General features: G+C 70.0%; 56 protein-coding genes, 1 pseudogene and 2 riboswitches (1 of these 59 running past the window's edge). Of the genes and pseudogenes, 41 read left to right on the plus strand and 16 right to left on the minus strand.

Annotated elements, in window-relative coordinates:
- Together FE811_RS07340 and FE811_RS07345 are read right to left on the minus strand one after the other, a co-directional pair.
- Positions 1–519, minus strand: a 519-nt coding sequence (locus tag FE811_RS07340; RefSeq protein ID WP_181180835.1) for an FAD:protein FMN transferase, incomplete at its 3' end; no start/stop codon positions are given.
- On the minus strand, positions 516–2,561 hold the full coding sequence (locus tag FE811_RS07345; RefSeq protein ID WP_116223286.1) for a NosR/NirI family protein: 2,046 nt from the start codon (positions 2,559–2,561) through the stop codon (positions 516–518). The genes FE811_RS07345 and FE811_RS07340, both read right to left, overlap by 4 nt.
- Before the next feature lie 126 nt (positions 2,562–2,687).
- Between FE811_RS07345 and FE811_RS07350 the strand changes: the two genes are divergently transcribed.
- From FE811_RS07350 to katG, 11 genes are all read left to right on the plus strand, one after another.
- Positions 2,688–4,478 (plus strand): nitrite reductase, encoded by a 1,791-nt coding sequence (locus FE811_RS07350; protein ID WP_116223073.1) that lies wholly within the window; start codon positions 2,688–2,690, stop codon positions 4,476–4,478.
- Positions 4,479–4,542: 64 nt separating this feature from the next.
- The gene (cobA, locus tag FE811_RS07355) at positions 4,543–5,403 is read left to right on the plus strand and encodes a uroporphyrinogen-III C-methyltransferase (protein WP_072461155.1); all 861 of its coding nucleotides are present in this window, start codon (positions 4,543–4,545) and stop codon (positions 5,401–5,403) included.
- A complete protein-coding gene (locus FE811_RS07360; protein ID WP_036751969.1) occupies positions 5,396–5,707 on the plus strand; it encodes a cytochrome c in 312 nt (103 codons plus the stop codon). Before cobA ends, FE811_RS07360 begins: the two co-directional genes overlap by 8 nt.
- Positions 5,704–6,855, plus strand: a complete 1,152-nt coding sequence (locus FE811_RS07365) for a cytochrome D1 domain-containing protein (protein ID WP_114535023.1) — start codon at positions 5,704–5,706, stop codon at positions 6,853–6,855. The genes FE811_RS07360 and FE811_RS07365 overlap by 4 nt, the downstream gene beginning before the upstream one ends.
- Position 6,856: 1 nt before the next feature.
- Positions 6,857–7,831 (plus strand): AsnC family transcriptional regulator, encoded by a 975-nt coding sequence (locus FE811_RS07370; protein ID WP_116223074.1) that lies wholly within the window; start codon positions 6,857–6,859, stop codon positions 7,829–7,831.
- The gene (locus FE811_RS07375; protein ID WP_116223075.1) at positions 7,828–8,301 is read left to right on the plus strand and encodes an Lrp/AsnC family transcriptional regulator; all 474 of its coding nucleotides are present in this window, start codon (positions 7,828–7,830) and stop codon (positions 8,299–8,301) included. The genes FE811_RS07370 and FE811_RS07375 overlap by 4 nt, the downstream gene beginning before the upstream one ends.
- Positions 8,298–8,780, plus strand: a complete 483-nt coding sequence (locus FE811_RS07380; RefSeq protein ID WP_036751981.1) for an AsnC family transcriptional regulator — start codon at positions 8,298–8,300, stop codon at positions 8,778–8,780. Before FE811_RS07375 ends, FE811_RS07380 begins: the two co-directional genes overlap by 4 nt.
- 12 nt (positions 8,781–8,792) lie before the next feature.
- Positions 8,793–10,016 (plus strand): heme d1 biosynthesis radical SAM protein NirJ, encoded by a 1,224-nt coding sequence (gene nirJ, locus FE811_RS07385; protein ID WP_036751984.1) that lies wholly within the window; start codon positions 8,793–8,795, stop codon positions 10,014–10,016.
- Complete coding sequence (locus FE811_RS07390; RefSeq protein ID WP_116223076.1) at positions 9,991–11,445, plus strand: cytochrome D1 domain-containing protein; 1,455 nt, start codon at positions 9,991–9,993, stop codon at positions 11,443–11,445. The genes nirJ and FE811_RS07390 overlap by 26 nt, the downstream gene beginning before the upstream one ends.
- Positions 11,402–11,668 carry a hypothetical protein gene (locus FE811_RS07395; protein ID WP_036751990.1) on the plus strand — a complete coding sequence of 89 codons (267 nt, stop codon included), beginning with the start codon at positions 11,402–11,404 and terminating at the stop codon, positions 11,666–11,668. Before FE811_RS07390 ends, FE811_RS07395 begins: the two co-directional genes overlap by 44 nt.
- Before the next feature lie 253 nt (positions 11,669–11,921).
- Positions 11,922–14,093 carry a catalase/peroxidase HPI gene (gene katG / locus FE811_RS07400; protein WP_116223077.1) on the plus strand — a complete coding sequence of 724 codons (2,172 nt, stop codon included), beginning with the start codon at positions 11,922–11,924 and terminating at the stop codon, positions 14,091–14,093.
- A 493-nt stretch (positions 14,094–14,586) separates the two neighbouring features.
- Here katG and FE811_RS07405 read toward each other — a convergent pair whose 3' ends face one another.
- Positions 14,587–16,788 (minus strand): primosomal protein N', encoded by a 2,202-nt coding sequence (locus tag FE811_RS07405; protein WP_116223078.1) that lies wholly within the window; start codon positions 16,786–16,788, stop codon positions 14,587–14,589.
- A 251-nt stretch (positions 16,789–17,039) separates the two neighbouring features.
- Between FE811_RS07405 and fsa the strand changes: the two genes are divergently transcribed.
- The 4 genes from fsa to FE811_RS07425 all read left to right on the plus strand — a co-directional run bounded on the left by fsa (position 17,040) and on the right by FE811_RS07425 (position 20,223).
- On the plus strand, positions 17,040–17,693 hold the full coding sequence (gene fsa / locus FE811_RS07410; protein ID WP_036751998.1) for a fructose-6-phosphate aldolase: 654 nt from the start codon (positions 17,040–17,042) through the stop codon (positions 17,691–17,693).
- The gene (locus FE811_RS07415) at positions 17,693–18,403 is read left to right on the plus strand and encodes a DUF484 family protein (protein ID WP_116223079.1); all 711 of its coding nucleotides are present in this window, start codon (positions 17,693–17,695) and stop codon (positions 18,401–18,403) included. The genes fsa and FE811_RS07415 overlap by 1 nt, the downstream gene beginning before the upstream one ends.
- On the plus strand, positions 18,400–19,338 hold the full coding sequence (locus FE811_RS07420) for a tyrosine recombinase XerC (RefSeq protein WP_116223080.1): 939 nt from the start codon (positions 18,400–18,402) through the stop codon (positions 19,336–19,338). Before FE811_RS07415 ends, FE811_RS07420 begins: the two co-directional genes overlap by 4 nt.
- Positions 19,339–19,464: 126 nt before the next feature.
- Entirely contained in the window at positions 19,465–20,223 is a 759-nt protein-coding gene (locus FE811_RS07425; RefSeq protein ID WP_116223081.1) for a TSUP family transporter, read from the plus strand.
- A 219-nt stretch (positions 20,224–20,442) separates the two neighbouring features.
- Here the strand turns inward: FE811_RS07425 and FE811_RS07430 are convergent, their stop codons facing one another.
- Positions 20,443–21,429 carry an asparaginase gene (locus FE811_RS07430; RefSeq protein ID WP_116223082.1) on the minus strand — a complete coding sequence of 329 codons (987 nt, stop codon included), beginning with the start codon at positions 21,427–21,429 and terminating at the stop codon, positions 20,443–20,445.
- Between the two features lie 151 nt (positions 21,430–21,580).
- Here FE811_RS07430 and FE811_RS07435 point away from each other — a divergent pair, with 151 nt between their 5' ends.
- From FE811_RS07435 to FE811_RS07460, 6 genes are all read left to right on the plus strand, one after another.
- Positions 21,581–22,108, plus strand: a complete 528-nt coding sequence (locus FE811_RS07435; RefSeq protein ID WP_036752013.1) for an invasion associated locus B family protein — start codon at positions 21,581–21,583, stop codon at positions 22,106–22,108.
- Between the two features lie 110 nt (positions 22,109–22,218).
- Positions 22,219–23,415, plus strand: coding sequence for a 23S rRNA (adenine(2503)-C(2))-methyltransferase RlmN (rlmN, locus tag FE811_RS07440; RefSeq protein WP_072461099.1), 1,197 nt, complete (start codon positions 22,219–22,221; stop codon positions 23,413–23,415).
- A 210-nt stretch (positions 23,416–23,625) separates the two neighbouring features.
- Positions 23,626–25,149 carry a 2,3-bisphosphoglycerate-independent phosphoglycerate mutase gene (gene gpmI / locus FE811_RS07445; protein ID WP_116223083.1) on the plus strand — a complete coding sequence of 508 codons (1,524 nt, stop codon included), beginning with the start codon at positions 23,626–23,628 and terminating at the stop codon, positions 25,147–25,149.
- Positions 25,146–26,381: a murein hydrolase activator EnvC gene (locus FE811_RS07450; protein WP_036752022.1), complete on the plus strand. Its 1,236-nt coding sequence runs from the start codon at positions 25,146–25,148 to the stop codon at positions 26,379–26,381. Before gpmI ends, FE811_RS07450 begins: the two co-directional genes overlap by 4 nt.
- On the plus strand, positions 26,378–27,793 hold the full coding sequence (locus FE811_RS07455) for a S41 family peptidase (RefSeq protein ID WP_072461102.1): 1,416 nt from the start codon (positions 26,378–26,380) through the stop codon (positions 27,791–27,793). Before FE811_RS07450 ends, FE811_RS07455 begins: the two co-directional genes overlap by 4 nt.
- Positions 27,790–28,281: an RNA pyrophosphohydrolase gene (locus tag FE811_RS07460; protein WP_116223084.1), complete on the plus strand. Its 492-nt coding sequence runs from the start codon at positions 27,790–27,792 to the stop codon at positions 28,279–28,281. The genes FE811_RS07455 and FE811_RS07460 overlap by 4 nt, the downstream gene beginning before the upstream one ends.
- A 92-nt stretch (positions 28,282–28,373) precedes the next feature.
- Here the strand turns inward: FE811_RS07460 and FE811_RS07465 are convergent, their stop codons facing one another.
- Both FE811_RS07465 and FE811_RS07470 read right to left on the minus strand, forming a co-directional pair.
- Positions 28,374–29,624 (minus strand): lytic murein transglycosylase, encoded by a 1,251-nt coding sequence (locus FE811_RS07465; RefSeq protein ID WP_072461104.1) that lies wholly within the window; start codon positions 29,622–29,624, stop codon positions 28,374–28,376.
- An 85-nt stretch (positions 29,625–29,709) separates the two neighbouring features.
- Positions 29,710–30,024, minus strand: coding sequence for a hypothetical protein (locus tag FE811_RS07470; protein ID WP_116223287.1), 315 nt, complete (start codon positions 30,022–30,024; stop codon positions 29,710–29,712).
- 56 nt (positions 30,025–30,080) lie between these two features.
- On the opposite strand from FE811_RS07470, the gene FE811_RS07475 reads away from it, so the two are divergent.
- The gene (locus FE811_RS07475; protein WP_036752035.1) at positions 30,081–30,551 is read left to right on the plus strand and encodes a YbaK/EbsC family protein; all 471 of its coding nucleotides are present in this window, start codon (positions 30,081–30,083) and stop codon (positions 30,549–30,551) included.
- Between the two features lie 33 nt (positions 30,552–30,584).
- On the opposite strand, the gene FE811_RS07480 is transcribed toward FE811_RS07475, so the two are convergent.
- Together FE811_RS07480 and dapD are read right to left on the minus strand one after the other, a co-directional pair.
- The gene (locus FE811_RS07480; RefSeq protein ID WP_024843035.1) at positions 30,585–30,836 is read right to left on the minus strand and encodes a GlsB/YeaQ/YmgE family stress response membrane protein; all 252 of its coding nucleotides are present in this window, start codon (positions 30,834–30,836) and stop codon (positions 30,585–30,587) included.
- A 106-nt stretch (positions 30,837–30,942) separates the two neighbouring features.
- Entirely contained in the window at positions 30,943–31,767 is an 825-nt protein-coding gene (gene dapD, locus FE811_RS07485) for a 2,3,4,5-tetrahydropyridine-2,6-dicarboxylate N-succinyltransferase (protein ID WP_036752038.1), read from the minus strand.
- Between the two features lie 92 nt (positions 31,768–31,859).
- On the opposite strand from dapD, the gene FE811_RS07490 reads away from it, so the two are divergent.
- A complete protein-coding gene (locus tag FE811_RS07490) occupies positions 31,860–32,687 on the plus strand; it encodes an LOG family protein (protein ID WP_036752041.1) in 828 nt (275 codons plus the stop codon).
- 759 nt (positions 32,688–33,446) lie between these two features.
- Positions 33,447–33,641: pseudogene (locus tag FE811_RS07495) on the plus strand (SAM-dependent methyltransferase); the annotation flags it as partial.
- Between the two features lie 34 nt (positions 33,642–33,675).
- Here FE811_RS07495 and FE811_RS07500 read toward each other — a convergent pair.
- From FE811_RS07500 to FE811_RS07515, 4 genes are all read right to left on the minus strand, one after another.
- Positions 33,676–34,206 (minus strand): hypothetical protein, encoded by a 531-nt coding sequence (locus FE811_RS07500; RefSeq protein ID WP_116223086.1) that lies wholly within the window; start codon positions 34,204–34,206, stop codon positions 33,676–33,678.
- A 111-nt stretch (positions 34,207–34,317) separates the two neighbouring features.
- Entirely contained in the window at positions 34,318–34,785 is a 468-nt protein-coding gene (gene rlmH, locus FE811_RS07505) for a 23S rRNA (pseudouridine(1915)-N(3))-methyltransferase RlmH (protein WP_114535009.1), read from the minus strand.
- Positions 34,786–34,788: 3 nt separating this feature from the next.
- Positions 34,789–35,187: a ribosome silencing factor gene (gene rsfS, locus FE811_RS07510; RefSeq protein WP_114535008.1), complete on the minus strand. Its 399-nt coding sequence runs from the start codon at positions 35,185–35,187 to the stop codon at positions 34,789–34,791.
- A 132-nt stretch (positions 35,188–35,319) separates the two neighbouring features.
- On the minus strand, positions 35,320–35,553 hold the full coding sequence (locus FE811_RS07515) for a hypothetical protein (RefSeq protein ID WP_036752050.1): 234 nt from the start codon (positions 35,551–35,553) through the stop codon (positions 35,320–35,322).
- Between the two features lie 298 nt (positions 35,554–35,851).
- On the opposite strand from FE811_RS07515, the gene leuC reads away from it, so the two are divergent.
- Positions 35,852–37,288 (plus strand): 3-isopropylmalate dehydratase large subunit, encoded by a 1,437-nt coding sequence (gene leuC, locus FE811_RS07525; protein WP_036752053.1) that lies wholly within the window; start codon positions 35,852–35,854, stop codon positions 37,286–37,288.
- Between the two features lie 19 nt (positions 37,289–37,307).
- Here leuC and FE811_RS07530 read toward each other — a convergent pair whose 3' ends face one another.
- Positions 37,308–37,889 carry a hypothetical protein gene (locus FE811_RS07530; RefSeq protein WP_052095767.1) on the minus strand — a complete coding sequence of 194 codons (582 nt, stop codon included), beginning with the start codon at positions 37,887–37,889 and terminating at the stop codon, positions 37,308–37,310.
- An 89-nt stretch (positions 37,890–37,978) separates the two neighbouring features.
- Between FE811_RS07530 and leuD the strand changes: the two genes are divergently transcribed.
- From leuD to bluB, 6 genes are all read left to right on the plus strand, one after another.
- A complete protein-coding gene (leuD, locus tag FE811_RS07535) occupies positions 37,979–38,584 on the plus strand; it encodes a 3-isopropylmalate dehydratase small subunit (protein ID WP_114535007.1) in 606 nt (201 codons plus the stop codon).
- A complete protein-coding gene (locus FE811_RS07540; RefSeq protein WP_116223087.1) occupies positions 38,575–39,627 on the plus strand; it encodes an endonuclease/exonuclease/phosphatase family protein in 1,053 nt (350 codons plus the stop codon). Before leuD ends, FE811_RS07540 begins: the two co-directional genes overlap by 10 nt.
- Positions 39,628–39,788: 161 nt before the next feature.
- A riboswitch (cobalamin riboswitch) is annotated at positions 39,789–39,995 on the plus strand.
- Positions 39,996–40,031: 36 nt separating this feature from the next.
- The gene (locus FE811_RS07545) at positions 40,032–40,208 is read left to right on the plus strand and encodes a CbtB domain-containing protein (protein WP_024843046.1); all 177 of its coding nucleotides are present in this window, start codon (positions 40,032–40,034) and stop codon (positions 40,206–40,208) included.
- Between the two features lies 1 nt (position 40,209).
- Positions 40,210–40,908: a CbtA family protein gene (locus FE811_RS07550; protein WP_036752064.1), complete on the plus strand. Its 699-nt coding sequence runs from the start codon at positions 40,210–40,212 to the stop codon at positions 40,906–40,908.
- 70 nt (positions 40,909–40,978) lie between these two features.
- Complete coding sequence (locus FE811_RS07555) at positions 40,979–41,512, plus strand: hypothetical protein (protein ID WP_116223088.1); 534 nt, start codon at positions 40,979–40,981, stop codon at positions 41,510–41,512.
- Positions 41,513–41,514: 2 nt separating this feature from the next.
- Positions 41,515–42,138 carry a 5,6-dimethylbenzimidazole synthase gene (gene bluB / locus FE811_RS07560; protein ID WP_114535161.1) on the plus strand — a complete coding sequence of 208 codons (624 nt, stop codon included), beginning with the start codon at positions 41,515–41,517 and terminating at the stop codon, positions 42,136–42,138.
- 33 nt (positions 42,139–42,171) lie between these two features.
- Here bluB and FE811_RS07565 read toward each other — a convergent pair whose 3' ends face one another.
- Together FE811_RS07565 and cobO are read right to left on the minus strand one after the other, a co-directional pair.
- Positions 42,172–43,674, minus strand: a complete 1,503-nt coding sequence (locus FE811_RS07565; protein WP_116223089.1) for a hypothetical protein — start codon at positions 43,672–43,674, stop codon at positions 42,172–42,174.
- 59 nt (positions 43,675–43,733) lie between these two features.
- Positions 43,734–44,345 carry a cob(I)yrinic acid a,c-diamide adenosyltransferase gene (gene cobO, locus FE811_RS07570; protein ID WP_114535003.1) on the minus strand — a complete coding sequence of 204 codons (612 nt, stop codon included), beginning with the start codon at positions 44,343–44,345 and terminating at the stop codon, positions 43,734–43,736.
- Positions 44,346–44,382: 37 nt separating this feature from the next.
- Positions 44,383–44,585, plus strand: a riboswitch (cobalamin riboswitch).
- A 75-nt stretch (positions 44,586–44,660) separates the two neighbouring features.
- On the opposite strand from cobO, the gene FE811_RS07575 reads away from it, so the two are divergent.
- From FE811_RS07575 to cobJ, 7 genes are read left to right on the plus strand one after another with little or no spacing between them, the layout of a single operon-like run.
- Positions 44,661–45,014 (plus strand): DUF1636 domain-containing protein, encoded by a 354-nt coding sequence (locus FE811_RS07575; protein ID WP_036752083.1) that lies wholly within the window; start codon positions 44,661–44,663, stop codon positions 45,012–45,014.
- 3 nt (positions 45,015–45,017) lie between these two features.
- Positions 45,018–46,052 (plus strand): cobalamin biosynthesis protein CobW, encoded by a 1,035-nt coding sequence (gene cobW / locus FE811_RS07580; RefSeq protein WP_036752088.1) that lies wholly within the window; start codon positions 45,018–45,020, stop codon positions 46,050–46,052.
- A gap of 2 nt (positions 46,053–46,054) precedes the next feature.
- Positions 46,055–49,216, plus strand: coding sequence for a cobaltochelatase subunit CobN (cobN, locus tag FE811_RS07585; RefSeq protein WP_116223090.1), 3,162 nt, complete (start codon positions 46,055–46,057; stop codon positions 49,214–49,216).
- Positions 49,213–50,376, plus strand: a complete 1,164-nt coding sequence (locus FE811_RS07590) for a precorrin-3B synthase (RefSeq protein WP_116223091.1) — start codon at positions 49,213–49,215, stop codon at positions 50,374–50,376. Before cobN ends, FE811_RS07590 begins: the two co-directional genes overlap by 4 nt.
- A gap of 54 nt (positions 50,377–50,430) precedes the next feature.
- Positions 50,431–51,060 (plus strand): precorrin-8X methylmutase, encoded by a 630-nt coding sequence (locus FE811_RS07595; protein WP_116223092.1) that lies wholly within the window; start codon positions 50,431–50,433, stop codon positions 51,058–51,060.
- A 2-nt stretch (positions 51,061–51,062) separates the two neighbouring features.
- Positions 51,063–51,812, plus strand: coding sequence for a precorrin-2 C(20)-methyltransferase (locus tag FE811_RS07600; RefSeq protein WP_116223093.1), 750 nt, complete (start codon positions 51,063–51,065; stop codon positions 51,810–51,812).
- A complete protein-coding gene (gene cobJ, locus FE811_RS07605; protein WP_116223094.1) occupies positions 51,809–52,537 on the plus strand; it encodes a precorrin-3B C(17)-methyltransferase in 729 nt (242 codons plus the stop codon). The genes FE811_RS07600 and cobJ overlap by 4 nt, the downstream gene beginning before the upstream one ends.
- Here the strand turns inward: cobJ and FE811_RS07610 are convergent.
- Positions 52,513–53,250 carry a cobalt-precorrin-6A reductase gene (locus FE811_RS07610; RefSeq protein WP_036752106.1) on the minus strand — a complete coding sequence of 246 codons (738 nt, stop codon included), beginning with the start codon at positions 53,248–53,250 and terminating at the stop codon, positions 52,513–52,515. The genes cobJ and FE811_RS07610 overlap by 25 nt on opposite strands.
- Here FE811_RS07610 and cbiE point away from each other — a divergent pair.
- The 3 genes in view from cbiE to cobM are tightly spaced (each overlapping or abutting the next) and all read left to right on the plus strand, a layout consistent with a single transcriptional unit that may run on beyond the window.
- Positions 53,249–54,421 (plus strand): precorrin-6y C5,15-methyltransferase (decarboxylating) subunit CbiE, encoded by a 1,173-nt coding sequence (gene cbiE, locus FE811_RS07615; RefSeq protein ID WP_116223095.1) that lies wholly within the window; start codon positions 53,249–53,251, stop codon positions 54,419–54,421. The two genes, FE811_RS07610 and cbiE, sit on opposite strands and share 2 nt — an antisense overlap.
- Positions 54,418–54,768, plus strand: coding sequence for a cobalamin biosynthesis protein (locus FE811_RS07620; protein ID WP_036752152.1), 351 nt, complete (start codon positions 54,418–54,420; stop codon positions 54,766–54,768). The genes cbiE and FE811_RS07620 overlap by 4 nt, the downstream gene beginning before the upstream one ends.
- Positions 54,765–55,118 carry the start of a precorrin-4 C(11)-methyltransferase gene (gene cobM / locus FE811_RS07625; RefSeq protein WP_116223096.1) on the plus strand. The gene runs 420 nt beyond the window's last position, so 354 of the gene's 774 nt are visible here — the first part of the coding sequence; the start codon lies at positions 54,765–54,767; its stop codon lies off the right edge, out of view. Before FE811_RS07620 ends, cobM begins: the two co-directional genes overlap by 4 nt.

Here is a 55,118-nt window from a genome sequence, read left to right on the forward strand (position 1 = left end):
CGCCCCGGCCAGCCTGTCGGCGGCCCAGCCCTGCGCCAGGCCGTTGAAGGTCAGCGCCATGCCGGGGCGGGCCAGCCGCACCTCGGCCCGCGACCAGGCGACCGAATCCCAGCCGGCCAGGGCACGGGCCGCGGCCTCGTCCCCGCCCTGCGCCCGCGCCAGCCACAGCGGCTGCACGGTGGGGTCGAAGGCGCCGCCGGTGGCGCGATGCAGCCGGTCGGACAGGGCCAGCAACTCGACCATGCCGGCGGCGGGAAAGCGCAGCCGCCCGTCGCGGTTCAGCCGCGCCAGATCCGAGTCGCGATGCAGCGAGAACAGGTTTTCGACCTGGGCCAAAAGCCACGCCGCCTCGGCAAAGAAGCCGCGCGCCTGCGCCGGGCCCGCGCCATGCAGCCGCAAGGTGACATCGGCACCCATGGCGCGGCCCCGCCATTCCTGGGAAGGCGCGGCGGGTGCGGCGCCTGCCATGCCGGGCAGCGCGGCGCTGGCGGTCAGCAGCAGGAAGCGGCGGCGGTTCATGGCGCATCTCCGGTCGGGGCGGGACTGCGGGCGCGGCGCTTGAGCACCGGGCAGGTGCCGGGGTCGTTCATCACCACTTGGCAGCGCAGGCACAGCACGCATTCGTTGGGGTTGATCCGGCCCAGCGGGTCGATGGCGCCGACGGTGCATTTCGTCTCGCACAGCCGGCATTCGCGGCCGCATTGCGGGCGGCGCTTGAGCCAGTCGAAGATCTTCAGCTTGGCCGGGATCGCCAGCCCCGCGCCCAGGGGACACAGGTAGCGGCAATAGAACCGCTCGATGAACAGCCCGCCCGCCAGCACCGCAAGCGCGAACAGCACGAAGGGCCAGGCGCGCAGGAAGCGCATCGAGATCGCGGTCTTGAACGGCTCGACCTCGGCCAGGATCAGCGCCTGCTCCATGCTGTAGAAGCTCAGCGCGACGATGGCGACGAACAGCGTATACTTGATGACCCATAGCCGCTCGTGCAGGGCCTGGGGCACGGCGATCTGCCGCACCCCCAGCCGCTGGGCGGCGGCGTTCATCAGCTCTTGCAGCGCGCCGAAGGGGCACAGCCAGCCACAGAACACGCCGCGGCCCCAGAACAGCAGCCCCAGGGCGACGGCGGACCAGATCAGGAAGATGATCGGCTCGATCAGGAAGGTCTCCCAGCGAAAGCCGGACAGCAGCGCGTTCAGGAAGGCCACCACCTGCACCACCGAAAGCTGGCCGTTCAGCCCCCAGCCCAGCACGAAAAGCGTGGTGGCCAGAAAGCCCAGCCGCACGCGCCGCCACAGCATCGGCCGGCGCACCAGCGCCTCTTGCCCGAACAGGATCAGCGCCAGCACGAACAGCATGGCGCCGACGATGGCGATGCCGGGGATCTTCTTCAGCCAGAACTCCTGCCACAACGGGACGGCGGGGGCCTCGGCGACGGCATAGGCCGCGGGCAGGCGGATGGTGGCGCGGATGGGCAGCGCGCCTTCGCCCCCCGCGGCCAGCGGCCGGGTCGCCGTCACCACCAGGTCGAAGGGCCGGCGCGGGTCGATGCCGCCGGCGGCAGGGTCGATGTTCAGCCGGAACAGGCTGATTTCCTTGAAGGCCGGTGCGTCGGCCAGCGCCAGCGTCTCGGCCATGACGAAATCGCCGTCGCCCGGCTCGATCCGCAGCGCGCCCTGTTCGAAGGCGATGCGCTCGAACCGGCCCGAGCGGCGCCATTCCGTGCCGCGCGGGCTGTAAAGGCCGCGCGACAGCACCGCCACCAGCGCCTGTCCCGGCTGCAAGGCGCCCACGGCGGCGGTGAAGTCCTGCGCGCCCAAGAGGTTGCGCCCGACGGTCGGCGGGTCGATCAGCCCGGCATAAAGGTCGAGGAACGGCGCCTCCGATGGCTCGACCGGCACCTTGGCGCCGGCAAAGGCCCGCGCCGCCTCGGCCATCGAGACCGAGGCATGGCCGAATGCCCCCTCGGCCAGCAGTTCGGCCCAGGTGGCGGGGCGGTAGCCCACGCGGTCGATGCCGCCGCCGCCCAGCCCCTGCGCCTGCGCCAGCACCCGGCCGCTGCGCAGGATGCCGTCGCGAATCACCCCGGTCGAGACCGTCGCGCGCGAGATCACCGGCGGCAGCCCGCGATCCCGCCCTTGGCCCTGCGACAGGTCGACGCCGCGGAACCCGTCCACATAGGCGGCGATATGCGCCTGCGAGATCCCGAGGCTCAGCACCGGCTCGGTCTGGCGCACCAGCCTGGCGCCGGCGATGACCCCCTTGGGCGTGACCGCGACCAGCACGTCCAGCGGCTTGCCGGAATAGCCGGTTGTCGCCGCGATCTCCCAGGTCGAGCCGATCATGCCCAGCGCCCGGCCGTCGCGGCTGACGCTCCAGCCCGGCACCGGGGTTTCGCGGCGGTCCAGGACCACCGGCCCGTCGGCGCCGAACAGCGCCTGCGCCAGCCGCGCGTCGGGGGCGGCGGGCGGTTCGGCCCAGGCGGGCAGAATCAGCAGGACCAGCGCCAGGAGCGCAGCCAGCAGGCGGCAGGGTGCAACAAGATATTTGACGGGCATCGCCATCCGCATCCCAGGGTTTTCCTGCTGATCGCGCGAATGCCGCAGCCCGGCCTTAACAATGGTCAAAGCCTTGCGCGCAAATTCCGCACAGGAACGACGGGAACGCGCGCCAGCAAATAGGAAAGCCAGATGAGACAAAGGACTCCATTCGCCAGACCCGGCCTTCTGGCCTCGGCAGCCCTGGCCCTTGTCCTTGGGCCGCTTGCGGCCTCCGCACAGGAACAGGCCGCCCCGCCAAAGGATCCAGCCGCCGCGCTGGAGGACCACAAGACCCGCACCGACAACCGCTACGAGCCCTCGCTGGACAACCTTGCGCAGCAGGACGTCGCGGCGCCGGGCGCCCCCGAGGGCGTCCCCGCCCTGTCCGATGCCCAGTATAACGAGGCCAACAAGATCTATTTCGAACGCTGCGCCGGCTGCCACGGCGTCCTGCGCAAGGGCGCGACCGGCAAGGCGCTGACCCCCGACCTGACCCGCGAGCTGGGCTTCGACTACCTGCAAAGCTTCATCACCTACGGCTCGCCCGCGGGGATGCCGAACTGGGGCACCTCGGGCGATCTTTCGGCCGAGCAGGTCGACCTGATGGCGAACTACCTGCTTCTTGACCCGGCCGCGCCGCCGGAATTCGGCATGAAGGAGATGCGCGAATCCTGGAAGGTGCATGTCGCGCCCGAAGACCGCCCCACCCAGCAGGAAAACGACTGGGATCTGGAAAACCTGTTCAGCGTCACCCTGCGCGACGCCGGCCAGATCGCGCTGATCGACGGCGCCACCTACGAGATCAAGTCGGTCCTCGATACGGGCTATGCGGTCCATATCAGCCGGCTGTCCGCCTCGGGCCGCTATCTGTTCGTGATCGGCCGCGACGGCAAGGTCAACATGATCGACCTGTGGATGAAGGAGCCCACCACCGTCGCCGAGATCAAGATCGGCTCGGAGGCGCGTTCCATCGAGACCTCGAAGATGGAGGGCTGGGAGGACAAATACGCCATCGCCGGGGCCTATTGGCCGCCGCAATACGTCATCATGGACGGCGAGACGCTGGAGCCGAGAAAGATCCAGTCCACGCGCGGCATGACCTATGACGAGCAGGAATATCACCCCGAGCCGCGCGTCGCCGCGATCCTGGCCAGCCACTACCGGCCCGAGTTCATCGTGAACGTCAAGGAAACGGGCAAGATCCTGCTGGTGGACTATACCGACCTCGACAACCTCAAGACCACCGAGATCAGCGCCGAGCGCTTCCTGCACGACGGCGGCCTGGACGGCTCGCACCGCTACTTCATCACCGCGGCCAACGCCCGCAACAAGCTGGTGGTGATCGACACCAAGGAAGGCAAGCTGGTCGCGATCGAGGATACCGGCGGCCAGACCCCGCATCCGGGCCGCGGCGCGAACTTCGTCCACCCGACCTTCGGGCCGGTCTGGGCGACCTCGCACATGGGCGACGATTCGGTGGCGCTGATCGGCACCGATCCCGAAGGCCATCCCGACAATGCCTGGAAGATCCTGGACAGCTTCCCGGCGCTGGGGGGCGGCTCGCTGTTCATCAAGACGCACCCGAATTCGCAATACCTCTATGTCGATGCGACCCTGAACCCCGAGGCCGAGATCTCGGGCTCGGTCGCGGTCTTCGACACCAAGGCGATGACGGGCGACGGCTCGGACCCCGAGTTCACCACCCTGCCCATCGCCGAATGGGCCGGCATCACCGAGGGCCAGCCCCGCGTCGTGCAGGGCGAGTTCAACAAGGACGGCACCGAGGTCTGGTTCAGCGTCTGGAACGGCAAGGACCAGGAATCGGCGCTGGTCGTGGTGGACGACAAGACGCTGGAGCTGAAGCACGTCATCAAGGACGAGCGGCTGGTGACGCCCACCGGCAAGTTCAACGTCTACAACACCATGACCGACACCTATTGAGCGGTCACAACCCAGGTGGGGGCGTTCGCGCCCCCGCCCCGGCAGTATTTCAATGGGGTTCGACATGGCCGGCAAGACGGTGACGGGCGGCGCGGCGCCAGGCATGGCCGCGCGCAACTTGAACGATGCGGCAGCGGGCAAGGCACGGATGGGCAGGGTCGATCTGATCGGCGCCGGTCCGGGCGACGCCGAGTTGCTGACGCTGCGGGCGCTGCGGCTTTTGCAGCAGGCGGATGTGGTGGTGCATGACCGGCTGGTCTCGGACGAGGTGATGGCCTGCATCCCCGCCCATGTCCGGCGCATCCCGGTGGGCAAGGCGGCGGGCTTCCATCCCGTGCCGCAGGATGAGATCAACGCGCTTCTGGTCGAACTGGCCCTGTCCGGCCTGGCCGTGGCGCGGCTCAAGGGCGGCGATCCGACCATCTTCGGCCGCGGCGGCGAGGAGTTCGAGGCCGTGACCCGCGCCGGCATCCCCTGCGACTATGTGCCCGGCATCACCGCGGCGCAGGGCGCGGCGGCCTCGGCCCGGTTCCCGCTGACGCATCGCGGGCTGGCGACCGGGCTGCGCCATGTCACCGGCCACCGGGCGCGGGACGCGGCGCTGGACCTCGACTGGGCCTCGCTGGCCGATCCGCAGACCACGCTGGCCGTCTACATGGGCGCGGCGAACATGGCCGAGATCGCGGCCCAGCTGATCCGCCACGGCATGCCGGCCGACCTGCCGGTGCTGGCCGTGTCGCAGGCCAGCACCCCGCAGGAACGGCGGCTGCGCGCCACGCTGTCGGGCATCGCCGCCGCCCTGGCGCGCGAGCCGCTGCCGGCGCCGGTGCTGTTCATCGTCGGCCATGTCGCGGCAATGGCCGAGGATTGCGCCCTGCCGCAGGGGCTTTACCGCCCGGAATGGCGGCTGGTGGCGCATGGCTAGGCTGGCGCTCCTGCTGGTGCTGCTGGCCGGGACCGCTGCGGCGGGCCCGCCCGATGCCGCGCGGCAGGACCAGCTGCGCCATCTGGTGCGGCAGGATTGCGGCTCGTGCCACGGCTTGCGGCTGACCGGCGGGCTCGGCCGGCCGATCACCGCCCAGGCGCTGGCCGGGCGCGATGCCGAGGATCTGAGCGGCGTGATCCTGGACGGCATGCCCGGCACCGCCATGCCCGGCTGGCGCCCGCTGCTGACCGAGGACGAGGCGCGCTGGATCGCCGATTACCTTCTGACGACGGAGACGCAATGATGCTCAAGCCATTCCTGGCCGCCCTGATGATCGCCAGCCCGGCGCTGGCCGACGCGTTGCGCGGCACCGGCGACCTGGGCCTGGTGGTCGAGCGCGAGGCCGGCTCGCTGCTGGTCGTGGACCGCAGCGAACGCGCCGCGCTCGGCCGGATCGAGGGGCTGGGCGACCTGTCCCACGCGAGCCTGGTCTATTCCCCCGACGAACGCTTCGCCTATGTCTTCGGCCGCGACGGCGGGCTGACCAAGGTCGACATCCTGACCCGGCAGGTGGTCCGCCGCGTGGTGCAGGCCGGCAATTCCATCGGCGGCGCCATCTCGGACGACGGCCGTCTGGTCGCGGTCGCGAATTACGAGCCGGGCGGCGTCAAGGTCTTCGACGCCGAGACGCTGGAGCTGGTGGCGGACGTGCCGATGGGCTCCAAGACCGTGGGCATCGCCGATGCGCCCGGCTCGCGCTTCGTGGTGGCGACCTGGGACACGGGCGAGGTCTGGATCCTCGACCATTCCGCCGATCCCACGCAGCCTGCGGTGACGACGCTGGAAGGCATCGGCGCCAACCCCTATGACGCGCTGCTGACCGGCGACGGGCGGCACTATATCGTCGGGCTCTTCGGCGAAAAGGGGCTGACGCAGGTCGACCTGTGGCAAGACCCGCCCAAGGTCACGCGCTTCCTGCCCGACTACGGCAAGGACCAGCCCGACCTGCCGGTCTACAAGATGCCGCATCTGCAAGGCTGGACCCTGGCCGACGGGCTTTTCGCCCTGCCTGCCGTGGGGCTGCACCAGCTGCTTTGGGTCGATGCCGACGGGCTGGCCGAGATCGGCCGCACCGAGCTGGCCGGCCAGCCGGTCTTTGCCCTGGCCCGCCCCGACCAGCGCGAGGTCTGGGTGAACTTCGCCCCGCCCGACAACGACAAGCTGCAGGTGGTGGACGTGCTGACCCACGAGGTTCTGGACACGCTGACCCCCGGCAAGGGTGTGCTGCACATGGAATTCGCCCCCCGCGGGCGCGAGGTCTGGCTGTCGGTCCGCGACGAGAACCGGGTCGAGATCCGCGACACCCGCACCCGCGAGGTTCTGGGCGAGATCGAGGCCCGCGCGCCCTCGGGCATCTTCTTCACCGATCGCGCGCATCGCACGGGGTTATGACATGGATGATCTGGACCTGCGCCTGCTGGACGGTTTCCAGCGCGACCTGCCGCTGGAAACCCGGCCCTTCGCCGCCATCGCCCACCGCCTCGACACCAGCGAGGCCGAGGTGATCGCCCGCCTGACTCGCCTGCGCGACGAGGGGCTGATCGCCCGCATCGGCGCCACCTGCCGGCCGAACACCGCCGGCGCCTCGACGCTCGCCGCGCTGCGCGTGCCGGTGCGGCGCATCGACAAGGTCGCGGCGCTGGTCGGGGCCGAGCCCGGCGTCAACCACGCCTATCTGCGCGAGGGCAGCGACTGGAACCTGTGGTTCGTCGCCACCGCCCCCGATGCCGCCGCGCTGGAGGAAAGCCTGGCCCGGATCGAGACGGCGACGGGGCTGCTGCCCTTGTCGCTGCCGCTGGTGCGGGCCTTCAACATCGACCTGGGCTTTCCGCTGCTCGGCCCGCGCCGCACCATGGCGCTGGACCGGCCCGCCGACCTGGCCGCGCTGCGCCCGCGCGACAAGGCGCTGATGCAGGCGCTGACCACCGGGCTGGCGCTGGTGCCGCGCCCCTTCGTCGCGCTGGGACAGGCGCTGCACCGCAGCGAGGCCGAGGTGATCTCGCGCATCCGCGCGCTGGCCGAGGCCCGCATCCTGACCCGCGTCGGCGTGATCGTGCGCCATCGCGCGCTCGGCTGGACCCAGAACGCCATGGTGGTCTGGCGCCTGCCCGAAGCCGCGGTCGAGGCCGCCGGCACGGCGCTGGCCGGGGTTCCCGGCGTGACGCTGTGCTATCAGCGCCGCTGCGTGCCGGGGCTGTGGAGCTGGCCGCTGTTCTGCATGATCCACGCCCGCTCGCGCGCCGAGGCGATGGAGGTGCTGGTCCAGGCCCGCGCCCTGCCCGAACTGCAAGGCGTGCCGCATCGCATCCTGTTCTCGACCCGCTGCTTTCGCCAGCGGGGCGCCGTCATCGCCGAGGTTGCCGCATGAGCCGCCAGACCCTGCCCCCCGAGGCGCTGGACGATACCGACCGCGCCATCCTGAACAGCCTGCAAGAGGGGTTTCCACTGACCCCCCGCCCCTTCGACGATGCCGGCGCGGCGCTTGGCCTCAGCGGCGCCGAACTGATCGAACGGCTCGAACGCCTGCGCGCGATCGGCGCCATCACCCGCTTCGGCCCGTTCTACGACGCCGCGGCGATGGGCGGGGCCTTCTGCCTTTGCGCGCTTTCCGCACCGCAGGCGGATTTCGACCGCATCGCCGATCTGGTCAACGCCCATCCCGAGGTGGCGCATAACTATGCCCGCGACCATGCCCTGAACATGTGGTTCGTGCTGGCCACCGCCACGCGCGAAGCCATCGCCGAGACCGCCGGGCAGATCGAGGCCGAGACCGGGCTGACCGTCTGGCGCTTTCCCAAGCTGCGGGAGTTCTTCATCGGCTTTCGGGTGGCGGCATGACGGTCCTGGACGATACCGACCGCCGGCTGATCGCCGCGACGCAAGCCGGGCTGCCGCTGGTCGAGGCGCCCTATGCCCGGATCGCCGCCGACCTGGGCCTCACCGAGACGCAGGTCATCACCCGGCTGTCGGTCCTGCACGCGCGCGGCGTGATCCGCCGCATCGCCATCGCGCCCAACCACTACGCGCTGGGAATGACCGCGAACGGCATGAGCGTCTGGGACGTCGAGGACGCGCAGGCGGCCGGCCTTGGCGAAAAGGTGGGCGCGCTGGATTTCGTGACGCATTGCTACCTGCGGCCGCGCGCGCCGGTCTGGCGCTACAACCTGTTCGCCATGCTGCACGGCCAGAGCCGCGCCGAGGTCGAGCAAAAGCGCGCCCAGGTCCGCGCGCTGCTGGGCGCCGCCTGCCGGGCCGACGACATCCTCTATTCCACCCGGATCCTGAAAAAGACCGGCCTGCGCCTGAAGGACGGCTAAGAAAGGCAAACCATGTTCCGCCTGACCCAATACATGCAGCAGCTTCTGGACCCCTCGCCGCCGCGCCGCCGCAGCCGGCCGGATGCGGTCCGCCCGGTGGTGATCTGGAACCTGACGCGCAGCTGCAACCTGAAATGCCGCCATTGCTATACCGTCTCGGCCGACCGGCCGTTTCCGGGCGAGCTTTCGCATGACCAGGCCATGGCGGTGCTGCGGGATCTGTCGGATTTCCGCATCCCGGCGCTGATCCTGTCGGGAGGCGAGCCGATGTCGCGCTTCGACTTCTGGGAACTGGCGGCCGAGGCGCGGCGGCTGGATTTCCGCCACCTGTCGCTGTCCACCAACGGCACCAAGATCAATGCGCAGAACGTGGACCGGCTGGCCGGGCTGGGCTTCGACTATGTCGGCATCTCGCTGGACGGGATCGGCGCGGTGAACGACTGGTTCCGCGGCGTCGAGGGCGCCTTCGACCAGGCGCTGGCCGGCGTGCGCGCCTGCAAGGCGCAGGGCGTCAAGGTCGGCCTGCGCTTCACCATCACCGAGGGCAATGCCCATCACCTGCCCGCCATGCTGGACCTGTGCCGCGACGAGGGCGTGGACAAGTTCTACCTGTCGCACCTGGTCTATGCCGGGCGCGGCGACAAGCACCGGGGCGAGGATACCGAACATGCCCGCACCCGCCGCGCCATGGACCTGCTGATCGCCCGCGCCTGGCAGGCGGTCGAGCAAGGCGAGCCGCTGGAGGTCGTCACCGGCAACAACGACGCCGATGCGGTCTATTTCCTGCGTTGGGCCGAGACGCGCTTTGCACCCGCCGCCGTCGCGCATCTGCGCGCGCATCTGGAGGCCTGGGGCGGCAATTCCTCGGGGCTCGGGGTCGGCAACATCGACCCGCAGGGCCGCGTCCATCCCGATACCTATTGGTCGGACTATACGCTTGGCTCGGTCAAGGAACGGCCGTTTTCCGCGATCTGGACCGGGGACGACCCGATCCTGGCCACGCTGCGCACCCGGCCGCGGCCGCTGAAGGGGCGCTGCGGCGCCTGCGCCTATCAGGCGGTCTGCGGCGGCAATACCCGCATCCGGGCGCTGCAACTGACCGGCGATCCATGGGCCGAAGATCCGGCCTGCTATCTCTCGGGCTCCGAGATCGGCGCAGAAGGTGCCGACCAGGGCCGCCTTGCCGTCACGCCTTTCCGGGGAAAAAGCCATGATCCGGCCCATCGTTTCCTTTAGCCTGCTGCTTGCCCTGCCGCTGGCGGCGCAGGCCGACCCCGCTGCCGACTATGCCGAGCATTGCGCCGCCTGCCATGGCGAGGACCGGCTGGGCGGCACCGGCCCGGCGCTGATCCCCGAGACGCTGGGGCGGGTGAAGGGCATCGACGCGGTGATCGCCCAGGGCCGGGTCTCGACCCAGATGGAGGGCTTTGCCGACCGGCTGTCGCCCGAGGCCATCGCGGCGCTGGTCGGCTATGTCACCGCGCCGCTGGACCACCGCCCGCATTGGGACGCCCAGCAGATCGCCGCCAGCCGCGAGATGAATGCCGACTACCGCCCGGCGGACAAGCCGGTCTTTGCCGCCGATCCGCTGAACATCACCCTGGTGGTGGAAACCGGCGACCATCACGTCAGCGTGCTGGACGGCGACACGTTCGAGGTCCTGGACCGCTTCGCCACCCCCTTCGCCGTGCATGGCGGGCCGAAGTTCAGCCCCGACGGGCGCTTCGTCTACATCATGTCGCGCGACGGCTGGGTGCAGAAATACGACATCTGGTCGCTGGCCGAGGTCGGCCGCATCCGCGCCGCGCTGAACAGCCGCAACATCGCCATCAGCCCGGACGGCCAGCGCATCGCGATCGCGAACTACCTGCCCGAAAGCCTGACCATCCTGGACGCCGACCTGAATCCGCTGCGGCTGATCGAGACCGAGGTCGGCGGCACCCCCAGCCGGGTCAGCGCCGTCTACCAGGCGCCGCAGCGCCGCAGCTTCGTGCTGGCGCTGAAGGACGCACCCGAGATCTGGGAGGTGGCGACCGCCGACCTGGCCATCCGCCGCATCCCGATCGACGAGCCGCTGGACGATTTCTTCTTCTCGCCCGACTACCGCCAGCTGATCGGCGCCAACCGGGCGGGCGACAAGGGCGTGGTGATCGAGCTGGACGACGGGCACAAGGTGGCGGAACTGCCCTTGCCGGGGATGCCGCACCTGGGCTCGGGCATCACCTGGGAACGGGGCGGCCGCCGCGTCATGGCCACCCCGCATCTGGGCGAGGGGGTGATCTCGGTCATCGACATGCAGGACTGGAGCCTGGTCAAGCAGATCAAGACCGACGGTCCCGGCTTCTTCCTGCGCGGCCATGCCGCCAGCCCCTATGTCTGGGCGGACGTCTTCTTCGGCCCGCACAAGGACGAGATGCATGTCATCGACAAGGAGACGCTGGAAATCGTCAAGACGCTGGCGCCCTTTCCCGGCCAGACCTTCGCCCATAGCGAATTCACCCGCGACGGCAGCCATGTCCTGGTCTCGTTGTGGGAGGACGAGGGCGCGGTCGTGGTCTATGATGCCGGGACGCTGGACGAGGTGAAACGGCTGCCGATGCGCAAGCCTTCGGGGAAATACAATGTCTGGAACAAGATCACCTTCGAGGACGGAACCAGCCACTGACGGCTGGCCGGCCTGGAAACTGGCGCTGCTGTTCTATCCCTTCGCGGCGGCGGCGGTCTGGATCAACCTGTTCATGCTGTCGCTTCTGGCCAGCTGGATCGGCCTGCCGGTGCTGCCGCCGATGCAGGCCGCCGGCGCCGCGCTGCTTCTGGGCGTGCCGGCGGGCTGGGCCTCGGGGCGCTGGATCCGCAGCCTGATGGACCGCGCCCGGCCGCGCGACTGACCCTTTTCACCGGAAAGGCGGCCCCCTGCGCCCGGCCGGCGCAAAGGGGCGCGAAACTGCGGCACCCTACATAATAAAAAGTTATTAAAACTATTAAAACTTATAAATTCCAATAATTTCGGAAGCTGCTAGAACCTGTCTCCAGAAGGTGCGTAGATTCGAAAGAGCCATCCGTCGCAGCCACAAGACGGCCGCGATCCGCACCGGTCAACCAGCGCCGCCCCGCGGCGCGGCCCAGCAAAGGAGAGCTAGCATGGACGGCAACGATATTCCCTCGACGGGCAAATGCCCCGTCATGCATGGCGGCAACACCGCCATGGGAACCTCGAACATGGATTGGTGGCCGAATGCGCTGAACCTGGACATCCTGCACCAGCATGACCGCAAGACCAACCCGCTCCAGGACTTCACCTATCGCAACGAGGTGCGCAATCTCGACTTCGACGCGGTCAAGCGCGACCTGCATGCGCTGATGACCGACAGCCAGGACTGGTGGCCGGCCGACTGGGGCCATTACGGCGGGCTCTTCATCCGCATGTCCTGGCACGCCGCCGGCACCTATCGCATCGCCGACGGCCGCGGCGGCGGCGGCACCGGCAACCAGCGCTTCGCCCCGATCAACTCGTGGCCCGACAACGTCAGCCTGGACAAGGCGCGCCGCATCCTGTGGCCGATCAAGAAGAAATACGGCAACCGCCTGAGCTGGGCCGACCTGATCATCCTGGCCGGCACCGTCGCCTATGAGAACATGGGCCTCAAGACCTATGGCTTCGCATTTGGCCGCGACGACATCTGGCACCCCGAGAAGGACACCTACTGGGGCGCGGAAAAGGAATGGCTGGCGCCCCAGGACGAGCGCATGGGCAATGCCGATGACGCGACCTCGATGGAAAACCCGCTGGCCGCGGTGCAGATGGGGCTGATCTATGTCAACCCCGAAGGGCCGAACGGCCAGCCCGACCCGCTGAAGACCGCCGCCCTGGTGCGCGAAACCTTCGCCCGCATGGCGATGAACGACGAGGAAACCGTGGCGCTGACCGCGGGCGGCCACACCGTCGGCAAATGCCACGGCAACGGCAAGGTCGAGCTGCTGGGCGCCGACCCGGAAGCGGCCGATGTCTGCGAACAGGGCCTGGGCTGGGCCAATTCCAACAAGTCGGGCAAGGGCCGCTATACCATGACCTCGGGCATCGAGGGCGCCTGGACCACCCATCCGACCCAATGGGACAACGGCTTCTTCTACCTGCTCTTCACCTATGACTGGGAGCTGCGGAAATCCCCCGCCGGCGCCTGGCAGTGGGAGCCGGTCAACATCAAGGAAGAAGACAAGCCGGTCGATGTCGAGGATCCCTCGATCCGCTACAACCCGATCATGACGGATGCCGACATGGCGATGAAGATGGACCCGATCTATCGCGAGATCTCGCTGCGCTTCTACAACGACCCGGACTATTTCTCGGAAGTCTTCGCGCGGGCCTGGTTCAAGCTGACCCATCGCGACATGGGGCCGAAGGTGCGCTATATCGGCCCCGAGGCGCCGACCGAAGACCTGATCTGGCAGGATCCGGTGCCCGCCGGCAACCGCGAATGGAACATCGCGGGCCTGAAGGCGCGCATCGCCGAAAGCGGGCTGACGGTGGCCGAGATGGTGGCGACCGCCTGGGACTCGGCGCGCACCTTCCGCGGCTCGGACAATCGCGGCGGCGCCAATGGCGCGCGCATCCGCCTGGCCCCGCAAAAGGACTGGGAAGGCAACGAACCCGACCGGCTGGCCCGTGTGCTGGCGGTGCTGGAGCCGCTGGCGGCCGAGTTCGGCGCCAGCCTCGCCGACACCATCGTCCTGGCCGGCAATGTCGGCGTGGAACTGGCGGCCAAGGCGGCGGGCTATGAGGTCGAGGTGCCCTTCTCGCCCGGCCGCGGCGACGCCACGGATGCGATGACCGATGCCGACAGCTTCGCGGTGCTGGAGCCGATCCACGACGGCTATCGCAACTGGCTGAAAAAGGACTATATCGTCGCCCCCGAAGAGCTGATGCTGGACCGCACCCAGCTGATGGGGCTGACCGCACCCGAGATGGTGGTCCTGGTCGGCGGCATGCGGGCCATGGGCACCAATCACGGCGGCACCCGCCACGGCGTCTTCACCGACCGCGAAGGCGCGCTGACCACGGATTTCTTCGTGAACCTGACCGACATGGCCAATACCTGGGCCAAGGCCGGCGACCACTACGAGATCCGCGACCGCAAGACCGGCGTGGTGAAATGGACGGCGACGCGGCTGGATCTGGTGTTCGGCTCGAACTCGATCCTGCGCTCCTATGCCGAGGTCTATGCCCAGGACGACAACGGCGGCAAGTTCGTCGCCGATTTCATCGCCGCCTGGGTGAAGGTGATGGAGGCCGACCGCTTCGATCTGCGGTCGTAACCGGACTAAACCCCTGGGCGGCGCCCGGCGACGCTTGCCCAGGGGTTCGGTAGTGGTAACGATTGCAGCCCCAGGGACCGACGGTCCCTGGGGATTTTTCATGCCGCGATCGGTGCGACCCCCGCGCCCGCCCGGTCCGGCCCATCTGGAGCCGGAGATCATGCAGGCTCGCCGGTCTTTCGCGGCCGGGCCCCGATCCGCGATCTCGGCGCTGCAGGAAAGCTCGCGGGGAGTATTTGCAGAACGAAGAAGATGCGGGCGGGGCGCTGCATCGGCCAGCCGCTTGCGCCGGTCATGCGAGCCGCCGTAGGGCCGGGGCGCGGCTTGCGCTTGCAGAAAGCTTTGCGGGTCGATGTCCACCGCCAGCCGCAGGTTCGTGGACGATTTCCGCGCCAGGCCCAGCCATGCGAAGAAGATGCGGGCGGGGCGCTGCATCGGCCAGCCGCTTGCGCCGGTCATGCGAGCCGCCGCAGGGCCGGGGCGCGGCTTGCGCTTACAGAAAGCTTTGCGGGTCGATGTCCACCGCCAGCCGCAGGTTTGTGGGCGGCTTCGGCGCCAGGCCCAGCCATTGCGAGATCGCACCTTGCAAGGGCGCCTGCCGCGGCGCCCGGATCAGCATCCGCACCCGGTAGCGCGCGCGGATGCGGGCGATGGGCGCGGGCGCGGGACCGAAAAGCTCGGCGCCGATGGCGCGCAGGGGCTCGGCGCGGCGGGCCAGCTCGCGGGCGTAATCCTCGACCACGGGCTGGTCGGGATGCGACAGGATGATCCCCGCCAGCCGGCCGAAGGGCGGCATCCCCGCCGCCTGGCGCGCCGCCGCCTCGGCATCCCAGAACGCCTCGTCCTCGCCCGACAGGATGGCGCGGATCACCGGGTGGTCGGGCTGGTAGGTCTGCAACAGCGCCATCCCCCGCGCATCGCCGCCCTCGCGCCCGGCGCGGCCGGCGACCTGCCGCATCAGCTGGAAGCTGCGCTCGGCCGCGCGCAGGTCGGCGCCTTGCAGGCCCAGGTCGGCGTCGATCACGCCCACCAGCGTCAGGCGCGGGAAGTTGTGGCCCTTGGCGACGATCTGCGTGCCAATGATGATGTCGGTGCCGCCCGCGCCGATCTCGGCGATCGCCTCCTTCAAGGCCCGCGCCGAATGGAACAGGTCCGAGGACAGCACCGTCGACCGCGCCTCGGGGAAGCGCTCGGCCACTTCCTCGGCCAGCCGTTCCACCCCCGGCCCGATGGCGGTCATCTTGCCCTCGACCCCGCAGCTGGGGCAGGCCACCGGGATCGGCTTGGTCGCGCCGCATTGGTGGCAGACCAGGCGGTTCTGGAAGCGATGCTCGACCATGCGGGCGTCGCAATGGTCGCAGCCGATCTGCTGGCCGCAGGCGCGGCAGGCGGTGATCGGCGCATAGCCGCGCCGGTTCAGGAACAAGAGCGACTGCTCGCCCCTGTCGCGGCGCGCCGCGATCTCGGCGGCCAGGCGGGGGCTGATCCAGCGTCCCTTCTCCATCTCTTGCTGGCGCAGGTCGATGGTGCCCATCTCGGGCAGGTCCGCCGTGCCGTAGCGGGCGCGCAGGTCCAGGCGGCGATATTTGCCGGTGGCCGCATTCACCCAGCTTTCGACCGAGGGCGTGGCCGAAGCCAGCACCACCTGCGCCTGCTCGACGCTGGCGCGCAGCACCGCCATGTCGCGGGCGCTGTAATAGACGACATCCTCCTGCTTGTAGCTGGAATCGTGCTCCTCATCGACGACGATCAGGCCCAGGTCGGCAAAGGGCAGGAACAGCGCCGAGCGCGCGCCGACCACCAGCCCGACATGGTTCTGCGCCGCCATGGTCCAGAGCCGCCGCCGCTCGCTGCGGGTGATGCCGGAATGCCATTCGCCGGGCCGGGCGCCGAAACGCGCCTCGACCCGGTCCAGGAACTCGGCCGAAAGCGCGATCTCGGGCAGCAGCACCAGCGCCTGCCGGCCCTGCCGCAGGCATTCCGCCACGGCTTCCAGATAGACCTCGGTCTTGCCCGAGCCGGTGACGCCGCGCAGCAGCGTGGTGCCATAGGCGCGGCTGCGCAAGGCGTCGCGCAGGGCCTCGGCCGCCTCGGCCTGGTCGGCAGCCAGCGGCTTGCCCGGCAAGGCGGGGTCCAGCTGCGGATAGGGGGTGTCGCGCGGCGCCAGCACCTCGGCCAGCGTGCCGGCCTTGACCAGCCCCTGCACCACGCCCGGACTGACCCCGGCCAGCTGCGCCAGTTCGCCGGGCGCAAAGCCGGCGCCGCCGTGATCCTCGATCACCCGCAGCACGGCGGCGCGGGCATCGGTCATGCGCGCGGGCACCGGCCCGGCGCGATGGATGATGCGCCGGGCCGAGGGCGGCTGGTCCAGGTCCGGCGCCCGCGTCGCCATGCGCAACAGCGAGGGCAGCGGCGTCAGCGTGTATTCGCCCATGCGGGTCAGGAACTCGATCATCCCCGGCGCCAGCGGCGGCGCATCGACCAGCCGTGCCACCGGCCGCAGCCGCGCCGCGTCGAAATCGCCGACACCCGGCCCCCAGACCGCACCCATCACCCGGCGCGGACCCAGCGGCACCACCACCAGCTGGCCCAGCCGCACGCCGCCCTCGGGCGCGAGATAGTCCAGGACCCCGACCACCTCTTGCGTCAGCACCGCGATGCGCGCGCCATGGGAATAGAAAAGCGGCGGGGACATCTCAGACCGGCAGCGAGGCCCAGCCGATCAGCAGCAGCAGCGGCCAGTTGCCCACCAGCAACGGTCCGGCGGCCAGGGCCGGCAACAGGGCGACGAGATCGGGCTGAAAGGCTTCCAAGTCATTCTCCGGTTGCATGCGGCGGGGATAGTGGCATGCAAGACCTCTGCCCCGCAAGCCGCGCGGCCCGGACTTCACGCGCGGGCTGTTATGCGCTAAACCCACGGCAAAACCGCAAGAAGGGCTTCCCCGCATGAAATTCTTTGTCGATACCGCCGACGTCGCCGCCATCCGCGAGCTGAACGACCTTGGCATGGTGGACGGCGTCACCACCAACCCGTCGCTGATCCTGAAATCGGGCCGCGACATCCTGGAAGTCACCAAGGAGATCTGCGACATCGTCGAGGGTCCGGTCAGCGCCGAGGTCGTCGCCGCCAAGGCCGAGGACATGATCCGCGAGGGCGAACACCTAGTGAAGATCGCCCCGAACATCACCGTCAAGGTGCCGCTGACCTGGGACGGGCTGAAAGCCTGCAAGGCACTGTCCTCGCAGGGCCACAAGGTCAACGTGACGCTGTGCTTCAGCGCCGCGCAGGCGATCCTGGCCGCCAAGGCCGGCGCCACCTTCATCAGCCCCTTCATCGGCCGGCTCGACGACATCAACTTCGACGGCATGGAGCTGATCGCCCAGATCCGCGAGATCTATGACAATTACGACTTCCAGACCGAAATCCTGGCCGCCTCGATCCGCTCGGTGAACCACATCACCGACGCCGCCCGCATCGGCGCCGACGTGATCACCGCGCCGCCCGCCGTCATCAAGGCGATGGCGAATCACGTGCTGACCGACCGGGGCCTGGAACAGTTCAACGCCGACTGGGCCAAGACCGGGCAGAAGATCGTCTGATGACCGAGCAGACTGCGGCCGAACTGACCGAGGACATCCGCGCCCGGCTGCTGGCGCAGCCCGAGCTGATCCTCTCCGACCGCGACCTGATGCGCGCGCTGATCGGCGCGCGCGAGGCCGAGGTGGGCGAGAACGTCATCGACATCCGCGGCCGCGCCATGCAGGCGCTCGAGGCGCGGCTCGACCGGCTCGAGGCGGCGCATGAATCGGTGATCTCGGCCGCCTATGACAACCAGTCGGGGATGAACACCATCCACCGCGCCGTGCTGTCGCTGCTGGAGCCGACGGATTTCGAGGAGTTCCTGGAAAACCTCGACATCGCCGTCGCGCCGATCCTGCGGGTGGAAACCCTGCGGCTGGTGATGGAATCGGGCGGCGAGGTGCCCGAGCCAGAGGACGGCAGCCCGCTGGTGATCGTCCCCCCTGGCACGGTGGCGCGGCTGATCTCGGGCGGGCGGCGGATGCCGCGCGGCGACGACATCGTGCTGCGCGGCGTCGTGCGCGAGACCCTGCCCTTCCATGGCGACGCCCGCGCGCCGATCCGGTCCGAGGCGCTTCTGCCCATCGACCTCGGCCCCGGCCGCTTCCCGGCGCTGCTGCTGATGGGCTCGGCCGATGTCGGGCGCTTCAACCCGGCCCAGGGCACGGATCTGCTGCGCTTCTTCGGCCAGGCGTTCCGGCTGGCGCTGATCTCCTGGCTCAGGAAATGACCGGCGGGGCCGAGCCTTTGGCGCTGGCCCCGGCCATGGCCGACAACCTCGCGCGCTGGCTCGACAGCGAGCGCGCGACGCGCGACCGTTCGGACCACACGATCCGCGCCTATCAGGCGGACCTGCTGGCCTTCCTCTCGTTCCTCGGCGGCTATCACGGCACGCCCGCCCTGCCGGCAACGCTGGCCGGGCTGACGCAGACCGACATGCGCGCCTTCGCCGCCGCCGAGCGCGGCCGCGGCCTTTCGGCCCGCTCGCTGGCGCGAAGGCTCTCGGCCACGCGCAGCTTCATCCGCTGGATGGCCGACCGGCACGGCTTCGACGCCTCCAGGGCGCTGGCCTCGCGCAGCCCGAAATACACCCGCTCGCTGCCCCGCCCGCTGGCGCCCCAACAGGCGCAGGACGTGCTGAAGATCACCGCCGGCGCCCATCCCGAGGCCTGGATCGCCGCCCGCGACGCGGCGGTGCTGACGCTGCTCTGGGGCTGCGGGCTGCGCATCTCCGAGGCGCTGGGACTGAACGGCGCCGACTGGCCCCTGCGCGAGGCGCTGACCATCCGCGGCAAGGGCGGGCGCGAAAGACAGGTGCCGGTCCTGCCCATCGCGCGCGAGGCCATCGCCGAGTACCTGCGGCTCTGCCCCTATTCGCTGCAAGCCAAGGAACCGCTCTTCCGCGGCGCCCGCGGCGGCCGGCTCAACCCGACGCTGGTCGCGGCCGCGATGCGCCAGACGCGCCAGGTGCTGGGCCTGCCGCCGACGGCGACGCCGCATGCGCTGCGCCATTCCTTCGCCACGCATCTGCTGGCGGCGGGCGGCGACCTGCGCACGATCCAGGAACTGCTGGGCCATGCCAGCCTGTCCACGACCCAGGTCTATACCGGCGTGGACGACGCGCATTTGCTGGCGGTCTATCGCGCCGCCCATCCCCGCGCCTGAGCGGCTTCACCGTTTCCCGAATACTCAAGCCGCCGGCACAAACGGCTTCTGCATGCCCCAATGCGCATCCCGCCGCGCCGCCCGAGCCGGCTTTACATTTCCCGTGCGGCATCCCAAAGGGGCGGCATGTTCGAACTTTCCCTCGATCTCGTGCTGCTGCTGGCCGGCGCCGCCTTCGCCGCCGGCTTCGTCGATGCCATCGCCGGCGGAGGCGGGCTGATCACCGTCCCCGCCCTGATGCTGGCCGGCCTGCCCCCGGCGCAGGCGCTGGCGACGAACAAGGTGCAGGGCGTCTTCGGCGCGGCGACGGCGGCGATCTCCTATGCCCGCAGCGGGCTCGTGGACCTGCGCGGGCAAAGCGGGGCGGCAGCGGTCGCCTTCGCGGCGGGGCTCTGCGGCGCGCTGCTGGTAAGCTGGATCCCGGCGCAGGCGCTGCGCTACGGCCTGCCGGTGGTGCTGATCGGCATCGCCGCCTTCTTCGCCCTCAGGCCGGGACTGGACGATACCGACCGCATGCGCCGCATCACCCCAGCCACCTTCACCGCCTCGGTCGTGCCCCTCGTCGCCTTCTATGACGGGCTGGTCGGGCCAGGCACGGGATCGTTCTTCATGCTGGGCTTCGTCATGCTGGCGGGCTACGGCATCCTCAAGGCGACGGCGCATACGAAACTGCTGAACTTCGCCTCGAACCTGGGCGGGCTGGTCGCCTTTGCGGCGGTAGGAAAGCCGCTCTGGCTGGTCGGCGCCGTCATGGCGGTGGCGCAGATCGCCGGCGCCCTGCTGGGCGCAAGGCTGGCGATGCGGATCGGCGCGCGGGTCATCAAGCCGCTGCTGGTCGCGACCTCGACCCTGCTGGCGCTGCGGCTGGTCTGGCAGCTTCTTTGAAGGATGGGGGCTTTGCGCCCCCACGCCCGCCGGGCAAGCCCGACGGGCTTCCCCCGCAGGATATTTGCCCACGGAAGAAACCCGGAAAAAGGCCTCGGAAAAAGGCAATGCCCGGCGCCTGGCTTCTTCCGTGTCGAAATATCCTGGGGGAGCGCGGAACGCGCGGGGGCAAAGCCCCCGATCTGCTCGGGAAGGCTGCGCGCCGGAGCCGCGGCCGGATCAGCTCGGGAACCCTTCCGCCCGGCGCAATTCGCCCGTCGCCAACCCGCGCCAGTTGCGCAAGGGCGCAGTCAGGTATTTCTGCACCACCGGGTGGGCTTCCTCCAACAGGCCCAGATGCACCATCAGCGCGGTGATCGCGGCCTCGGCGCCGCGGGTGCCGCCATCCGCGATCTTCAGCGCGACCCCCAGCCCGCGTTCGGGGACGATGCCGACGAAGACCGCCTCGGCCCCGGTCTTGACCGCGGCACGGCCGTCCATGGCGCGCATCAACTCGGTGCAGGCCCGCCCCTCGCCGGCGACCAGTTCGGGATGGGCCAGCATCGCCTCGACCAGGCGCCGCTGTGCCTGGCCGCGCTTGCCGGCCGCCGGTTGCGCAAATCCGGCCATGGCATGGGCCAGCCCCTCGACCGTGCAGGCGAAATTCGGCGCCGAGCAACCGTCGATGCCCCAGCCGGTGGCGACCTCGCCCGTCACCTCCTCGAAGGCGCGGCGCACGGCGCGCTGCACGGGGTGGTCGATCTCGACATATTCCGGCCCCGCGTTCATGTGCCGCTTGAGCGTCAGGAAGCCGGCATGCTTGCCAGAGCAGTTGTTGTGGACCTGGCAGGGGCTCTCGTCCGAGCAGACCAGCCGCTTGCGCTCGGCCGGGTCGGCCGGCAGATGCGCGCCGCAGCGCAGGTCGCTGTCATCAAGCCCCAGGCCCGACAGCCAGGCCGCGACCCGCTCGGTATGGAGGCGCCCGCCGCTGTGGCTGGCGCAGGCCAGCGCCAGATGCTCGCTACCCAGCCCCGCCTGGTCGGCCGCGCCGCTTTCGACCAGCGGCAGCGCCTGGATCATCTTGCAGGACGAGCGCGGATAGATCACCGCCCCCGGATTGCCCCAGGCCTCGACGATGCCGTTCGCATCCGCGATCACCACATGGCCCAGATGGGTGCTTTCGCGCATCCCGCCCCGCCACAATTCGATGAGTCTGGCTGCGGTCATGGCTGTTTTTCCTCTGACAATCGCGCGATTTTCCGCAAACGGGGGTTTTTCACGCCTTCCTTTTCGCATTATCTTGCCGCCAGATGGTTGAAAACACCACCATCATCGGCAACAAGCCGGATCGAACCGGACCATGGCAGGAGGCCAGAGCATGTTGAAATTCGCGCCGCGCGCCGCAGCGGCAGCCGCCGCAATTGCGATCGCCGCGTCTTCGCCGGTCCTGGCCCAGGACTCGACGAATGTGATCGGGACCGAGGGCGACTGGACCGTCTTCTCGGCGACCAGCCCCAAGGAATGCTGGGCAGTGTCGGCCCCGAAATCCACCCAGAACCTGGATTCCAGCGGCAAGCCCAAGGAAGTGACGCGCGGCGACATCCGGCTTTACGTCGCCTATCGCCCCGGCCAGTCGGGCGAGGTCTCGTTCTCGGGCGGCTATCCCTTCGCGCCCGATTCGGCGGTCGAGGTGAATATCGGCGGCAATGTCTTCAAGCTGTTCACCGAGGGCGAAAGCGCATGGACCGGCTCGCCGGCCGACGACGCCAAGCTGGTCTCGGCGCTGCGTGCGGGCTCGACCGCGGTGGTGACCGGGCGCTCGGCGCGGGGCACCGTGACCAAGGACACCTTCAGCCTGTCGGGCATCACCGCCGCGACGAACAAGGCCCAGGCTGCCTGCAAATAAACTACAGCTGCGGGAACCGCGGCGGACAGGGGCGCGAGCCCCTGTTTTCTTTTGGGCCGCCTTGCCCTATATAGGCCCATTGCCCCTTTCGCCGCCCGGACCCGCCAACCATGAACGCCCCGTCGCCAGTCACGCCCGCCGCCCCGATCACCCAGGATCTGCTGACCATCCCGCGCAAGCTGCCCGAGACGGCGCGCCGGAACCTCGTCGGCCTGACCCGCGCGCAGTTGCACGAGGCGCTGATCGAGGCCGGCACCCCGGAACGGCAGGCCAAGATGCGCGTGGGCCAGATCTGGCAATGGATCTATCACTGGGGCGTGCGCGACTTCGCGCAGATGACCAACCTGGCCAAGGACTACCGCGCCCTGCTGGCCGAGAGATTCGAGATCGCGCTGCCCGAGATCGTCACCCGCCAGATCAGCGCCGACGGCACCCGCAAATACCTGCTGCGCATCAATGGCGGGCACGAGGTCGAGACCGTCTACATCCCCGAGGAAAACCGCGGCACGCTTTGCATCTCCAGCCAGGTGGGCTGCACGCTGACCTGTTCCTTCTGCCACACCGGCACGCAGAAGCTGGTGCGCAACCTGACCGCGGGCGAGATCGTGGGCCAAGTGCTGGTCGCCCGCGACGACCTGGGCGAATGGCCGAAGCCCGGCGCGCCCAAGGACGAGACGCGGCTGGTCTCGAACGTGGTGCTGATGGGCATGGGCGAGCCGCTGTACAACTTCGACAATGTCCGCGACGCGATGAAGGTGGTGATGGATGGCGAGGGCATCAGCCTGTCGCGCCGCCGCATCACGCTGTCGACCAGCGGCATCGTCCCCGAAATCGCCAAGACCGCCGAAGAGATCGGCTGCCTTCTGGCCGTCAGCTTCCACGCCACCACCGACGAGACCCGCGACAGGCTGGTGCCGGTGAACAAGAAGTGGAACATCGAGACGCTGCTCAACGCGCTGCGCGACTATCCGCGGCTGTCGAACTCGGAACGCATCACCTTCGAATATGTGATGCTGGACGGGGTGAACGACAGCGACGAGGATGCGCGCCGGCTGGTCCGGCTGATCCGCGGCATCCCGGCCAAGGTGAACCTGATCCCGTTCAACGAATGGCCCGGCTCGCCCTATCGCCGCTCCAGCTGGGAGCGGATCGAGGCCTTCGCCGACATCGTCCACAAGGCCGGCTATGCCTCGCCCATCCGCACCCCGCGCGGCGAGGACATCATGGCCGCCTGCGGCCAGCTGAAATCCGCGACCGAGCGCGGCCGCAAATCCGCCGCCCAGATCGCGGCCGAGGCCCGCGCCTAAGACGCCATGTCTTGCGCCTGCGGCCCGGCCGCATGGGTATTTGAACAACGAAGAAGTCTTGGGCCGGCTGCGGGCTTCTTCGTTGCATTAAATACCCATGCAACAGCACCGAAAGGCGGGGCGCTTCACGAATCCGGCAAGATCCGCGGCGACCTTGCCCCGCGCGCCCCGCAGTCGTAGAAGCATCGCGACCCGCGAAAGAGGTGACGCATGAGCTGTCCGAAACCCGTCGTCCTTTGCATCCTCGATGGCTGGGGCATTTCCTCGCGCCCCGAACAAAGCGCACCCGACCAGGCCAGGACGCCGAATTTCGACCGGCTGATGCGCGACTGCCCGCATGGGACGCTGGTGACCTTCGGCCCGGACGTCGGCCTGCCCAAGGGGCAGATGGGCAATTCCGAGGTCGGGCATACCAATATCGGCGCCGGCCGCGTCGTCGCCATGGACCTGGGCCAGATCGACCTGGCGATCGAGGACGGCAGCTTCTACGAGAATGCCGCGCTGGGTGAATTCATCCGCAAGCTCAAGGCCAGCGGCGGCACGGCGCATCTGATGGGCGTCGTCTCGGACGGCGGCGTGCATGGCCATCTCCAGCACGTCATCGCCGCCGCCCGCGCCGTGGCCGACAAGGGCGTGCCGGTGGTGGTCCATGCCGTCACCGACGGCCGCGACGTGGCGCCTACCTCGGCCGCGGGCTTCGTTACCGAGCTTCAGCGCGCCCTGCCCGAGGCCGCCCGCATCGGCACCGTCATCGGCCGCTATTACGCCATGGACCGCGACAACCGCTGGGAGCGCGTCGCACGCGCCTACGGCGCCATGGTGCGCGGCGAGGGGCTGCCCGCGCCGGATGCGGCCCAGGCCGTGGCCGATGCCTATGCCCGCGACGAGACGGACGAGTTCATCCAGCCCACGGTGATCGAGGGCTATGCCGGCGCGCGGGATGGCGACGGCTTCTTCTGCCTCAATTTCCGCACCGACCGCGCGCGCGAGATCCTGGCCGCCATCGGCCAGCCGGATTTCGCCGCCTTCGACACCGGCAGGCGGCCGCAATGGGCGGCGCTTCTGGGCATGGTCGATTACTCGGCCAGCCATGACGAATACATGCAGGCCGCCTATCCCAAGCGGCAGGTGGTCAACACCCTGGGCGCCTGGGTCGCGGCCAAGGGCCTGCGTCAGTTCCGCCTGGCCGAGACCGAGAAATATCCCCATGTCACCTTCTTCCTGAACGGCGGCAAGGAAACCCCCGAGCCGGGCGAGGACCGTTTCATGCCGGCCAGCCCCAAGGTCGCGACCTATGACCTGGCGCCCGAGATGGCCGCGCCCGAGGTCAGCACAAAACTGGTCGAGGCCATTGAGGCGGGCTACGACCTGATCGTGGTGAACTATGCCAACCCGGACATGGTGGGGCATACCGGCAGCCTGCCCGCCGCCATCCGCGCCTGCGAGGCGGTGGACAAGGGGCTGGGCATGATGCTGGCGGCGCTGGAAAAGGCCGGCGGCGCCGCGGTGGTCATCGCCGACCACGGCAATTGCGAAACCACCATCGACCCCGAGACCGGCGGCCCGCATACCGCCCACACCACCAACCCGGTTCCGGTGATCGTCTTCGGCGGGCCCGAGGGCGCGAGCCTGCGGAACGGCCGGCTGGCCGACGTGGCGCCGACGGTGCTGGACCTGATGGGCCTGGACCTGCCGCCCGAGATGACCGGCACCTCGCTGATCGGGCGGGCATGAGAGCCAGGCTGTTCTTGCCGGTGCTGGTGGCCCTTGCCATCGGCTCGATGGCCCCGGCCCAGCCGGCGACGCCCGCGCAGGACGATTCGCCCCTGGACCTGGCCGCGCAGGAGGCGGCCGAGGCGGCCGACATGCTGCGCGCCGCCGTGGGCCAGCTGGACGAGGCGCTGACCGAGGACGACCAGGTCGCCTCGCTGACCCGGATGATCCGCGCCTATGAGCAGGGCATGGCCGCGCTGCGCGAGGGTTTGCGTCGTGCCGGCATCCGCGAGCAGGAGATCCGGGCCGAGTTCGACGCCCGCCGCGAGCGGCTGGGCCGGGTGCTGGGGGTGATGACCTCGATGCAGAAATCGCCCGAGACCGTGCTGCTGCTGCATCCCTCGGGGCCGGAATCCTCGGCCCGCGCGGGGATGATCCTGTCCTCGGTCGCGCCGGGGCTGGAGGCCGAGGCCCGCGACATGCAGCAGAAGCTGGAGGAGATCCGCGCCGTGCGCGCCATCCAGCTGAACGCCGCGAACACGCTGGCGCAGGGGCTTGGGCAGGTGCAGGAGGCGCGCCGGCTTCTGGCCTCGGCGGTGACGGACCGCTCCAGCCTGCCGGTGCGCTTCGGCGAGGATCCCAGGGAACTGACCGCGCTGGTGGAATCGGCCGATACGCTGGACGCCTTCGCCTCGGGCATCGCCGGGATGGAGCAGGACGTGGGCGCGCCCATGGCCGATTTCGAAGGCGCGCAGGGCAGCCTGCCGCTGCCGGCCCTGGGCCGGGTGCTGCGCCGCTATGACGAGCCCGATGCCGCGGGGGTGCGCCGGCCGGGCATGGTCATCGCCACCGCGCCCGCCGCGCTGGTCACGTTGCCCTGGCCTGCGACAATCCGCTATCGCGGTCCGCTGCTTGATTACGGCAATGTGATGATCGTTGAGCCCGCGCGGGGGTATCTGATGATATTCGCCGGTCTGGCGCAGGTCTTCGGCGAGACGGGCGACGTCCTGACGGCAGGAGAGCCGGTGGGGCTGATGGGCGGGCAAGAGCCGCCCGCGCAGGAGTTCGGCGCCGAATTCGTCGCCGATGCCGCGGCCGGGGGCGGTGCTGGACAGAGCGAGACACTGTATGTTGAACTTCGCAAGGGCAAGGAAACACTGGACCCGGCAGAGTGGTTCGTGATGAATCCCATTGTCGGAGAGGCCGCGGACGGGACAAGCCGCAACGCAACCGGGCAGGACGGAGCTGAATGAAACATTATCTTCTGGCAGGGGCGATCGGCACGCTTGCGGGCATCACCGTCGCCACCCAATTCGCCGGCCCGCTGGTCGCGCAGGAATCGGGCAGGAACGCCTCGGTCTATGAGCAGCTGGACCTGTTCGGCAACGTGTTCGAACGGGTGCGCGCCGATTACGTCGAGCAGGTGGACGACAAGAAGCTGATCGAGGCGGCGATCAACGGCATGCTGACCTCGCTCGACCCGCACAGCTCGTTCCTGTCGGCCAAGGATTACGACGACATGCAGACCCAGACCCGCGGCAGCTTCGGCGGGCTGGGGATCGAGGTCGGGCAGGAGGACGGGCTGGTCAAGGTGATCTCGCCCATCGACGACACGCCCGCGGCCGAGGCCGGGGTCAAGGCCGGCGACTACATCACCCATGTGAACGGCGAATCGCTGATGGGCATGAACCTGGACGAGGCGGTCGAGAAGATGCGCGGCCCCGTCGGGTCCGAGATCAAGATCACCATCCTGCGCGAGGGCGAGAAGGAGCCCTTCGACCTGACCATCACCCGCGACACGATCAAGCTGACCGTGGTCAAGACCCGCATCGAGGGCCATGCCGTGGTGCTGCGCGTCACCACCTTCAACGACGAGACCTTCTCGACCCTGAAGACCGAGATGGACAAGGCGATCAAGGAGGCCGGCGGCATCGACAAGGTGACGGGCTTCGTGCTGGACCTGCGCAACAATCCGGGCGGGCTGCTGAACCAGGCCATCGAGGTCTCGGACGCCTTCCTCGACAAGGGCGAGATCGTCTCGACCCGCGGCCGCAAGCCCGAGGAAAGCGAGCGCTGGAACGCCAAGCCCGGCGACCTGGCGCAGGGCAAGCCCATGGTGACGCTGATCAACGGCGGCTCCGCCTCGGCCTCGGAGATCGTCACCGGCGCGCTGCAGGACCATCGCCGCGCCATCGTCGTGGGCACCAAGAGCTTCGGCAAGGGCTCGGTGCAGACGGTGATGCCGGTGACCTCGGACAGCGCCATCCGGCTGACCACGGCGCGCTACTACACGCCCTCGGGCCGGTCGATCCAGTCGCTGGGCATCCAGCCCGACATCATCGTCGAACAGCCCGCGCCCAAGCCCCAGGACGAGGAAGAGGCCGGCCAGCCGCGGACCGATTCGAAATTCCTGAACTCGGAAGCCGACCTGCGCGGCGCGCTGAACAACGATTCGATCAGCGACGAAGAGCGCAAGCAGATCGAGGAAGAGGCCAAGCAGGTCGAGGCCACCGCCAAGCTGCGCGAGGAGGATTACCAGTTGGCCTATGCGGTGGACATCCTCAAGGGCCTGGCGGCGGTGGACTATCACGCCCAGGCCGTGCCCGATGCCGCGAAGCCCGCCGTCACCGGCGAGGATGCGGCCCAGGGGGCGCAGGCGGAATGAGCGCGGACCTGCTGGGCCCCTCGGGCCTGCCCTATCGCCCCTGCGCGGGGGTGGTGCTGATCAACCCGGCGGGGCTGGTCTTTGCCGGGCAGCGCATCGACAACCCCGGCCCGGCCTGGCAGATGCCGCAGGGCGGCATCGATCAGGGCGAGACCCCGCGCCAGGCGGCGCTGCGCGAGCTGGTCGAGGAGACCGGCGTCACCACCGACCTGGTCGACGTGCTGATGGAAACGCCCGGCTGGGTGACTTATGACCTGCCGCCCGAGCTGCTGGGCAAGGTCTGGAAGGGCCGCTATGGCGGGCAGAAGCAGAAATGGTTCGCCATGCGCTTCCTGGGCGAGGATGAGGCGGTGCGGATCGCCACCGCGCATCCCGAGTTCGAGCGCTGGCAATGGATGCGGGCGGCCGATCTGATCGACGGCATCGTGCCCTTCAAGCGCGATGTCTATGCCCAGGTTCTGGGCGATTTCCGCGAGATCCTGGCCTGAACGGCCCGCGCCGCGCCGGGTGGCGCGGGCGGCATGGGTATTTGGGCAACGGAGAAATGCGCAAGGGCGGCTTTCGGGGCCGCCCTTTTGCCTTAGCTGCGCAGCATGGCCAGCAGGCGGGTGTCGGCATAGCCGTCGGGCGTCACGCCGCGCGAGCGCTGGAAGGCCCTGATCGCCTCGGCCGACTGGCTGCCGAGCTTGCCGTCCACGCCGCCGGTGTCGAAGCCGCGGGCCATCAGCAGGCGCTGGATCTCGGCCTTTTCGCTGTTCGACAGCGTGCGGTCGCCGCGCGGCCAGCTGCCCTGGATGCCGCGGCGGCCGGCGATCGCCTCGCCCAGATAGGCCACGCCGAGGGCGTAGCTGTCCGAGGCGTTGTATTTCAGGATGGCGCGGAAGTTCTCGGTGATCAGGAAGGCCGGGCCCCGCGACCCGGCCGGCGCCAGGATCGAACCCGAGGGCACCGGCGCCCCGCTGATCGTGCGCACGCCCATCGCCGCCCATTGGCTGCCCGAATGCTGCACCGATTTGCCGGCTTGGTTGAAGTCGAAGCCCGGCGGCAGGATCACCTCGGTCCCCCAGGGCTGGCCGGGGCGCCAGCCGTTCTGGCGCAGGTAGCTGGCGGTCGAGGCCAGCGCGTCGGTCGGGTCGTCCGACCAGATGTCGCGGCGGCCGTCGCCGTTGAAGTCCACGGCATGGCCGAGGAAGGACGAGGGCATGAACTGCGTATGCCCCATGGCGCCGGCCCAGCTGCCGACCATATGGGCGCTGTCCACGTCGCCCGACTGGATGATGCGCAAGGCCGCCACCAGCTCGCCGGCGAAGAATTCGCCGCGCCTTCCGTCATAGGCCAGCGTCGCCAGCGCCGGGACGATCTGCGTATTGCCGCGGTTGGCGCCGAAATTGGATTCCATGCCCCAGACGGCCAGCACGATCTCGCGCGGGACGCCATAGCGCGCCTCGATGGCCGAAAGCGTGCTTGCATATTGCGCGGCCTTGGCGCGGCCGGTCGCGCCGCGCGTGCCGATGGCGCCGTCGAGGTATTCCCAGATCGGCTTGGTGAATTCGCTCTGCTTGCGGTCCAGCGCGACGATGCTGGGCTGGTAATGCGCCCCGGCCATGGCCCGGTCGAAGGTCGCGGGCGAGACGCCCGAGGCCAGCGCGCGCGGGCGGAAGCTTTGCACCCAGTTCTGGAAACCGGCCTCGGAGCCCTGCCCCCCGGCCGTGGGCAGCCCGCCGAAATGGCCGCCGGCGGCGCCCGGTCCCTGGTTCAGCGACACGCCGCAGCCGGCCAGCGTGCCGATCAGGATGGCCATGGTCGCGATGCGCGAGATGCGTCTGGTCATTCTGCCTGTCCGTTCCGTGTTCTTGTTCTGCCTGCTCTGCTCGCAGCCAGTCTAGCCCAGCCGGGCGCGGCTGGATAGGGGCGGATCAGCCCTGCTCGTCCCAGAGCGGCTCCATCTGCGCCACGATCACCGCGTTCTCGGCCAGCGCGCGGTCCATCAGGGCGCGCTCTTCGTCGCGGATTTCGTGGCCCTCGGCCAGGCGCTCATCGATGCTGCCGTGGCCGGTGACTTCCAGCGGCGCAAGGCCGGCCTGCTTCAGGATGGCGACGGTCTCGCGCACCGCCTCGTCCTCGGTCGTGCCGGCGGCATAGCAGACCAGCGCCGCGCCGGTGGCGCCCTGGGGCAGGCCGTCGTCGGTGGCGCGGCCGACCTGGACCAGAAGCGTATAGACCTGTTGCATGGCTTTTCCTTCGTCGCGATTTGCCGTCATATCGCCCGAAACGGACGGAGGTGACAATGAGCAAGAGCTTGCGACGGGTGCGATCGGCGCTGGAGGCTGCGGGCCTTGCCGCCCGGATCCACGAGACCGACGACAGCGCCCGCACCGCCGCAGGCGCGGCGGCGGCGGTCGGCTGCGCGCTGGACCAGATCGCCAAGTCGATCATCTTCCGCGGCGAGGAGAGCGGCCATGTCGTGCTGTTCCTGACCGCGGGCGGCAATCGCGTCGATCCGGCCAAGGCGACCGAGGTGGCCGGGCAAAGGCTGGGCAAGGCCGATGCCGAACTGATCCGGGCCGAGACCGGCTTTGCCATCGGCGGCGTGGCCCCGGTCGGGCATCTGCGGCAGATCGAGGCCTGGCTGGACCCGCGCCTGCTGGATTTCGACCTGGTCTGGGCGGCGGCGGGCACGCCGCGCCATGTCTTTGCCATCGCGCCGGCCGACCTGCTCCGCCTCACCGGCGCGAAGGCGGCGGATTTCACCGCCTGACGGGAAGGGGCGGGAAGACCCCGCCCGGTTCCGCTATCCGGCCACCGCGCGGTAGAGCCAGATCAGGATCACCGCCCCGATCAGCCCGGCGACCCCCTGCGCCAGCCAGCTGCCGGCCTGGGCGTTCAGCCCGACCAGACCCAGAAGCGCATTGCCGACGATGGCGCCGACAATGCCCAGGATGACGTTGAGGATGATCCCCGTATCCGCCTTCATGATGCTGCTGGCGATCCAGCCCGCAAGACCGCCGACGATGATCGCGGCCAGCCAACCCAAACCCTGCATGTGAAACTCCGCTTTCAGGACATTCGTGCGGGTTGAACGCAGCGGCGGCGCTTGGGTTTCACGCCGGGCTCACGCAAGGGCGAGCCCGGTGCAGGGGCGCAACGGTTCAGTCGCGCAGAAGCTCGTTGATCGAGGTCTTGGAGCGGGTCTGCGCATCGACCCGCTTGACGATCACCGCGCAATAGAGGTTCACGCCGTTCTTCGACGGCATCGAGCCGGCGACGACCACCGAACCCGCCGGAACCTCGCCATACATCACCTCGCCGGTCTCGCGGTCGACGATCTTGGTGGACTTGCCGATGAAGACGCCCATGCCGAGGACCGAGCCCTCGCGCACGATGCAGCCCTCGACCACCTCGGACCGCGCGCCGATGAAGCAATTGTCCTCGATGATGGTGGGGCCGGCCTGCATCGGTTCCAGCACGCCGCCGATGCCGACGCCGCCCGACAGGTGCACGTTCTTGCCGATCTGCGCGCAGGAACCGACCGTGGCCCAGGTATCGACCATCGTGCCCTCGTCGACATAGGCGCCCAGGTTGACGAAGCTGGGCATCAGCACCACGCCCTTGGCGATATAGGCCGAGCGGCGCACGACGCAGTTCGGCACCGCACGGAAACCGGCGACCTTCCATTGCGCCTCGCCCCAATGGGCGAACTTGCTGTCCACCTTGTCCCACCAGGTGCCGCCCTGCGGCCCGCCCGTCTGGACCTCCATGTCCTTCAGGCGAAAGCCCAGCAGCACGGCCTTTTTCGCCCATTGGTTGACGTGCCAGTCGCTGCCGCGCTTTTCGGCGACGCGCAGCTCGCCCTTGTCCAGCGCCTCCAGCGTGGCCTCGACGGCATCGCGGACCTCGCCCCTGGTGGCGGGGGTGATCTGGTCGCGGATCTCCCAGGCGGATTCGATGGCGGCTTCAAGGGCGTCATTCGACATGGTCTGGCCTCTCAACGGTGGAAACTCTTGCCCAAGGGCTATAAGCCGAGGGGTGCGGCCGCGCAATGCGGCGGTTTCGGCCAGAGGATTGGATGACAGAACTTGACGAGCGCAGCCACCCGTTCCGCGACAGCCATCAGGACGTGGCGGTGGCGCAGACCACGCCCGACACGGCCCAGACCCGCGCGCCGGCCTATCGGCTGGCCTTCACCGACACCGAATTCCTGCTGCGCGAAGAGCTGCGCCCGGTGCGGCTGCAGCTTGAGTTGCTGAAGCCGCAGATGATCATGGATGCGCGCGGCATCCGCTCGACCGTGGTGATGTTCGGCGGCGCCCGCATCCCCTCGCCCGAGCGGCGCGAGGGCGCGCGCACGCCGGTCCTGGCGGCGCTGTCGCATTACTATGACGAGGCGCGGCGCTTTGCCCGGCTGATGACCGAGCGCAGCCTGAAAAGCTATGGTGCCGAGAACGTGATCTGCACCGGCGGCGGGCCGGGGGTGATGGAGGCGGGCAACCTGGGCGCGCACGAGGCCGGCGGCGCCTCGATCGGGCTGTCCATCGTGCTGCCGCACGAACAGACGCCGAATGCCTATGTGACCCCGGACCTGTGCTTCAACTTCCACTATTTCGCCATTCGCAAGATGCATTTCCTGATGCGGGCCAAGGCGGTCACGGTGTTTCCGGGCGGCTTCGGCACCATGGACGAGATGTTCGAGGCGCTGACCCTGATCCAGACCGGCCGGATGAGGCGGGTGCCCTTCATCCTGTTCGGGCCGGAATTCTGGCACAAGGTCATCAACTGGCAGGCGCTGGCCGAGGCCGGCACCATCAGCCCCGAGGACCTGGAGCTGATCAGCTTCGTCGAAAGCGCCGACGAGGCGGTCGAGATCATCGACAACTGGGTCGTGCCCTGCCCCTGAAACGGGGCAGGCGCCGGCCGGGCCCAGATCCTGGGCACCCGGCTTCGCGCAGCTTTGGGCGCTGAATGGCCGGTCATGCAGCCGATCATGCGCGGTCGCGTTCCGCTGGCTGCTTCGTTCCGCTAGCTGCTTCGTTCCGTCGGCCCCTTCTTCCGCCGGCCCCTTCTTCGGTCGGATGCCCTTTCAGGCCGCTTTCCGTTCAGGCCACCTTTCCGACCCGGCGGCCTTTACTTCGGTCACAGGCCTTTGGGGGTCGCGGCCGAGGCTGTGTGAAAACTCCAACTCCGAAAATTTACGAAGAACAGTTTCCTTAGAAATACATTCACGGCGGCCCGCCTTAGAACAAAGTCTCTCCGCAATGCCAGCAGGCGAACATTGTTCCATGCCCGGCCATGCTCGACTGAATTTCCACACAGCCTCGGCCCATTTCGGTCACGAACCTTTCCGGTCACGGGCCCTTTCCTTTCAGGCGCCCTTACCGGTGCAGGGCACCATCCTTCGGGGCCTTTATATCCTTCGGGGGCCTTTCGTCCGAGGGCCACAACAATGACTGCGGATCTTTCGTAGGGCACCTTTCCCGCTCAACCGCTTTTCGTTCGGGCCTTCCCGCTCAGGCGCTTTTTTCGTTCGGCAGCCTTTCCCGCCCCGGCGCCGCCACGCGCTACGGACCCAGGTCGCCGGAGCGTCGCCGCGGATCGCATCGCACCGGGGCAGGCATCACGACGCCAGCATGTCGGACAGCCGGGGCAGCGTGAACAGATCGACCTTGTCAGCTTCGTCTCCTCGGGTCCGGGCGACATCGAACTCCTGACCCTGCGCGCCGCGCGGCTGCTGGCCCAGGCGGACGTGGTGCTTTACGACGACCTCGCCTCGGGAAGGCCGGTGCTGGAGCAGGCCGGCCCGCAGGCCGAGCGCATCCCGGTCGGAAAGCGCGCCGGCCGCCCCTCGGCCAGGATTCGAGCAGGCTAACCCGGCCTTTCCGCCAGGGCTATTTCGGCCACCAGGCCACGAAATCGCCCGCCGCGACATTCGGCGGCGGGCCGCCGCCCCGGCGTTCCGTCGCCGCCCGCGCCTGCTGCGCCTGGGCCGCGCCGTGGCGATAAGTCGCATGCGACAGCTCCGGCCGCATCTCGGGTTCCGGCTGATCCTCGACGGCGCGAATCACGATGGTGCCCAGCTTCAGCGCGCGCTGAAAGGATTCATCGTCGCCATAGATCGCGGTCAGGAAGCGGATCACCTTGGCCCGAAACACCGCGCGATCCTGCGGCCCGTCGGCATCCTCGGCCGCGGATGCGGCCGAGCCGCCGCCCTGCACAGCCTGGGCCGATGCGGCCTGCCGCGAATGGTCGATGCCCTGGTGGCCAAGCTGCATGTCCTGCCCCACGCCGCCGGATTCCTCGACCGCGGGCACCTCGGGCTGGGCGCGGGCAAGGGTGGGACCGACGATTTCGACCTCTCGCGCCGCCTGCGTGGCGGCGGGACCGGCCCGGCTTTGGATCTGGTGAACGGTTGGAATCATGACACACCCGAAGATACTGATCTGGATATGCCCATCATAGCCGTTTCCCGGCGGATTTCACCCGCTCTTTGCCGGGTGTTTTCTTAAAATCCTAGCAATCTGAACGGCTTGTCATTCGCGGTGATAGGGACTGCCGGCCAGGATGGTGGTGGCGCGATAGATCTGCTCGGCCAGCATGACGCGGACCAGCATATGCGGCCAGACCATGCGGCCGAAGCTGATCGCCAGATCGGCCCGGTCGCGCAGGCTGGGGTCGATGCCATCGGCGCCGCCGATCACGAAGGCAATGTCGCGCGCCTGGTCGCGCCAGCCGGCGATGCGGGCGGCAAATTCGGGGGAACTCAGCATCTGGCCACGCTCGTCCAGCACCACCAGGGCGGCACCGTCGGGGATGGCCCTGGCCAGCAGCGCCGCCTCGGCCGCCATGCCGCCGCCGCGACGGTCGTCGACCTCGGCCAGGGTGACGGGGGGCAGGCCCAGACCGCGGCCCGCCTTGGCGTGACGGTCCAGGTAATCGGCGATCAGCTTCGCCTCGGGGCCCTGCCGCAGCCGCCCGACCGCGGCAATGACCATGCGCATGGATCAGATCTGGTGCTTGCCGGCCTCGATGGCGGCGTGTTCGGCGCGCAGCCGCTCAAGCGTGGCCGAACGCAGGGCGTCGGCGGGCATCCACATCTTTTCCAGCTGATAGAACTCGCGGACCTCGGGGCGGAAGACATGGACGATCACGTCGTCGGTGTCGATCAGCACCCAATCGCCGGTCTCCTTGCCCTCGATCCGGGCCGAGCGGCCGGTCTGTTCCTTCAGGCGCTCGACCAGCTTTTCGGCGATCGAGGCCACCTGCCGCGCGTTCCGGCCCGAGGCGATCACCATGTGATCGGCCATGGCCGAGCGGCCACGCAGGTCGATGGTCACGACATCCTCGGCCTTGTCGTCGTCAAGAGAGGCAAGAATGCGGTCCAGTAGCTGATCGCTCGTCAGCCCGGATTCCGCGGTGGTCGCAGCCGGCGCAGCGGCCGGCGAGACGGTATTGGACAGGGTTCATCCTCCGGTCATCACGCCGATCTCCCCCGGCGCCGGGGCCTTACCAATGTAGCACGGAATCGCGCCCGCTCAATGCAGGCGCAGCGGATTTCTGGACGCATCCGCCGGCGGGCAGGCCGAAACCGGCAGATTTCCCCAGGGATCGGCGCATCTGACCTGCCCCGCGCCCCAGGCCAGATGCAGGCTTTCGGCACCCGCCGCCGCCCGCGCCTGCTTCAGCGGCGTGTCCGCCCAATGCACCGCCAGCGCGAAAACGGCCACGCAGATCAGCGGGATCGCCCGCAGGATGATGCGAATCAGCATGATCGGTCCCCTTTCCCGTGTCTTTCGGCGCCAAGATAGGGACCATTTCCCAACTTGGAATTAACAGGGCCGTGTGGCGATATTGAATATGACGTGAAATCGCCCTATTAATGCCCCTATGCGAGGATTCGTCTATTTCGACATTCACGACCGCGCCCGCCTGCCCGGCCGGTTCTACGGCGAAAGCCTGTCCGTCACCGCCCGACTTTGACGGGAGCGGGCGCTTGCGCGCGCCCTGCCGCAGGCTGCGGCACCCCCTCCGCCCTTTCCCAGCTAGTCTTCCAGAAAAGAGACAGCCATGACCGGCAACACGAACGCGGGCGCGCCCCGCACCCTCTACGACAAGATCTTCGACGCCCATGTGGTCGAGCGTTCCGAGGACGGCACCTGCATCCTCTATATCGACCGGCACCTGGTGCATGAGGTGACCTCGCCCCAGGCCTTCGAAGGGCTGCGCATGGCCGGGCGCAAGGTGCGCCGCCCCGACCAGACCATCGCCGTGCCGGACCACAACGTGCCCACGACGCCCGACCGCGTGGACGGGATCGAGAACCCCGAGGGCCGCATCCAGGTCGCCGAGCTGGACAAGAACGCGCGCGAATTCGGGCTGAACTATTACCCGATGAACGACATCCGCCAGGGCATCGTGCATATCGTCGGCCCCGAGCAGGGCTGGACCCTGCCCGGCATGACCGTGGTCTGCGGCGACAGCCACACCGCGACGCATGGCGCCTTCGGCGCGCTGGCGCATGGCATCGGCACCTCGGAGGTCGAGCATGTGCTGGCCACCCAGACGCTGATCCAGAAGAAATCCAAGAACATGAAGGTGGAGATCACCGGCAAGCTGCGTCCCGGCGTGACCGCCAAGGACATCACCCTGTCGGTGATCGGCGCCACCGGCACCGCCGGCGGCACCGGCTATGTCATCGAATATTGCGGCGAGGCGATCCGCGACCTGTCGATGGAAGGCCGCATGACCGTCTGCAACATGGCGATCGAGGGCGGCGCCCGCGCCGGGCTGATCGCGCCGGACGAAAAGACCTTCGAATATGTCAAGGGCCGCCCGCACGCCCCGAAGGGCGCCGCATGGGAGGCCGCCGTCGCCTGGTGGAAGACGCTGTTCTCGGACGAGGGCGCGCATTGGGACAAGGTCGTCACCATCCGCGGCGAGGACATCGCCCCGGTCGTGACCTGGGGCACCTCGCCCGAGGACGTGCTGCCGATCACCGGCAAGGTGCCCGCGCCCGAGGATTTCGAGGGCGGCAAGGTCGAGGCCGCGCGCCGCAGCCTGGACTACATGGGCCTGAAGCCGGGCACGCCGCTGAACGAGATCAGCATCGACGCGGTCTTCATCGGCTCCTGCACCAACGGCCGGATCGAGGATCTGCGCGCCGCCGCCGGCATCCTGAAAGGCCACAGGCTGGCGCCGGGCGTGCGCGGCATGGTGGTGCCGGGCTCGGGCCTGGTGCGCATGCAGGCCGAGGAAGAGGGGCTGGACAAGATCTTCATCGACGCCGGCTTCGAATGGCGCCTGGCCGGCTGCTCGATGTGCCTGGGCATGAACCCCGACCAGCTGGCGCCGGGCGAGCGCTGCGCCGCGACCTCGAACCGCAACTTCGAGGGCCGCATGGGCCGTGGCGGCCGCACCCACCTGATGTCGCCGGTGATGGCGGCCGCAGCCGGGATCAGGGGCCACCTGACCGACGTGCGCGAACTGCTGGCGGAAACCGTCTGATGGCGAGCGGCGCGGGGCCTTACCGGCCCCGCCGCAGCAGCATCAAGGCGTTGATCGCAATCAGCCAGAGCCCGGCGTTCTCGAACCAGAAGTTGTATTTGATGTTCGCGAAATCGGCGCTGATGAGCCTGTCCACATGATGAAAGCCCACCGCGCGCACCAGCACGAAGCCGCACAGCACGGCCAGCCCCAGCAGGGCCGGGCCGTTGCGGCGCATGTGCCCGCGCAGGGCATTCGTCGTCCAGGCCAGCGCGAGTGCCACGCCCAGCACCAGCCCGGCGATGAAGGCCAGCTGCACCATATGGCGGTCGTCGTACCAGCCCTGCGCCCGCGCCATGCAGCGTCCGGTGGCGGTCAGCGCGGTCTGCAGGTCCAGCTGCTTGTTCACCCCCAGGAAGGCCATCAGCCCGGCGATCGTCAGCCACAGCCCTCGCGCCGCGCCGGCCGGACGGCGGCGCAGCACCATGACGGCCAGCACGAAGCACAGGAAGTAAGAGAGCACCGTCAGCCAGCCGGTGATCTCGGGGTCTCCGATCTGCGGCCTCCAGTCGCGCGCAATGCAGGCGCGCAGGGCCGCAAGGCTGGAAAACCCGAAAAACATCAGCGAAGCCCTTTCCATGGCGCAAGGCGCCGGACGGGTCTCGGTTAACGGGCCGCTGCGGCCCAAGTCAATTCTGCGAGGATCACGACATGGACAAGTTCACCACCCTGACCGGAATCGCGGCACCCATGCCGCTGGTCAACATCGACACCGACATGATCATCCCGAAACAGTTCCTGAAGACGATCCACCGCTCGGGTCTGGGCAAGAACCTGTTCGACGAGATGCGCTATGACGCCCAGGGCAACGAGATCCCGGATTTCGTGCTGAACCAGCCGGCCTGGCGCGACAGCCAGATCATCGTCGCCGGCGACAACTTCGGCTGCGGCAGCTCGCGCGAACACGCGCCCTGGGCGCTGCTGGATTTCGGCATCCGCTGCGTGATCTCGACCAGCTTCGCCGACATCTTCTACAACAACTGCTTCAAGAACGGCATCCTGCCCATCGTCATGCCGCCAGAGGTGGTGGACGTGCTGATGGAGGACGCCAAGAAGGGCGCCAACGCCCGCATGACCGTGGATCTGGAAAACATGACCGTGACCACCTCGGACGGGCAGAGCTTCCCCTTCGAGCTGGACCCGTTCCGCCGCCACTGCCTGCTGAACGGGCTGGACGACATCGGCCTGACCATGGAAAAGGCCCCCGCCATCGACGCCTACGAGGCGCAGATGGCCCAGAGCCGGCCTTGGGTGTAAGCTCACTGGCCGGGGCGGCCCTGCTGGCCGCCCTTGGCCTGGCCGCCCAGGCCGATCCGCTGCGGATCGCGACCTTCAGCCCCGACCTGTCGCGCGACGGGCCGGGGCTTTTGTTGCGCGACCTCGGCCGCAAGGATGCGCAGATCGACGCCGTGGTGCAGGTGTTGGCGGAAACCCGGCCCGACATCCTGCTGCTGACGCATTTCGACTGGGATTACGAGAACAGCGCGCTGGACGCCTTTGCCGCCAGGCTGGCGCAGGCCGGGCTGGACTATCCGCACCGCTTCGCCGCCCGGCCGAATTCCGGCATGGCGACCGGGCTCGACCTGAACGCCGACGGGCGGCTGGGCACGGCCGACGATGCGCAGGGCTTCGGCACCTTCTCGGGACAGGGGGGCATGGCGATCCTGTCGCGCCATCCCATCGGTCCGGTCAAGGATTACGCGGATTTCCTGTGGCGCGACCTGCCCGACAACCTGATGCCGCCGCTGCCCGAGGAGGTGGCGGCCATCCGCCGCCTGTCCTCGACCGCGCATTGGGATGCGGTGGTCACGGTCGCGGGCCGGCCGCTGCACCTCTTGGCCATGTCCGCGACGCCGCCGGTCTTCGACGGGCCCGAGGATCTGAACGGGCGACGCAACCATGACGAGCTGGCGTTCTGGCTGCATCACCTGCCCGACGGCCCCTTCGTTCTGGCCGGGAACCTGAACCTCGACCCCCTGGACAGCGAAGGCCGGCCCGAGGCGCTGGCCCGGATCATGGCCCATGTCACCGACCCCCTGCCCCGCAGCGCGGGCGGCGCGGCGGCCAAGGGCGGGGTGAACGACGGCCACCGGGGCGATCCGGCGCTGGATACCGGCGACTGGCCGGACGACAAGCCGCCGGGCAACCTGCGCGTCGATTACGTCCTGCCGGCAAGGCCGCTCAAGGTGCTGGACTCGGGCGTGTTCTGGCCGGCCGAGGGACCGCTGGCCAAGGCCGCGCTGGCCGCTTCCGCGCACCGGCTGGTCTGGGTCGACCTGGACTGGCCGCCGGCACCCTGATTCGGACAAGCCCCTTCCGCCCGCCCCCCGCGCGATTCCCCGGCATCTTCTCCGTTGTCCAAATACCCATGCGACGGCGCCGCCCGCCGGCCCGTCGCCCGGCCTTCGACCCCGCCCGCAGCGGCCGCCCGATTCCGCTTGCCGCCGCCGCGGCATCGCAGGTAACATGCGCGTGTATCGGTGCCCCTTTCCGGGGCCAAAAGGGAATGCGGTGCGGTCCTCGGCGTCTCGGGGGCCAAATCCGCAGCCGCCCCCGCGACTGTAGGCGGAGAGCGGACGTCCATCGCGCCACTGGCCATCCGGCCGGGAAGGCGGGCGTCTGCCGTGACCCGCAAGCCAGGAGACCTGCCGATGCATGGAACCGCAATGTCGTCGGGTTGGACGACCAAAGGAAAGGGTCGCAGATGACCGCAAAACCCATGACCGCCGCCGGCGCCAGCCGTGCCTCGGTCCTGTTTCCCGCCATCGCCGCCTTCGCGATCGGCTTCGGGCTGATCTTCATGTCCGGGCTGGTGCAGGCCGAGACCCTGCATGACGCCGCCCATGACGTGCGTCACGCGACCGGCTTCCCCTGCCACTGACATGTTCTCGCGCATTCTGACCAGCGGGTTGATCGCTGGCGCTGCAACGGGGCTGATTGCCGCCCTGTTGCAGCTTTGGTTCGTGCAGCCCGTGCTGCTGCATGCCGAACTGTATGAATCCGGCCAACTGGCCCATTTCGGTGCCGAGGCCGTCAGCGCACACCAGGACTTGGGGCCCTTCGAATGGACCCGCAACATGCTTTCGGTCCTGTTCACCATGATGGTCTATGCCGGCTACGGGCTGATGCTGGTGGCGCTGATGGCGCTGTCCGAGGCGCAGGGCAACGCGGTCACGGCGCGGCAGGGGCTGCTTTGGGGCCTGGCCGGCTACCTGACCATGCAGCTTGCCCCCGCCTTCGGCCTGGCGCCGGAAGTGCCGGGCGTCGCCGCCGCCGATGTGCAGCTGCGCGCGATCTGGTGGCTGGGCACCGCCGCCGCCACCGGGCTGGCGCTGTGGCTGGTCGCCTTTGGCAAGGGCTGGGCGGCCTGGGGCGTGGCCATCGTGCTGATCCTGGCGCCGCATGTGATCGGCGCGCCGCAGCCCGACAGCTATGCCGGCCCGGTCCCGCCCGAGCTTTCGGCGGAATTCGCCGGGCGCGCCCTGGGTGCCGGCGCCATGGCCTGGGCGCTGCTCGGCCTGCTGGCCGGCTGGTTCTGGCAGCGCGAAAGCCAGCGCGCGCCGGTGCCGCAAGCCGCCTGATCCGGGCCGCAACCGTTTCGGCCGGGCGTGCCTGTCGCGCCCGGCCCTTTCATGAAAGCGGGGAAAAGACATGGATCGTTCGATCCCGATGCTGCTGATCGGCCTGATCTTCGGCGGCGGCATGGGCTTCGTCATCGCCGCCGCCAACGGCATCACGCTGGACGGCCACGACCACGGCGCGCATGGCCACGGCACCCAGGCCGCGGCGCATGACCACGGCGCGCCCATCGACCTGCCCGCGGGCAGCGCCACCGCCTCGGCCCGGCTGGAGCCCGACAGCACCGCCGGCTGGAACCTGTTCGTCGAGGCCGAGGGCTTCTGCTTCGCCCCCGAACATGCCGGGCTGGCCGATCGCCGCGGCGAGGGCCATGCGCATCTTTACCTGAACGGCGCCAAGATCGCCCGGCTCTACGGCCCGGCCCATCACCTCGACATGCTCGCCGCCGGCGACCGGCTGCGGGTCGAGCTGAACTCGAACGACCACCGCCCGCTGACCGTGGCGGGCCGGCCGCTCGCCGTGGAACTGACCGTGCCCGACCGCCCGGTCGGCATCCGCGCCGGGGCCGAGGGCCTGCCCGACAGCGCCATTTGCGCCACGCCCTGATGATGCGGTTCGGCCCCGAGGACCAGGCCGCGCTGGACCGCATCCTGCGCTGGCGCCGCGACGTGCGGCATTTCCGCGACGACCCGATCCCCGAGCCGCTGCTGGAGGAATTGCGCGCGGCGATGGAACTGGCGCCCTCGGTCGGCAATGCCCGGCCCTGGCGGGTGATCCGGGTCGAAAGCCCCGATCTGCGCGCCGCGATCCGCGCCGATTTCCTGCGCTGCAATGCCCGGGCCGCCGCCCGCTACCAGGGCCGGCAGCGGCAGGAATACGATGCGCTGAAGCTCGCCGGGCTGGACCGCGCGCCGGTCTGGCTGGCCGTCTTTACCGAGATCGACCCGTCCGAGGGCCACGGCCTTGGCCGCGCCACCATGCCGCAGACCCTGCGGCAATCGACGGCGATGGCGATCCATGCGCTGTGGCTCGCGGCACGGGTGCGCAACCTGGGCCTGGGCATGGTCTCGATCCTCGACCCCGCGCGGATCGGCCCGCTGCTGGCGGTGCCCGAAAGCTGGGAGTTCTCGGCGCTGCTCTGCCTCGGCTGGCCCGAGTTCACCGACGACACGCCGCTGCTGCACCGCACCGGCTGGCAGGAAAACACCGCCCCCGGCTGGCAGCGGCGCTGAAAGGCCCCGCCGCATCGGGCGGGGCCGCTTGGTTCAGGGCTGCGAGGTGGCCGGGCCCATGGGCTGGCCGTTGACGGTAAAGGGGCCGCCGCCCTCGGGCATCTGGATGTCCCAGACATTCTCGCCGCTCGCGCCGGGCTTGGCCATGGCGCGGGCCATGCGCAGCATCATCAGCGGCTGGGCGGCCTCTTCGGGCGGGGCCGCGGCCAGCGCCGCCTCGACCTTGTCGAGCCCCGTGGCCGAGATCAGCGCCGCGCCGGTGGGCGCCGCGCCCGGACCGGCCGCGATGTCCGCGCGATAGTCGATCTGGTAGCCGTCGCCCTTGATCTGCGACGGCGCAAGCTTCAGGTCGGCCGTGCCGCCGGGCAGCAGCGCCACCTGCAGCTGTTCGGGCACCAGCCGCGCGAAGGGTTCCTCGGCGGTCAGGTCGAAGCCCTCGATCAGCATCTTCGCCGGCGCCGCCAGGTCGAAGCCCGAGGCGGTGAAATCCAGCGTCACCTCTTGCGGCAGGATCGGCTCGACCCAGGGCGGCAGCACGCCCTCGGGCACGGTCACGCCCGACAGCGCCACCCGTTCGTGCAGCCGGCCGTCGGCTGTGGCGCCGGACAGGCCGACCGTCACCTTGGTCGAGGCAAGGCCGAATTCGCCCAGCGGAGAGCCGATCTTCAGATCATGCAGGACCGCGTCCATCGACAGGTCGTCCCACAGCGGCATGGCGGCGGCCAGCTTGTCGCGCAGCCCGTCCTGCGAGCCCTCGATCCGCTCCTCGGACGGATGGGCGACGAACCAGGCGAGCAGGGACAGCATGCCTTCGGTGCGCGCGCCGGTGATCTGGCCGCTGCCCTCGTAGCCGGGCGCGGTGATCTGGAAGGTCATCGGCTGGCCGCCCGGAGCCATCAGGATCTCCTGCGACAGCTCCAGCCCCTCGGCGGTGAAGTTCATGGCCTGGTCGACGCCGCCGGCCTTGCCGGGCCCGCCGGTCAGCGACATCTCCATCCGCGCCGTGCGCTGGTGATCGCGCGAGATGATCTCGGGCTCGGCCGGGGGCTGTTCGGGCGCGGCTTCGGCGCCGGGCGGCGGCGGGGGCGCATATTGCACCGACTCGATGACGTAATCCGTCATCACCGCCGTCTGTTCGCGGAAACTCATCAGCCCCTCGTCCCAGATGCCGGTGGATTCGACCCTGGTCGTGCCCTTCTGCTCGAACAGGCGCGGCACCACCACCGACCAGCTCAGCACCTGGTCCTCGCTGACGCCCCAGCTGCCGTCGCCATTGTCGGTCAGCCGATAGGTCAGGGCCGAGACGCTGACCTGGGCCTGCTCGGCCGGAACCTGCGCCAGAAGCGGCGCCGGGTCGATCCGCAGCTCATAGCTTTCGCCCTGGGGGGTGACGGCGACCACGCCCTCGGCGCCGCCGAAATAGGTCTGGAAAACGCCGCGCAGCCGCGCGGCCCCCTCTTCGGTGGCAGGCACGGCCCAGGCCGCCGAGACGGGGCAGATCGCCAGCAGCGCCACAAGGCCTTGTCTCGCAAACATGTCCGAACATCCTTTCGAATTCACTGATCCTGCACAAGCGGCAGATGACAGGAAACAGGCTAGAACTCCACCCCCGGTTGCGCCTTGATGCCATCGCGGAAGGGATGCTTGACCTGCTCCATCTCGGACACAAGATCGGCAAGCTCGATCAGTTCCGGCTTGGCGTTGCGCCCGGTCAGGACCACATGCGTCATCGGCGGTTTTTCGCTGCGCAGGAAATCCAGCACCTCGTCCAGGTCCAGGTAGTCATAGCGCAGCGCGATGTTGATCTCGTCCAGCAGGACCATGCGGATCTGCGGATCGCGGATCAGTTCCTTGGCCTTTTCCCAGCCGGCGCGGGCGGCGGCGATGTCGCGCTCGCGGTCCTGGGTTTCCCAGGTGAAGCCCTCGCCCATGGCGTGGAACTGGCACAGGTCGCCGAAATGCGTGGTCAGCAACCGCCGCTCGCCGGTGTCCCAGGCGCCCTTGATGAACTGCACCACCGCGCAGGGCATGCCATGGGCGATGCAGCGCAGGATCATGCCGAAGCCCGAGGACGACTTGCCCTTGCCCTTGCCGGTATGGACGATGACCAGGCCCTTCTCGCCCTGCTTCTCGGCCATCATCCGGTCGCGGGCGGCCTTGATCCGGGCCATCTTCTCGGCGTGGCGGGTATTGTCGTCGGTCTGCATCGGGCACTCCTTCGCTTGACAAGTCGGGACCGGGCGCGCACAGACGAGAGGCGCTGGTTCCTGTCCTACGACAGGCGAAGAGGGAATGCGACAGGCAACCGCCTGGAAGCAGCCGCCCCCGCGACCGTGACCGGAAAGGTCGCCCCGAGGCCACTGGCGAGACGCCGGGAAGGCGGGGCGGCCGTGGGCCCAGGCCCGAATCCGCAAGCCGGGAGACCTGCCAGCGCGCGAAGGATTGACCGGCGGACGGGGTGTTCCCGCTGGGGCTTGGGCGCTGGTCCCCTGCCTCGTGCCGCCTTGAGGGATGAAGGGCGCATGACCGTCACGCTGCATGTCTGCATCACCTGCCGCGCCGGCCAGCCCGTCCCCGAGGGCGAGCCCGTGCCCGGCGCGCGGCTGCATGACGCGCTGGCGGCCGAAGGCGCCCCCGACGGCGTGCGCATCGTCCCCGTCGAATGCCTGTCCGCCTGCGCCAACGGCGCCGCCATCGCGCTGTCGGCGCCGGGCCGCTGGACCTATGTCTACGGCCGCATGTCGGCCGAGGACGCGACCGAGATCCTGCTGGGCGCCGCCGCCTATGCCCAGGCCCCCGACGGCATCGTGCCCTGGCGCGAGCGCGTCACGATTTTCCGCAAGCGCAGCCTCGCGCGCATTCCCCCGATTGGATAGAAGATGAGCGACCTGACCAAGACCCCCGTCACCGTCATCACCGGCTTTCTGGGCGCCGGCAAGACCACGCTGATCCGCCACCTGATGTCGCAGCCGCAGGGCAAGCGGCTGGCGGTGCTGGTCAACGAATTCGGCACCATGGGCGTCGACGGCGAGATCCTGAAGTCCTGCGCCGACGAGAATTGCCCGGCCGAGAACATCATGGAGCTGTCGAACGGCTGCATCTGCTGCACCGTCGCCGACGACTTCATTCCGACGCTGGAACGGCTGATGGCGATGCCGGTCAAGCCCGACCACATCCTGATCGAGACCTCGGGCCTAGCCCTGCCCAAGCCCTTGCTGAAAGCCTTCGACTGGCCGGCGATCCGCTCGCGCATCACCGTGGACGGGGTGATCGCGCTCGCCGATGCCGAGGCGGTGGCGGCCGGCCGCTTCGCCCCCGACGAGGCCGCGGTCGAGGCGCAGCGCGCCGCCGACGACAGCCTCGACCACGAGACGCCCCTCTCCGAGGTGTTCGAGGACCAGATCGCCTGCGCCGACATCGTGCTGCTGTCCAAGGCCGACCTGGCCGGCGAGCAGGGGCTGGCCGCCGCCCGCGCCGTGATCGAGGCCGAGGCGCCGCGCAAGCTGCCGATCCTGCCGCTGACCGACGGGGTGATCGACCCGCGCGTGATCCTGGGCCTGGGTGCCGCGGCCGAGGACGACCTCGCCGCCCGCCCCAGCCACCACGACGGCGCCGACGACCACGAACACGACGATTTCGACTCGGTGGTGATCGAGCTGGCCGAGATCGCCGACCCCGGCGAGCTTGCCGCCCGCATCGAGCGGCTGGCCCGCGAACAGAACATCCTGCGGGTCAAGGGCCATGTCGCCGTCGCCGGCAAGCCCATGCGCCTGCTGGTGCAGGCGGTGGGCGAGCGGGTGCGGCACCAATACGACCGGCCCTGGGGCGACGCCCCCCGCGCCTCGCGCCTGGTGGTGATCGCCGAGCATGACGACATCGACGAGGCCGCGATCCGGGCGGTCCTGGCTGCCTGACGATGCATGTCGTCTTCCGCGAAAGCCGTGGGCTGGAAGAGACCGAGGTTCCGACCGACCCCGGCCAAGGCCCCGCCGACCTGGTCGTGCTGTCCTATTCCGACAGCGACCTCGGCGCTTTCGCGGCGGGCTGGCATCGCGCTGCCGGGCGGCTGCCTTCGCTGCGGCTGTGCAACCTCTCGGCGCTGCGGCACCCGGTCTCGGTCGATCAGTATTGCGAGGCAACGCTTTCCGGCGCCCGCGCCGTGCTGGTCCGGCTGATCGGCGGCGAGCCCTATTGGCATTACGGCGTCGCCAGCCTTCAGGATCTGGCCCGCCGCCGCGGGATCGCCCTGGCCTTCCTGCCGGCGGACGGGCGTCCCGACCCAACGCTGGAGCGGTTTTCCACCCTGCCGCTGCCGCTGCTGCATCGGCTGGCGGCGCTTTGCGACCAGGGCGGCGCGGTCGCGGCGCAGATGGCGCTGGCGGAACTGGCCGGGGCCGCCGGCCTGCCCGCCGCCCCGGTCCAGGGGCAGGCCGCGATCCCTGACTTCGGCTTCTACGATCCCGACCGCGGCGTCATCGACCGCCCCCGGCCCGACCCCGCACCCGGCGTGCTGGTCAGCTTCTATCGCAGCTACCTGACCGCGGCCGACCTGGCGCCGGTGGATGCGATGATCCGCGCCCTGCGCACGGCCGGCTTTGCCGCGACCGGGGTCTTTGCGCCCTCGCTGAAGGCGCCGGGCTTTGCCGACTGGCTGGCGCCGCACCTGCCCGGCCTTGTCGCGGTGGTGAACCTGACCGCCTTTTCCGCCCGCGACGATGCCGGCGCCACGCCCTTCGACGGCACGGATTGCCCGGTCTTCCAGGTGGCGCTGTCCACCGCGCCCCGCGCCCTCTGGGCGGCCGAGGACCGCGGGCTTTCCGCCGCCGACCTGGCGATGCATGTCGTGCTGCCCGAGGTGGACGGCCGCATATTCCTGGGCGCGATCAGCTTCAAGGAACCGCAAGAGCGCGACCCCGACCTGCAATTCGCCCGCGTGATCCATGCCCCCGACCCGGACCGCATCGACGCGGCGGTGGCGCGGATCACCGCCTGGCACCGGCTGCGGCAGGCGACACGCCGCGCGGTGGTGCTGTCCACCTATCCCGGCAAGGCGCATCAGCTGGCCCATGCGGTCGGACTGGACGCGCTGGCCTCCTGCAGCGCGATCCTTGGGCTTCCCCATGACGACCTGGGCCGGCGGCTGACCGCCGAGCGCATCCACTGGCCGCTCTCGGACTACCAGCAAGCGCTGGCCCGCCTGCCGCAACGCCTGCGCGACGACCTCGCCGCCGCATGGGGCGAGCCCCCCGACGGCTTCCGTTTCGCCGCCCTCCGCCACGGCGCCGACCTGATCGCCCTGCAACCCGAACGCGGCGAGGCAAAGACCCGCGCCGACGACTACCACGACCTGACGCGCACCCCGCGCCATGAATATGTCGCCTTCTACCTGTGGCTGCGCGCGCAGGCGGACGTGCTGATCCACATGGGCGCGCATGGCACGCTGGAATGGCTGCCCGGCAAGTCGGTTGCCCTGTCGGGCGAATGCTGGCCCGAGGCGCTGCTGGCCGACATGCCGGTGATCTATCCCTTCATCGTCAACGATCCGGGCGAGGCCGCGCAGGCCAAGCGCCGGCTTTCCGCCGTGACGCTGGGCCACCTGCCGCCGCCGCTGGCGGATTCCGCGGTGCCCGAGAACCTCGCGCATCTGGAACGGCTGCTCGACGAATATTCCACCGCCGACGGGCTGGACCCGCGCCGCCGCGACCGGCTGATCCTGGCCATCCGCGACGAGGCCCGCGCCGCCGGGGTGGAAACCGACCTGGGCCTGCCCCCCGACGCCGCGGCGGCCGAGGCGATCCCGCTGATCGACCGCTTCCTCTGCGATCTCAAGGACAGCCGCTTCGGCGACGGGCTGCATGTCTATGGCACCGCTCCGGGCGAAGCCGAAGGGCTGGCGCGCGCGCTGGCCGGCCAGCGGGTCGCCCCCGGCCCCTCGGGCTCGCCGGCGCGGGGGCGGCAGGACGTGCTGCCGACCGGGCGCAACCTTTTCACCGTCGATCCCCGCGCCGTGCCCTCGCGCAATGCCCATGCCCAGGGGGTGAAACTGGCCGAGGAACTGCTGCGCCGCCACCTGCAGGACCAGGGCGACTGGCCCCGCGGCCTGGTCGTGGACCTCTGGGGCAGCGCCACCATGCGCACGGCGGGCGAGGAATTTGCCATGGCGCTGCATCTCGCCGGCCTCAGCCCGCGCTGGGACGGCGCCTCGGGCCGGGTCGCGGGCATCGAGATCCTGCCCCTGGCCGAGCTTGGCCGGCCGCGGATCGACGTGACGCTGCGGGTCTCGGGCCTGTTTCGCGACATCTTCCCCGGCCTCGCCCAGCTTTTCGAGACCGGGGCCGAGGCGCTGGCGGCCCGCGACGAAACCCCAGCCGACAACCCTTATCGCAACCGCGCCCCCCGCGTCTTCGGCCCCAGGCCCGGCCTTTACGGCCTCGGCATCGCCGACCTGGCCGAGAGCTTCACCGACCAGGCGCGGCAGGCGGCGGGCGAGGCGTGGCTGGCCGCCTCCTCCCATGCCATCGCCGCCGATGGCCGGATCACCCACCAGCCGCAGGCGATCCGCGACCGCTTGGCCCAGGCCGATGCCTTCGTCCATGCGCAGGACCTGCCGGAATCCGACCTGCTGCTGGCCGGCGACCATGCCGCGCATGAGGCGGGCTTCGCCGCCGCCATGGCGCGGATCGGCGCCGCGCGGCCGGCGCTCTACCACCTCGACGCCACCCGCCCGGACCAGCCGCGGGCCCGGACCCTGGCCGAGGAAATCGCCCGCGTCACCCGCGCCCGCGCCGCCAATCCGGCCTGGGCCGACGGCATGATGCGGCACGGCTTTCGCGGCGCGGCCGAGATCGCGGCGACGCTGGACCACATGGCCGCCTTCGCCAACCTGGCCGGCGTGGTGCCCGGCCATCTCTTCGACCTCTATCACGACGCCACGCTGGGCCGGCCCGAGGTCCTGGCCTTCATGGAACGCGAAAACCCCGCCGCGCTCGCCGCCATGCGCGCGCTTTTCGCGCGGCTGCTCGAATCGGGCCTCTGGGTCAGCCGCCGCAACTCGGTCCTGGCGGAGCTGGCGCCATGAGCTTCGCCGTCAAGGGCTGGTGCCCCGGTGCGCTGCGGCCGATGCAATCGGGCGACGGGCTGGTGCTGCGCATCCGGGCGCGGAACGGCCGGCTGGAACCGGACCAGGCACGGCTGATCGCGGCACTCTCGGCGCGGCACGGCAACGGGCTGATGGACCTGACCAGCCGCGCCAACCTGCAACTGCGCGGGCTGGACCCTTCCGGCCATGCCGCGACCGTCGCCGCCCTGGCCGGCATCGGCCTGATCGATGACGACCCGGAATCCGAGGCACGGCGCAACGTGATCCTGTCGCCCTTCGCCCCGATGGGCGGCCCAGCCTGGCAACTGGCCGAGGCCATCGCCCAGGCGATGACCGCGCCCGATGCGCCGCAGGTGCCCGGCAAGTTCGGCTTTGCCGTCGATGCCGACCCGCCGGTGCTGGCCGACACGCCCGCGGACATCAGGCTGCGCCCGCAGGGCCCAGGCTGGCTGATCCTGCCGGACGGCGCCGACTGGGCGCTCAAGGCCGATAACACCGCCCAGGCCGCCACCCGCGCCATCGCCCTGGCGCATTGGTTCATGCAAGGCGGCGTGCAGGACGGCCGCGGGCGGATGCGCGACCACCTGCGCCGCGCCCCCGCCCCGCCCCATGGCGCGACCCCGCTGCCGTCTTCTCTGTTGCCCAAATACCCATGCGACAGCGCCACCGGAACCGCCGGCGCCCATCCGCCCGACCCCGGCCCGGCACCGAACGGCTGGCTGCTGGGCTTCGCCTTCGGCCAGATCACGCCGGCGCAGCTGGCCGCCGCCGCCGCGATCGGCCCCTTGCGCCTGACCCCCTGGCGCGCGCTGCTGATCGAAGGCGCGGCCCGCCCGCGGATCAAGGGCGCGATCCTCGACCCCCACGACCCGCTCCTGCGCATCCATGCCTGCACCGGCGCGCCCGGCTGCCCGCAGGCTTTGGCCGATGTCCGCGCCCTGGCCCGCAGCCTCGCCCCGCGCCTTGCCCCCGGCCAAAGCCTGCATGTCAGCGGCTGCGCCAAGGGCTGCGCGCATCGGGGCGCGGCCTCGGTCACGCTGGTCGCCACCGCGCCCGACCGCTTCGACCTGATCCGGGACGGCGGCACCCGCGATCCCGCCGCGCAGGGCGGGCTTGCGCCGCATCGCATCCCGCTCTGACCTTGCCCAATGCCCGCTTGCATGAGATAGCCGCGAAAATCCCAGGGAACCCCGATGCTGCACCAATACGAAACCGACGGCGCCCGGATCTACGCGCAGTCCTTCGCCACCATCCGGGCCGAGGCCGACCTCGCCCGCTTCACCGCCGAAGAGGAGCCCGTCGTCGTGCGCATGATCCATGCCGCCGGGCTGGTGGGGCTGGAGCGCGACGTGGCATTCTCGCCCGGCATGGCCGCGGCGGCGCGCCAGGCGCTGGAAGGCGGCGCGCCGATCCTCTGCGACGCGCGCATGGTCAGCGAGGGCATCACCCGCGCCCGCCTGCCCGCCGAAAACCGGGTCATCTGCACGCTGCAAGACCCGCGCGTGCCGGACCTCGCCGCCCGGATGGGCAACACCCGCAGCGCCGCGGCGCTGGAGCTGTGGCGCGACGACCTGGATGGCGCCGTGGTCGCCATCGGCAATGCGCCGACGGCGCTGTTCCACCTGCTCAACATGCTCCGCGATCCGGCCTGCCCGCGCCCGGCCGCGATCATCGGCTGCCCGGTGGGCTTCGTCGGCGCGACGGAATCCAAGGCCGCGCTGATGGACGACCTGCCGGCGCCGGCGCTGATCGTGCGCGGGCGGCTGGGCGGCTCGGCCATCACCGTCGCCGCCGTCAACGCGCTCGCCAGCCGAAAGGAATAGCCATGGGCCCCCGAACCGGAAAGATCATCTGCGCCGGCCTCGGCCCCGGCGATCCCGACCTGATCTCGGTCCGCGCCGACCGCGCCATCCGCGGCGCGCGGCAGATCGCCTATTTCCGCAAGAAGGGCCGTGCCGGCCAGGCCCGCCGCATCGTCGCACAGATGCTGGCCCCGGACGTGGTCGAACATGCGATGGAATATCCGGTCACGACCGAGATCCCCTTCGACAGCCCGGAATACAACCGGCTGCTTTCGGGTTTCTACGACGACTGGACCGTGCGGCTGGCCGCCCTGGCCGCCGACAGCGACGTGGTGGTGCTGTGCGAGGGCGACCCGCTGTTCTACGGCTCGTTCATGCATCTGCACGCCCGGCTGCAAGGCATCGTCACGGTCGAGATCATCCCCGGCATCCCCGGCATGACCGGCTGCTGGAACGCCATCGGCCAGCCGATGACCTGGGGCGACGATGCGATGACGGTGCTGATGGGCACCCTGCCCGAGGCGGAACTGGCCCGCCACATGCGCGCCGCCGATGCGGTGGTGGTGATGAAGACCGGCCGCAACCTGCCCAAGATCGCCCGCGCGCTGGCCGCGGCCGGCCGCATGGCCGATGCCTGGCTGGTCGAGCGCGGCACCATGCCCAACCAGCGCGTGACGCCGCTGGCGCAGGCCGACCTGGACGCCTGCCCCTATTTCGCCACCGTGCTGGTGCATGGCAACGGCCGCCGCCCTCTGGCGGATGCTGCGGAATGAGCGGCTGGGTCGCGGTGGCGGGCCTGGGGCCGGGCGCGGACGATCTCGTCACGCCCGAGGTCCGGGCGGCGCTGGCCCAGGCCACCGACATCGTGGGCTATATCCCCTATGTCGCCCGCGTCGCCCCGCGCGCGGGTCTGGCGCTGCACCCTTCGGACAACCGGGTCGAGCTGGAGCGCGCCCGCTTCGCGCTGGACCTGGCGGCGGAGGGCAAGCGGGTCGCGGTGGTCTCCTCGGGCGATCCGGGGGTCTTTGCCATGGCCTCGGCGCTGTTCGAGGCGCTGGAGGGGCGCAAGGACGCCCCCGAGATCCGCATCCTGCCCGGCATCACCGCCATGCTGGCGGCAAGCGCCCGGATCGGCGCGCCGCTGGGCCATGACTTCTGCGCCATCAACCTGTCGGACAACCTCAAGCCCTGGGCGCTGATCGAAAAGCGCCTGCGCCTGGCGGCCGAGGCGGATTTCGCCATGGCCTTCTACAACCCACGCTCCAAGGCCCGGCCCGAGGGGTTCGCCCGCGTGCTGGAGATCCTGCGCGAGGCTTGCGGGCCGGACCGGCTGATCTGCTTCGCCCGCGCCGTCTCGACCCCGGACGAGGCAATCCGCACCGTCACCCTGGCCGAGGCCCGCCCCGAGATGGCCGACATGCGCACCGTCGTCATCCTGGGCAACAGCGCCACCCGCCGGGTCGGCCCCTGGGTCTATACGCCGCGATCCGTGCCATGAAGCCAGGCCATCACCTCGGCCGGCGTGGCGACGACGCGGCGCAGCGGCAGCACGGGACGGTCGATCATCACCACCGGCAGGCCCAGCGCGCGGGCGGCAGCCAGCTTGGCCTGGGCGGCCTGGCCCCCGGCATTCTTGGCGACGACATGGGCGATGGCGTGGCGCCGCATCAGCGCGATGTCGCCCGCGACGGTGAACGGCCCGCGCGAGACGATCAGCGTGGCGTCGCGCAAGGGATGCGCCGCCACCTCGGCGAAACGCAGCATCCAGACATGGTTCAGCCCGACGAAGGGCTGCAGGTTCTGCCGCCCGATGGCCAGGAACACCGCCGAGCCGTCGCCCGGCAGCGCGCGGGCGGCGGCCTCGTAATCGGCGACGCGGGTCCAGCGGTCGCCCGGCTCGGCCACCCAGGGCGGCCGCTCCAGCGCGATCAGCGCCGTGCCGGTCGCGCAGCAGGCGGCGACGGCATTGCGGCTCATGCCCTCGGCAAAGGGATGGGTGGCGTCGATGACATGGCTGATGCGCTCGGCCCGCAGATAGTCGGCCAGCCCCTCGGGCCCGCCGAAGCCGCCGATGCGCGTGGGCAGGGGCTGCGCCACCGGGTTGGCGGTGCGGCCGGCATAGGAATAGACCGCATCCAGGCCGGCCTCGGCCAGCGCGCGGGCCATGGCCCCCGCCTCGGTGGTGCCGCCCAGCAAAAGGATGCGCGTCATGCCTGAACCCTGGCTTTCCATCATCGGTATTCAGGAAGATGGCCTTGCCGGCCTGCCGCCTGCAAGCCGCGATGCGCTGGATCGGGCGGAAATCGTCTTCGGCGCGCCGCGGCACCTGGACCTGGCGGGGATCGCGGGGCCGCGGGGCCGGGAATGGCCGGTGCCCTTCGACCTGGCCCCGCTGCTGGCCCTGCGCGGGCAAGGCGTGGCGGCGCTGGTCTCGGGCGATCCGTTCTGGCACGGCGCCGGCGGCAGCATCGCCGCCGTTCTGGACCCCGGCGAATGGCGGGCCTTTCCCGCGCCCGGCACGTTTTCGCTGGCCGCGGCAAGGCTGGGATGGCGGCTGGAAGAGGTCGCCTGCCTTGGCCTGCACGCCGCACCCCTGGCCCGGCTACGCCCGGTGATGGCGCGCGGCGCGCGGGCGATCTGCCTGCTGCGCGACGGCTCTGCCCCGGCCGTCCTGGCGGAGTGGCTGGTGGCACAGGGGCTGGGCGCGACGCGCATGGTGGTGATGGAGGCGCTTGGCGGCCCGCGCGAACGCATCCGGCAGGCGCGCGCCCAGGGCTTCGCGCTGGACTGCGCCGCCCCGGTGGCGGTGGCGCTGGACGGGACGGACCTGCCGCCGGGCGCCGGCCTGCCGCGCGGCTTCGGCCTGCCCGATGACAGTTTCGCCCATGACGGCCAGATCACCCGCCGCAGCGTCCGGGCGATGACGCTGGCGGCGCTTGGCCCGCGGGGGGGCGAGATGCTGTGGGACATCGGCGGCGGCTCGGGCTCGGTCAGCGTCGAGTGGTGCCTGAACGGCGGCCGCGCCGTGACCGTCGAGCCCCGCGCCGACCGCATCGCCAATATCGCCGCGAATATCGAGGGCTTCGGGCTGGTCGGCCGGATGCGTGCCCTGCACGGCAGCGCGCCCGAGGCGCTGGCCGGCCTGCCGCCGCCCGACGCGATCTTCGTCGGCGGCGGCGCTTCGGCCACGCTGATCGACGCCCTGCCCCCGGCCCGGCTGGTGGTGAACGCGGTGACGCTGGAGACCGAGGCGCTGCTGATCGCCCTTCACGCCGCGCGCGGCGGCAGCCTGACCCGCATCGCGCTGGAGGAAGCCGCGCCGCTGGGCCGGATGCGCGGCTGGACCCCGGCGCGCAGCGTCACGCAATGGAGCTGGCCATGAGGGTCGCGGGCATCGGCTTTCGGCAGGCGGCAAGCCTTGCCTCGCTGCAAGACGCCTTGGCCCGCGCCGGCGCGGCGGATGCGCTGGCGACCAGCCCGGCCAAGGCGCAGGCGCCGGTGATGCGGGCGCTGGCCGCCCGGACCGGCCTGCCGCTGCTGGCGGTCGAGGTCGCCGGCATCGCCACCCCCACGCAATCGCCGCGCATCCTGGCGCGGCTTGGCACCGGCTCGCTGGCCGAGGCGGCGGCGCTGGCCGCGCTTGGCCCCGGCGCGCGCATCGTCGCGCCGCGCGTGACATCGCAAGACGGCATGGCCACCGCCGCCGTCGCAGAAGGAGACCCCGCATGACCGTCCATTTCATCGGCGCCGGCCCCGGTGCGGCCGACCTCATCACCCTGCGCGGCCGCGACCTGATCGCCGCCTGCCCGGTCTGCCTCTATGCCGGCTCGCTGGTGCCCGAGGCGCTGCTGAGCCATTGCCCGCCCGGCGCGCGGATCGTGAACACCGCGCCCATGGACCTGGACCAGATCATCGCCGAGATCGCCGCCGCGCATCGGGCGGGCCATGACGTGGCGCGGCTGCATTCGGGCGACCTGTCGGTCTGGTCGGCCATGGGCGAGCAATTGCGCCGGCTGCGCGACCTTGGCATCCCCTATGACGTGACGCCCGGCGTGCCCTCGTTCGCCGCCGCCGCTGCG

The sequence above is a fragment of the Paracoccus sp. FO-3 genome (genome assembly GCF_006386455.1).
GTDB lineage: Bacteria > Pseudomonadota > Alphaproteobacteria > Rhodobacterales > Rhodobacteraceae > Paracoccus > Paracoccus versutus.

Coding starts and splice junctions, on each gene's coding strand:
- FE811_RS07345 (WP_116223286.1), bottom strand. CDS start 2,561: ATGGCGATGCCCGTCAAATATCTTGTTGCACCCTGCCGCCTGCTGGCT.
- FE811_RS07350 (WP_116223073.1), top strand. CDS start 2,688: ATGAGACAAAGGACTCCATTCGCCAGACCCGGCCTTCTGGCCTCGGCA.
- cobA (WP_072461155.1), top strand. CDS start 4,543: ATGGCCGGCAAGACGGTGACGGGCGGCGCGGCGCCAGGCATGGCCGCG.
- FE811_RS07360 (WP_036751969.1), top strand. CDS start 5,396: ATGGCTAGGCTGGCGCTCCTGCTGGTGCTGCTGGCCGGGACCGCTGCG.
- FE811_RS07365 (WP_114535023.1), top strand. CDS start 5,704: ATGATGCTCAAGCCATTCCTGGCCGCCCTGATGATCGCCAGCCCGGCG.
- FE811_RS07370 (WP_116223074.1), top strand. CDS start 6,857: ATGGATGATCTGGACCTGCGCCTGCTGGACGGTTTCCAGCGCGACCTG.
- FE811_RS07375 (WP_116223075.1), top strand. CDS start 7,828: ATGAGCCGCCAGACCCTGCCCCCCGAGGCGCTGGACGATACCGACCGC.
- FE811_RS07380 (WP_036751981.1), top strand. CDS start 8,298: ATGACGGTCCTGGACGATACCGACCGCCGGCTGATCGCCGCGACGCAA.
- nirJ (WP_036751984.1), top strand. CDS start 8,793: ATGTTCCGCCTGACCCAATACATGCAGCAGCTTCTGGACCCCTCGCCG.
- FE811_RS07390 (WP_116223076.1), top strand. CDS start 9,991: ATGATCCGGCCCATCGTTTCCTTTAGCCTGCTGCTTGCCCTGCCGCTG.
- FE811_RS07395 (WP_036751990.1), top strand. CDS start 11,402: ATGTCTGGAACAAGATCACCTTCGAGGACGGAACCAGCCACTGACGGC.
- katG (WP_116223077.1), top strand. CDS start 11,922: ATGGACGGCAACGATATTCCCTCGACGGGCAAATGCCCCGTCATGCAT.
- FE811_RS07405 (WP_116223078.1), bottom strand. CDS start 16,788: ATGTCCCCGCCGCTTTTCTATTCCCATGGCGCGCGCATCGCGGTGCTG.
- fsa (WP_036751998.1), top strand. CDS start 17,040: ATGAAATTCTTTGTCGATACCGCCGACGTCGCCGCCATCCGCGAGCTG.
- FE811_RS07415 (WP_116223079.1), top strand. CDS start 17,693: ATGACCGAGCAGACTGCGGCCGAACTGACCGAGGACATCCGCGCCCGG.
- FE811_RS07420 (WP_116223080.1), top strand. CDS start 18,400: ATGACCGGCGGGGCCGAGCCTTTGGCGCTGGCCCCGGCCATGGCCGAC.
- FE811_RS07425 (WP_116223081.1), top strand. CDS start 19,465: ATGTTCGAACTTTCCCTCGATCTCGTGCTGCTGCTGGCCGGCGCCGCC.
- FE811_RS07430 (WP_116223082.1), bottom strand. CDS start 21,429: ATGACCGCAGCCAGACTCATCGAATTGTGGCGGGGCGGGATGCGCGAA.
- FE811_RS07435 (WP_036752013.1), top strand. CDS start 21,581: ATGTTGAAATTCGCGCCGCGCGCCGCAGCGGCAGCCGCCGCAATTGCG.
- rlmN (WP_072461099.1), top strand. CDS start 22,219: ATGAACGCCCCGTCGCCAGTCACGCCCGCCGCCCCGATCACCCAGGAT.
- gpmI (WP_116223083.1), top strand. CDS start 23,626: ATGAGCTGTCCGAAACCCGTCGTCCTTTGCATCCTCGATGGCTGGGGC.
- FE811_RS07450 (WP_036752022.1), top strand. CDS start 25,146: ATGAGAGCCAGGCTGTTCTTGCCGGTGCTGGTGGCCCTTGCCATCGGC.
- FE811_RS07455 (WP_072461102.1), top strand. CDS start 26,378: ATGAAACATTATCTTCTGGCAGGGGCGATCGGCACGCTTGCGGGCATC.
- FE811_RS07460 (WP_116223084.1), top strand. CDS start 27,790: ATGAGCGCGGACCTGCTGGGCCCCTCGGGCCTGCCCTATCGCCCCTGC.
- FE811_RS07465 (WP_072461104.1), bottom strand. CDS start 29,624: ATGACCAGACGCATCTCGCGCATCGCGACCATGGCCATCCTGATCGGC.
- FE811_RS07470 (WP_116223287.1), bottom strand. CDS start 30,024: ATGCAACAGGTCTATACGCTTCTGGTCCAGGTCGGCCGCGCCACCGAC.
- FE811_RS07475 (WP_036752035.1), top strand. CDS start 30,081: ATGAGCAAGAGCTTGCGACGGGTGCGATCGGCGCTGGAGGCTGCGGGC.
- FE811_RS07480 (WP_024843035.1), bottom strand. CDS start 30,836: ATGCAGGGTTTGGGTTGGCTGGCCGCGATCATCGTCGGCGGTCTTGCG.
- dapD (WP_036752038.1), bottom strand. CDS start 31,767: ATGTCGAATGACGCCCTTGAAGCCGCCATCGAATCCGCCTGGGAGATC.
- FE811_RS07490 (WP_036752041.1), top strand. CDS start 31,860: ATGACAGAACTTGACGAGCGCAGCCACCCGTTCCGCGACAGCCATCAG.
- FE811_RS07500 (WP_116223086.1), bottom strand. CDS start 34,206: ATGATTCCAACCGTTCACCAGATCCAAAGCCGGGCCGGTCCCGCCGCC.
- rlmH (WP_114535009.1), bottom strand. CDS start 34,785: ATGCGCATGGTCATTGCCGCGGTCGGGCGGCTGCGGCAGGGCCCCGAG.
- FE811_RS07515 (WP_036752050.1), bottom strand. CDS start 35,553: ATGCTGATTCGCATCATCCTGCGGGCGATCCCGCTGATCTGCGTGGCC.
- leuC (WP_036752053.1), top strand. CDS start 35,852: ATGACCGGCAACACGAACGCGGGCGCGCCCCGCACCCTCTACGACAAG.
- FE811_RS07530 (WP_052095767.1), bottom strand. CDS start 37,889: ATGTTTTTCGGGTTTTCCAGCCTTGCGGCCCTGCGCGCCTGCATTGCG.
- leuD (WP_114535007.1), top strand. CDS start 37,979: ATGGACAAGTTCACCACCCTGACCGGAATCGCGGCACCCATGCCGCTG.
- FE811_RS07545 (WP_024843046.1), top strand. CDS start 40,032: ATGACCGCAAAACCCATGACCGCCGCCGGCGCCAGCCGTGCCTCGGTC.
- FE811_RS07550 (WP_036752064.1), top strand. CDS start 40,210: ATGTTCTCGCGCATTCTGACCAGCGGGTTGATCGCTGGCGCTGCAACG.
- FE811_RS07555 (WP_116223088.1), top strand. CDS start 40,979: ATGGATCGTTCGATCCCGATGCTGCTGATCGGCCTGATCTTCGGCGGC.
- bluB (WP_114535161.1), top strand. CDS start 41,515: ATGCGGTTCGGCCCCGAGGACCAGGCCGCGCTGGACCGCATCCTGCGC.
- FE811_RS07565 (WP_116223089.1), bottom strand. CDS start 43,674: ATGTTTGCGAGACAAGGCCTTGTGGCGCTGCTGGCGATCTGCCCCGTC.
- cobO (WP_114535003.1), bottom strand. CDS start 44,345: ATGCAGACCGACGACAATACCCGCCACGCCGAGAAGATGGCCCGGATC.
- FE811_RS07575 (WP_036752083.1), top strand. CDS start 44,661: ATGACCGTCACGCTGCATGTCTGCATCACCTGCCGCGCCGGCCAGCCC.
- cobW (WP_036752088.1), top strand. CDS start 45,018: ATGAGCGACCTGACCAAGACCCCCGTCACCGTCATCACCGGCTTTCTG.
- cobN (WP_116223090.1), top strand. CDS start 46,055: ATGCATGTCGTCTTCCGCGAAAGCCGTGGGCTGGAAGAGACCGAGGTT.
- FE811_RS07590 (WP_116223091.1), top strand. CDS start 49,213: ATGAGCTTCGCCGTCAAGGGCTGGTGCCCCGGTGCGCTGCGGCCGATG.
- FE811_RS07595 (WP_116223092.1), top strand. CDS start 50,431: ATGCTGCACCAATACGAAACCGACGGCGCCCGGATCTACGCGCAGTCC.
- FE811_RS07600 (WP_116223093.1), top strand. CDS start 51,063: ATGGGCCCCCGAACCGGAAAGATCATCTGCGCCGGCCTCGGCCCCGGC.
- cobJ (WP_116223094.1), top strand. CDS start 51,809: ATGAGCGGCTGGGTCGCGGTGGCGGGCCTGGGGCCGGGCGCGGACGAT.
- cbiE (WP_116223095.1), top strand. CDS start 53,249: ATGCCTGAACCCTGGCTTTCCATCATCGGTATTCAGGAAGATGGCCTT.
- FE811_RS07610 (WP_036752106.1), bottom strand. CDS start 53,250: ATGACGCGCATCCTTTTGCTGGGCGGCACCACCGAGGCGGGGGCCATG.
- FE811_RS07620 (WP_036752152.1), top strand. CDS start 54,418: ATGAGGGTCGCGGGCATCGGCTTTCGGCAGGCGGCAAGCCTTGCCTCG.